Origin of the sequence: Anaerospora sp. (genome assembly GCF_032013335.1) — a bacterium.
GTDB lineage: Bacteria > Bacillota > Negativicutes > Sporomusales > DSM-15969 > Anaerospora.
Genome location: NZ_DALZUO010000029.1, coordinates 1 through 53,386, shown reverse-complemented (window position 1 = coordinate 53,386; position 53,386 = coordinate 1). Strand labels below are relative to the sequence as shown.

The following is a 53,386-nucleotide window of genomic DNA, read 5'->3' as shown; positions in this document are numbered from 1 at the left end:
ACTTAATCGCACAAGCGGGTTTTCTTATATTACCTGAATAAATACATCCATAATTCCGCCGCACACCATACCTTCTTCGGCAGCAGTATCGTTCAGCATCGATACCCGGTAAAGAGCTGACTGCGTATCGTCCAAAGCCTGCAAAGCCTTTATTCGCACTTCCGATTCGGAACAGCCGCCGCCAATAGTGCCGGTTATCCGCCCATCAGGATAAACCAGCATCTTACTGCCTGCTTTGCGCGGAGTAGAGCCGCGGGTATCAATAATGGTCACTAGCGCGGCCTTGCCTTTCACACGTTGAACCTCACAAATTGCTTCAAGCAAATTTATATCCATACTGAGTCACCTCCGTTTACTGCTAAGCGGCATGCAGCTGCCCTTGCGGACTACTGCAACGATTTCAGCAACAATGCTCAATGCAATTTCCTGTGGCGTCTGGGCACCAATATCCAGGCCAATCGGCGCCTTCAATTGATCCAATATTTTAGAGGGTACCCCTTCTTCCGTCATCATTTCCTTAATGCCGCTAACTCTGCGCTGGCTGCCGATCATGCCGGTATAAGGAGCAGGACATTTTAGAACCGTTCTAAGACAGTCGAGGTCATAGCGATGCCCCCGGGTAACAATGATAATCGCTTCATAATGGTCAAGGTCCAAACCGGCAAGTGCGGCCGCAAAGTTATTGCAAATCACCTGTTCTGCTTCGGGAAACCGCCTTTGATTTGCAAATTCGGGCCGGTCATCTGCTACCGTTACCGCATAGCCGACCATCGCCAGCAAACCCACCAGCGGCTGGCTGATGTGACCGGCTCCCAATACCAGTGCACGGGGCTGAGTGACCAGCCGGTCCCATAATAACCGGTAGTGTCCCTCATAATCAATTGGTATGACTATAGCCTGCTGCCAAACCGTGTTGTGAATCAATTCCATGACAAGTCTGGTAAAATTGGCATCAATCAGTTCTTCCGCAGGCTGCTCACCTGCAGGGATAATCAGCATTCGCCCCAAAAGGCTTGGATCTTTGTCTGCTGGTGCTTCCACAATAGTCAGTATATCTGCCTGCCCCATTTGTTTTGCAAGTTCCAGCAATTGTTCAAATCCGGTCATGCAACCTCTCCCCCTTTAGGCAAAGCAGTGCCTCCAGCACTCCTCCGCCGATCGCTCTGGCCTTATCGGAAATAGTAAAACAATGCTCCTGACGGCAGCGGGGATCAATGTCACCAATTTTCATGCCCTGATAAACCGGCAAGCCATCGTGAAGCAATCCGCGCAATACGCCGTCAATAGCTGCCGAAACAACCATTTCATTTACTTCGGCAACTGGTTCTCCCGCTTTTACAGTATCACCAATAGTCTTCAATCCCTTAAATATGCCATCAACCGGAGCTTTTATCAGTCTCTCAATCGTATAACCGCCTATATTACCGGGAATACCCGTATCCGCCTGTGCCGCACCTTCATAATACACGCGACCCAAATCATGCCCTCGCGCGGTTTCGACCACAGCATGCACGTCCAGACCGGCAGTAAAACCCGGACCGACACCAATAACAACCGGTGCATCCGCCTCAGCTGTGCCTGTATTGGTTTTGGCAATGATGGCATCAACTACTCCCCAGGGCCTCAGCCTGTCAATGCATTTTCCCTCTGGGTCAATTACTACCGGGATAATGCCCTGAGCCAAAGTCTGCCAGATTTCATCAGCCTTTACGAGGCGCCCGGTAATGCCTTCTACCGCTGCTTCGCCGGTAAATACAGCCTGCGCAAAGGCGATGGAGCGGCGAATCACCGTTGGCTGCGCCAATTCTGTAATCACTACATATATACCGCTCTTGCGGAGACGGTGGGCAATACCGGTAGCTAAATCGCCACCGCCTTTGATAACTACTAAATTATTCATAAACACCTCAGTCAACCGGTATCAAATTGAGATAAATATTTCTACATTGAGACAGCGTAACGTTTCAGTTCCCTTTGACCAAAGTTTGTACAAGCTGATTTGCCTGCTGCACTGTTCGGGATTCATCTATGGTACACAGTTCCCCGTCTTTCACTACAATCCTGCCGTTCACGATGGTATAATCAACTGGCCTGTTCACTCCGACCGTGCAAAGCAGCGACTTTGCATCAAACTGCGTTCCCACAAACTCCAGGCGATTCGTTCGAATCATAAATAAATCAGCCGCTTTGCCCACTTCAATAGAGCCGATATCTTCCCGTCCCAGCAAAGCAGCACCGCCCCTGGTGGCAAGCCTGAGCAGCTCATAACCGCTGGGTGCTTTGGCACTGCCGGCAAGTCTATGCATCAAATAACAGGCGCGCAACTCACCAAGCAGATTGGAGCAATCATTGCTGGCACTGCCATCCACCGCCAGCCCAACCGGTACACCTAGCTCAAGCATACGAGGCAGTTGAGCAATTCCCGAGGAAAGCTTTTGATTGGATACCGGACAGTGGGCTACCCCAGTACGCATATCAGCCAGCGTACGCAGTTCCTGTTCAGTGAAATGAATACCATGAGCATACCACACGTCAGAACCAAGCCAGCCAAGGCTCTCCATATAGGCTAACGGCCTAAGCCCCCTGGTTTGCAGGCAGTACGCCTCTTCATCATTCGTCTCAGCCAAATGCGTATGGAGCCGAACCCGCCTGGCTCGCGCCAATTTGGCCGTCTCTGTCATCAGATCGGCAGTAACACTAAATGGTGAGCATGGCGCAAGCACTACCTGCCGCATCGAGTATGGACTTGTATCATGATAGGTATCAATCAACCGCTCACTGTCAGACAGAATATCAGCCACACTTTGCACTAGTTCGTCTGGCGGCAAGCCGCCGTCGCTCTTCCCCCGGGACATACTGCCCCGCGATGCATGAAACCGGATGCCCAGTGCGGCAGCTGCTTCAAACTGCCTGTCAATAAACCGGTCTGACCTATCTTTAGGAAAAACATAATGATGATCGAAACAGGTCGTACAGCCGTATTTTAACAATTCCCCCATGCCGGTGAGCGAACTGAAATAGATCATATCCTCCGTCAACCCTCGCCAGACAGCATACAGCGTCCGCAGCCAGTCAAACAACTCCAGCTTCTGTACCTGCGGCAAATTGCGGGTAAATGTCTGATATAAATGATGATGGGTATTCACTAAACCGGGATAAACAAGCATGTGCGTGGCATCGATAATAGTATCGGCATCCCGCTCCTCGTTATCGATTGCTGCAATGCGGTTATCCTTGATAAAAATATTCTGCCTTTCAAGGACTTGATCCTGGTTATTGACGGTGATAATGGCCTGTGCATTCTTAATCAGTATACTTGCCAAGCAATTAACCTCCTTCCACACAATACTTGCTAATACTTATGCAAGTATTGTACCAATTCAAGATAATCATCCCATGTATCTGCATCACGGAAAGAAGCTTCTTCAAACCATTCAACGGCAGCTATTACTTCCGAATGATTGCGGATTATCTCCCTCCCGCCTTTGTCACCGGAAAGGGCAGCTAACTCTTTCAGCCACGCAGCACCAAACAATACGGGACTGCGATACTGCCCCTTGTGAAAGGGTACCACAATCCGCCGGTTATTTGCATTCTCACCGAAACAGCTAAGCAGTGCCTGCACCAGATCAGCCGTAATCAGCGGCTGATCTCCCGGCAGAAACAGTACTCCGTCAACTTCACCGTCTAAATGGGAAATTGCTTTTGCAATAGAAGTGGCCTGTCCACTGATCCGGTCAGGATTATAAACAGAACGAATGCCATATTGACTGCCAAGCGCAGCCAACTCCTGCTGCGGCTCGCCGATAATCATAAGCCTGTCTGCGAATGGTATTTGACTGACAACAGCCAAAACATGGGCTAATACCGGCTTGTCCCCCAGCGGCAGCAGCAGTTTCTGCCGTCCCATACGGCTGGCTGCGCCTGCTGCCAGAATGACAGCTCCTATGCGTGGCATCATAAGTCATATACCTCCAGCGGCCGCATATTTTCACCATAGCCTTCGGTAAGAATACAGCGGTAGATATCTGCCGGTTTTCGCCGCAAACCTTGTATAATAGCCGCTATTTGATCAGGACTGGCAGCATCTGCACCAGTCAGCAGGAACACTTTCCTGCCCCGGCTGGTCTTAAAAATCCCCTGCTCATGTAATGCAATAGCAGCAAAATCAAGAGCCTCCAGTTTCTCTCCCAATGACTTATTCAAAAGCGAACTAATCAGCTCCGGACGGTGAGCGACCCTCTCATCCAAAGGCTGCCCCAGAGCCTGCAGATTTAAGACTCCTGCTGTGATAGTCGTTGAGAAAGGTATAACCGGTTCATAAGCAGCGGGAGCCTTTATCAGCCTGCTGCGGGCTCCGTCAGCTTCTACCAGCAGCTGACTAGAGGGGTTAGCTGCTGCCAGCCTGTCAAGCCATAAAGCGGGTACGCCCAAACATTTATCCCCTTCGCGGGAGTTTACCCATGCAGCGCTTGTTCCAGTTGCCAGCTGCGCAGCAATACGGCTTGCCCCTATCTCATAATCATTGGAAATAATGGGCATAAACTTCTCTATCTGATGAAAAAACATCTTAGTTGTCGTACTTAGTATTACCGGGAAATAACACGAACTCCCCTCTTTCGCCAAAGTCTGTAGCAAAGAAGTTTTTCCGCCTGCACCGGTACAGGCAAGAATCCCCGGCTGCTCGATTGATATAGCCTCCCATAGATTCACGGTATCACCTCACTCATGTCAATTTCAGTAATGTCCGCAGGATGCTAAATCTAGTTGCAAACTGTAAGAGGCCCCCGTCCCTCGTTCTTTCCGGCCTTTCTGGAAAAAGACGGTCCGCAGGATGGCAACGATCCGGCTTACGTTAAGAAATCCGTTCTGTCTGAGCGCAGCGAGTTTTACGGATTTTAGTAAGCCGGATCGTTGCCAAGTCTTTTGGAAGACCAGGCCTAGAATTTTTGCTACTTTTGTTTCGATGACAAAAGTAGAACCCGTTCTCTTTCTCAACGTAAGCCATTTGCCTACATGCTGAAACGACAACCGCTTTCTATACGGTTGTCGTTTTGTTTCTCTTCTTCTATTATTCCCTATCCAACACTAAGTGTAAAGAAATTACCCTCAATTATAGATAATGATTTTGATCTACTTTGATCTCAGCAGTCTTTTCTGTACCATTCAAAACAACATTAAGGACAATTGCCGCCACACTGCCTGCAGTTATGCCGCTGTGCAGAATAACCTGGGCCCAGCTAGGGAAATTGTGATAGAAATTCGGTACTGCCAGTGTGATCATCCCAATTCCCATACTCACTGCAACTACCATAATATTATTAGTACCGTCAAACTGGACACGGGACAACGTCTTGATTCCGCTTGCCGCTACCATGCCGAACATAGCAATACCGGCACCGCCAAGAACTGCTACAGGAATAGCTGCAATCACTGCCGCAAGCTTGGGGAAAAGACCAAGAACAACCAGAATTACACCGGCTGCAGCCACGACAAACCGGCTTTTCACACGGGTCAGGCCAACTAAACCAACATTTTGAGCAAAAGCAGTATAAGGGAAACTATTTAAAATACCACCCAAAATAGTGGAGAATCCATCTGCCCGCAAACAGCGGGTCAAGTCCTGTTGGGTAATGGGTTTATCAATAATTTCACCAACCGCGATACAGTCACCGGTTGTCTCGGTCATAACGACCAGCATAACCAGCACCATCGCTGCAATAGAGGCCAAATCGAAAGTAGGCAGACCAAAAGCAAATGGAGTCGTTACGCCAATCCAGCCGGCAGTAGCTACCTGAGAAAAATTAACCATTCCAAACACGCCGGCAATAACAGTACCTGCAATCAACCCTAGTAATACGGCGATATTGCTTAAGAAGCCGGTAAAAAAACGATAAAAGAATAATACCAGGATGAGGGTAATAAAGGCAAGCAGGATATAAGGAGCACTGGCGAAATCCTTGGCAGCAGGGTTGCCGCCGCCTGCCCAGCGTACCGCTACCGGCATCAGGGTAACACCGATAATCGTAATGATTGTTCCCGTTACCACTGGTGGGAAAAAGCGAATTAAGCGGCTGAAATAAGGACTGACCAGATACGTAACCAATCCGGCTACGATAATAGATCCGTAAATCCCCGTTAGTCCATGCGTTTTGCCGATAATAATCATCGGAGTAACCGCAGCAAATGTTACACCTTGAATAATTGGAATTTTAACACCCATATTCCAAAAACCGATCGTCTGAATAATTGTTGCAATACCGCAGGTAAATAAATCGGCATTAATGAGATAAATTAATTGCTCTTTTGATAATCCCAGCGCATTGGCAATAATAAGCGGTACAGCCACAGCTCCGGCGTACATCGCCAGAACGTGTTGTAATCCATAGGTGAACAGCTTTCCTAAGGGCAGCATTTCATCAACAGGGTGTAATTTTTGCATTGCTGATTTCTCCTTTAATGTTTTATTGCCTGCATTGCAGTCAGTATTTTCTCGGACGTAATCGGAAGACTGGTAATTCTAACGCCTACAGCATTATAAACAGCATGGGCAATAGCTGGCTGAGGCGTATTAATGACTACTTCGCCTACTGATTTTGCACCGAACGGTCCCGTTGGTTCATAGCTTTCTTCAAAAGCAACCCGGACTCTGCCGATATCCTTACGGCAGGGAATCTTATATTGCATAAAGTTACTTGTTTCCATCCGCCCTTTGGCACTATAACGAACATCTTCATACAGTGCCATGCCGATCCCCTGAACAATACCGCCTTCAACCTGAATGCGGGCCAGATTGGGATTAATGACCGTACCGCAATCGACAACCGCTACATAGTCCATAAGCTCAATCTTGCCGGTTTCCTTATCAAGCTCGATTTCCACAAAACCAGCAATAAACGGAGGCGGCGATACCGGGCTGCCATAAGTGGCTTGACCTGTTAACTGCCGCCCCGAACCCAGCACCAGTGTCTCGGCCAGTTTAGCCAGTGTAACCGTTTTTGCACCGTCTATTGTTGTAAGCACTTCTCCGTCAAATTGCATCTGCTCCCGGTCAATTTCCAGAAATGCCGCAGCTTGCTCGAGTATCTTATTTTTCAGATCCTCCGCTGCCCGGACAACAGCCATGCCGGTTACATAGGTGGTGCTAGAGGCATATGAGCCGGGATCATAGGGGGATATATCCGTATCAGCAGCATGTACAATGATAGTATCCAGTGAAGTCTTTAACACTTCTGCCGCCATTTGCGCGAGAATGGTATCACTGCCTGTTCCCATATCGGTTGAACCAACAAGCAGCGTATAGTTTCCGTCATCATTCAGCCGTACTTCAGCTGAGGCCGTATCGATCCCGGCAATTCCCGAGCCCTGCATCGTAACAGACATGCCAACTGCCCGTACTTTATTACTGCCTAGCTCTTTGGCAGGATATTTCTCATCCCAGCCAATCATTTTTTTGCCAGTCTCAATACACTGGTGCAGTGCGGAGCTTGCTAGTATTTTCCCCTGATTGAATAGACTGGTTTCGCCTTCTTTGGTCAGATTTTTGAGTCTAAATTCTGCTGGGTCCACATTTAGCTTGCGAGCCATTAGATTAACGGCTGACTCAACTGCGAAAATCCCCTGCGTAGCACCATAGCCGCGCAAAGCCCCGCCAGGCATCTTATTGGTATAAACCACGTGGCCCGTAAACCGGACAGCAGTAGTTTTATTATATAAAGGCAGGGTCTTCAGCCCGACTAACGAAAAAGTAGTTGACGCATGCTCGCCATATGCCCCTGTATCTGATAAGCCCTGTATATCAATAACACGGATAAAGCCCTCTTTATCGGCACCTAAGCGTACAGTGAGACGCATGGCATGACGGCTGGTCGTACAGCTGAAGGTCTCCGTGCGGTCATACACAATGAGGGCTGGTTTCCCTGTTTTCATTGTCACAATAGCAGAGAATATTTCAACTGCTCCCGTCTGCTTGCCCCCGAAGCCGCCGCCGATCCGCGGTTTAATAACCCGGATTCTGCTGGCAGGCATTTGCAGCGCTCTGGCCAGCTGCCGTCTGACATGAAAGGGAATCTGGGTAGAAGTGATAACAACCAGTCTTCCCATATGGTCAAGATAGCTGAACGAACGATACGTTTCCATCATGGCATGAGCCTGGGCCTGGGTATAATACGTTTCTTCCACCACAGCATCACACTTGGCCAGTTCAGCTTCAATATCTCCGAACTCGACATGATGGGTACAGGTAATATTTTTGTCTTTATCCATGCCAATAGGAAAATTGCAATGCAAATCATCTTCCGGATGGACAACAGATGTATGTCCGGTTGCTGTTTCGAAATCCAGCACAGGCTCAAAAATTTCGTAGCTCACTTTGATTAATTTCATTGCTTTAAGTGCTGTTTTTTCATCAACAGCGGCAATGATCGCCACTTCATCTCCGACATAACGGACAATGGGGTCCAGTATCATCCGGTCATAAGGAGAAGGCTCCGGATAAGACTGTCCAGCCAACGTAAACCGCACATTAGGTACATCTTTATGAGTGAGAATGCACTCGACCCCAGGCAGTTTGAGAGCATGAGTAGTATCAATTGCCGTAATGCGGGCGAAAGCATGGGGACTGCGCAATATTTTAATAATCAAGGCATCTTTGGTAATCAAATCTTCTGTATAAACAGGCTTGCCCGTGGCAATGGGCAATGCATCCAGCTTTGGGACGCTCTTACCTATCATATTCATATCAGGCTACCCCCAGATACTTTTTAATTGCCCTAAGCTGCCCCATATAACCAGTACACCGGCACAAATTGCCCGTAAGGTAGTGAATAATCTCATCTTCCGTCGGATTTGTTAATTCGCGCTTCATTGCCAGCACCGTCATAATGAAGCCGGGACTGCAGAAGCCGCACTGTTCTGCGCCTTCCTTTGCAAGAATTTGGGCAAACTCTTCTGCCTCCTGCTGAACGCCTTCGATTGTAACAAGCGTTTTGCCATCGACCCGAAAAGCAGGCACAGTACAGGATAATGCCGGTTTTCCATCAATCCATACCGTACACAGACCACAGCATGACGTATCACAGCCTTTGCGAATACTCATATAGCCTTGTGACCGCAGTGTATCAGCTAATATATCATCAGCGGCAATATTATAGGTACCCTTTTTCTCATTAATTGTCACCGTTATTTGCATGCTTCTACCTCCAAGACTGCCCGCCGTACCAATGCCTGACAAACAGCTTTGCGGTATTGGGCAGTAGCCCGTGTATTCGTCTCAAAACGCAACTCTTCTGCAGCAACATTGGCAGCAAAATCGATATTTTCCGGCGTAAGCCCACCGGCAGTTAGTACTTCGGCAGCCCTGCGGGCAAATTTTGCCCGTCCCGGCCTTGCGCCGACAACAATCCGCCAATTGCCGTTCAGCTCTGAAACAGCTGCATTCAGCAGAGGAAAGTCACTGCTTGAATTGCGCAATTGCTGATAGGCTGCTTTACGGTTGTTCTTTTTAATAATGACTTTTGTTAAGATATCCTTTTTATACGGATTTTTTAAAAAAGCTGCCAACGGCAGACGCCCGCCCATGCACAATTGGACATCCGTATCTAATGCCAACAAAGGGGGCAGTAAATCAGAGAAACCATATTTAGAAAAAACGGATGCGCCAACGGTTACAATATTGCGGAATTGGACACCGATTACATGACTGACCGCTTTTGCTACTACACCGTTAAAATGATTCTGCAATATAGGGCTGGTTTCTACATCTCTGAAAGTAGCCATTGCCCCTATTTCAATTTCTTCTGCATTTTCCCGTATATAAGCTAAATCTAATTTTGACAAATCAACTGCTGTGGAAATACGCCGCGATCCCAGCCGCAAAAAAGCACAGCCTCCCAGTACGGCATTATTCCGCTGAGCACTTAAAATCTGATAAGCTTCATCTAATGAAGTTGGTTGTGCTAGGTTAAGCAGTGTAAACATCTTACTCCTCCTTGAGGCTCTCTGTTATGTCACGTTTGGATTGTAGCATAACTACTATTAATAAGTAAAATTAATATTACTAATCATTTTTATAAGTAGTATTAATTTACATATTAACGAGGATAGAAACATGGAATTATTAAACAATCGCCCTGTTTTTTAAGTAATTTGCTTAGCCGCCGCTAAAGCCTTATTATAGAAGTAAGAAACACACAACCGGAGTATTTCATGAAACAATTAATAAAACAATACTGCCTATCCCTTGGCTTGGATTGTGTCGGCATTGCCCCGCCCGGACCTTATCCCGAGCTCGCGGATAGACTGCAAAAGAGAATAGACCAGGGACACTCCATCGAGTTCGATGAAACAGACATACTAAAACGTACAACACCCCAGCTGATTATGGCGGACGTGCAGTCGATAATTGTATGCCTTTTTCCTTATTATATCGGCCAGCAAAAAGCGGCTAATGTATCCAAGTACACCTATTCCCGGGACTACCATTTGATAATTAAAGAGAAATTAGCCCAGATTCAGACTTACCTTCAGTCACTTCTGCCTGATTTTCAAAGCCAGGCCTTTGCCGATACCGGTCCGTTAGCCGACCGTTATCTTGCTTACCTTGCAGGACTTGGCTTTTATGGCATAAACAGCTGCCTAATTACGGATAAGTATGGCTCTTATTTCTTTATCGGTTATTTGCTGACGAATGTTCCGTTTACACCGGACATGCCTCTTAACCGCGTCTGCCTGCAATGCGGACGCTGCCAGGCTGCCTGCCCCGGTCAAATTATTCTGGGTGATTTTACGATTGATCCCCGGGGCTGCAAATCCTATTTGACACAAAAAAAAGCAGCCTTATCGCCTGCTGAAGTAGCCATCATCGGCAAAACCCCCTTGGTTTTTGGCTGCGATATCTGTCAGGATGTCTGTCCCCATAACCGGAATATTGCCGTGACTCCTCTAATAGAATTTCAAAATGACCTTCTGCCTGCAGTCCGCGAGGACGAGCTTATACCATTATCAAATAAAGAGTTTCGCCGCTTGTTTGGTGATCGTGCCTTTAGCTGGCGGGGCAAGCAGATACTGCTGCGCAATTTGAACATTACCGCTGGTCAACGTTCGCTGCTCTTGTCGTCGAAACAAAAATAGTAAAACAGGGACAAGTAACATACATTACCTGCCCCTGTTTTTTATTTTTCCAGCACAGCTTCAATATAATCCAGCGCTTTTTGTACTTCTGCCACAATCTCAGGACAAAGCTCATAGGGTGTCTTGCCTTGAAAATCAGCCTGAACAGCGGATGGGGCATAGCCAATAGCAGCAATTAGCGGCATTGGCAGCAGTTCTTCTTTCAGAGCTGCTACATGGTCAGGTGCCACTTTATTGGCAACAGCGTATACCCGCTCAATACCCAAATCTGCTGCCAGCCTGGCAACTGTCCGGGCTGTTGCCATACTGCGCTGCCCCGGCTCTACGACAACAATAAAAGCATCCACAGCCTGCGCCGTACCACGTCCCAAATGCTCAACACCAGCTTCCATATCCACAATAATCGCTTCATCCCGCTCTACCATCAGGTGATTAAGCAAGGTTTTAAGCAGCGTGTTTTCAGCGCAGGCACAGCCTGAGCCGCCTTTGCTCATATTGCCCATTTGCAGCAGCCGTACTCCGTGATGGCTGACGATATACTGCTCTGGTATATCGCTAACCCGGGGATTGAGGGTAAACCATTGGCCTGGCTCTCCTGGCTCAGCCCCCGTTCGCGCCTTGATCAGCGCTTTATCATGGGCAATTGTTCGTGCCTGGGCCAATTCAGCTGCAGTATAGCCTAGCGCCATCCCGAGATTTGCATCAGGATCGGCATCCACGGCAAGCACCTGAACACCCTTTTCCGCAAGCAGACGGCATAAGATACTTGCTATTGTGGTTTTGCCTACACCACCTTTACCGCTGACTGCAATTTTTAATCCTTTAACCGGCATAATGAATCCCCTCTCTTTGTGGAACAGGCAAGCCCAGCTCCGATCTTTTTTGATCGATGCGGTCCAGTAGTTCTTGTGCAGCTTTAACCGGATCAGGCTGATAAATCAATTTGCCGCCAAATACTTCATCTGTAGTTACACTACCGGCTGAGCGGTCATTGCACAACACAGCGGAGACAAAATTCGATCCACCTATCTGCGGATTTACGCCGACATGCACATCGACTCCACAGGCGATAAAGTAAGTACCGATAGACATCGCTTTCGGACTATGCGTTTCCGGACAGCTTCCTACTACGGGCAGCTGACGGATTGCTACGCCCAGGTAGTCTGCCACTGCCTTCAGCAGGTTGGCAGGGCGGGAATTATCTACACAGCTTCCCATGTGCAGAGCAGGCGGCAATGCAGGCAGCCCCGCTGCTTTACCAAGAGCGATCAACACATTTCGCAGTTCCTCTCCGCAGTAATCCAGGCCGCTTATGTTCATTAAGCCGTGTTTTCCCAGCGAGTGAGCAGCACAGCCGGTAGTGACCACCAGAACATTATTGCGCATCAATTCTTTTGCCACCGTGACATTGCCGAAGTCTTGCTTTTCCCGGGGATTGGTACAGCCCACAAGTGCAGCTACTCCCCGGACAGCCCCGCTTGCAATGGCATCGACCAATGGCTTTAAAGGCTGCTCGCTGTCGAGCTTCGCCAATACTTCCAGGATTTGTTCTACAGAAAAACCGGCATAGGCTTCAACTGTTTCTTCTGGAATCGCCACCCGGCTTGCATCACGACGAGTATAATTTTGAACAGCAAGGCGGACAATTTGCTCGGCAGCATGATCGGCCGTCTCTGGATGAAACTCCACATGAGTAGCGCCGGGAATTTTCACATCTCCCATGGTCGTAATAATCTTCGTATGATAGCATTCGGCTACCTTTTGAATCCCTGGCATAATACACTGAATATCAACAACCATCGCTTCTACAGCGCCAGTGACGATAACCAATTCCTGCGAAGAAAAGCTGGAGGCTACCGGCACGCCCAGGCGCATAAGCAGCTCGTTGCCTGTACAGCAGACACCAACAACATTAATTCCTTCGGCTCCCACTTTTTCGGCTTCCCCGTTTAACTTGCCTGCCCATTCGACGATCTTCTCCGATAACATTGGCACATGACCATGGACGGCAATATTCACCATTTGCGACTGCAGGACACCCATACAATAGTTAGATTTAACAGCCCTTGGCGTACCAAAAAGAATATCCTGCAAGTCAGAAGATAAATGAAGACCGGCAAAACCGTCAACTAACCCCATTGTAATAGCACCAAGCAGGAGATTGAGTGGATCGGCATCGCAGCCCATAGCTCCTCTCGTTACGGCCCGGGAGATTTCCAAATGCGCATTAACGGGTGTTAACCCCAGCTTATCCCACGTTTCTCGCGTCTTTCCCTGCGCTCTGATGTTCACCCAGTTCATTGCACCTTGCTGCTTCTGAAAATCTTCCAAGGCCTTAAGAGCTACTTCCCTTGCTATTTCAGAGGTCTCTCTGTTTTCGGTGGCAATTCCTAGTTCACCGGCTATTACCAGCAGCTTATCGATTCCTTTAATCGTAAAGGGAGTTTTCCCTTCGGCTGTTGCCAGCAGTGCAAGAGCAACCTCCCGCCCGTGCTCGGCATGTGGAGCGGTACCGCTGACCAGGGCAGCTAAAAAATTGCGGGCCACAATGGTGTGAACATCCGCTCCGCAGACTCCACGCTGGGGCTCTCGCCCATTGGGCAGAATCCGGCAAGGCCCCTCCAGGCAAAGGCGGCAGCATACTCCCGAAGAACCAAAACTACATACGGGCGTCATCTTCTGTGCACGGTCAAAAGCTGTTTCCACAGACTCCTGCCGGGCTTTCTCTACCAGTTGTTGTACACCGCTATCAATACTAATGTCCTGAGCTTCCCGCAGTGCCATATAATCCCCTCCTCAAATAAAAAAGTAATAGTAATGACTTACTATTACTTTATCACCGGCTTAACAGGAATACTGTCGGCAAGCAGACATTTTTCAAATTTTCCGTCATTTAAATATTTCGTTTTACTCCTGCCAAATCTTTAAGTATAACAATCTTTTTGTCTATTTGGATAATCCCCTGCTTTTGTAATCCATTAAAAAAAGCACTGACCGTTTGGCGGGAGCAGCCCACTAGTGTGGCAATTTCCTGATAATTAAATCCCAAATCCACACTTACTCCTTCAGCAATTTGATTGCCGCGCTGTTCAGCTGTTTCAATCAGAAACTGACGCAGTCTTTCACTCACATCTTTAAAGGCCAGCTTTTCGATAATATTAAAGGTGTTCTTCAGCGAATCACCTAACACTCCTGCTAAGCGAAAGCTTAGGGCCGGTACTTCCAGCACCAGGGAGCGAAAGGACTGAATCGGTACAAAGATTACTTCACACTCTTCCAGGGCTTTGCCAAATGTTCGTGTATGCCCACTGAAAACATCTCCCTGCTCCAGTACAGTAACAGTAAACTCCTGTCCGTCAGGATGAATAACATAAACCCTCATCCTGCCGCGGGCAAGAAAATAAATGAATTGGTTATGCTCACCCGGATGAAATACCGTCTCCCTTTTCCGGAACGTCTTCCGGGAACAATTAATCAGATGGCTTTCTAGTTTATTACCGTCAATCTCGGCAAATAGTGGACTATCCTGAAATTCTGCTATCCTACGCATAGGCCCTCCTGCTACTCTGCTTCCCTTCTATTATACAAGCCCGTGGCGCAATACGTAAGATAAAAGAATTATTCCGTCATATACGGTCCAGATTTTCACACAGGGTCAGGCCAAGTATCTCCTCCGGGCTTTGATGTTCCCGATTTTGGATCAGTGCTGTCTCAGCATGGGCTAATACGCCCTTGTAGGTAACCAGACTGCGCCGCAAATAGGCATCTCTTCTGCAGGCCTCTTTTACGCCGCTGTTTGCAATGGCAAGCAGGTGGGGCAGAACGACTGCGGCATAGGCACAGGACGTAGTATGAGGAACCGCACCGGGAATATTATCAACCCCATAATGAACAACTCCATCAACAATATACGTAGGCTCATCATGGCTAGTAGGCCGGTATGTCTCGACAGCACCGCCGACATCGGCACTAATGTCCACGATCACTGAACCCTTTTGCATCAATTTGAGCATATTCCGGGTTATCAAATGATCCTTCCTGTGCTTGGGCCATTTGACACAATTAATAATCAAATCAGTAGTTGGCAGCAAGTCGGCTATGTTTTGGGAATTAGAAAAAGCGGTGTGTACGTTTTTCGGGAAAATATCACCACATTGGCGCAATACCCCGATATTAATATCCATGAGCGTGACTTTGGCACCAAGCGATGCCAGAATATCAACAGCGCCTTTGCCAACAACTCCCGCTCCCAGCACGATAGCATTAATGCCGGGCGCACCACCGATACCGCCTATGAGTTTTCCACTGCCTCCATACAACGTCGTTAAACAGACTGCGCCCATAATAGCTCCCAGTTTCCCGGCAACCTCACAGTTAGGAGAACCGTACCGGTGGCTGTCCTCCGCTGCAAAGCCGATCATTTTTCCAGCCAGCATGGCGTCTACTTCCTCCCGGTTGGCGGCAGGATGAAAGCAGGCAAGCATGATTTGGTTTTCCCGAATCAGCGAATATTCTTCCGGAAATAGCTCTTTCACTTTTGCTACGATTTCACTTTCTCCATATATTTCTTCCATGGTTTCCCGTATCTGGGCACCGGCACTAACGTATTCTTTATTGGAGAAACCAGCTAATGTGCCGGCATCTTTTTGAACCAATACCGTATGCCCATTGCGGCAGAATTCGGACACGCCTGCAGGAGTCATGATAACGCGCGCCTCACCATGCTTGTTTTCCTTTAACACACCCAGTATCATTGTTCCTCCCCCTCTTTTTGTTATTCGCCCTGCTGGTTTACGGCACTATTGGCCTACTCCTTTACGAATCAAGGGCTGATTGGCATACCACCATTTCATTACCCTGGCAAGAATCAGAAAGAACAACAAGTACGCAAAAGCAAAACCTAAAAATGTTCCGATCTGCCCGGTGGATAATAGAATCGGACCAAATGTGATTACCATAATATCTATAGGCGACGTCAGCGGTGCACAGATAGCAGTATCCTCAAAGGTTTTCGACTTTCTGTCAGGATCAACAATTCTGGACAGGATAAAGCTGTTTGCATACACTCCGGTCAAATAACCAAATACAAACATCCCCCGCTCGAACCAGTCTTTATTGTTCATTCGGGGAGCGAGGAATAAAAAAGAGCCAATAATCAATACCATGCCAAATAACAGTAAAGTAGCCAATGGCCATGCATATTTAATAATGATGGATAGCTTGATTGCCGTAACACCAAAAAAGATCAAATAATCCGAAGCACAACCTGCAATGCTTGATGTTACCTTATAATCAATGTACTTTTTAGCTCCCACTTTCTCCAGAAGTATAGAAAATAGCAGAGCGACTAAAAAAGCACAGGAAAACGACGGAATTCCCAGATCATACAGCTTTGAAATATAACCGGCCAGCATGTATCCCAGCCCGGCAGGGAGCAGTAAAAAGGACATATGCCAGGCCAAGGAATCCAGACTAATTTCTGAAATGGTTTCCTGGCCCATGCTCTCTCTTTTCTCTGCCGGAATCAAGCCAGTCTGCAGTTCTTTTGGGAGATCGCCAAAATCGGTGATGTAGTTGGTAATTCCCTTTTTCGTCGCCCACTTAATTAGCAGCATACCGCCGAAAATACCAGTTAATATCCCCACCGTAGCGGAAGTGATGCCTAAGTCGGTTGCATCTGCCCAGCCGTATTTGGCAAAAGTAGAGCCTATCGCAGCAGCAGTACCAGGTCCACCTGCCCAACCGGCCCCGAGCAGAAAACCAAAGCCGGGATGCAAGTCTGAAAAAACCTGACTCAACACATACAGCGAAAATAGAATTGGCAGCGTATATTGCAGCATGTAAGAGGATTCACGAAAGCACAGGTAGCTTCCGATACGCTCTACATCTTCCTTCCAGCCTTTAGTTGACATATTTAGGCCGCGAATTCCCATCGAAACAAATACAATAATAATTAATAAACCCGAATAAGAGCCTACCTGATTAGAAAAAGGAACCAGATTCAAAACGCTAGGTCCACAAATAAAACCCAGCAGTCCGGCAATTAGACTTGCCGGCATAAAAAATTCCTGAAAAATCCTAACCTTAGCCCGCAGCAACTGACCAACTAAAATAAAGCCGCTGGCAAAAGCCAGATCCATCAGCAGGCTGTATACGTTGTATGACATACTTTTCGCCTCCTCCTTTTATGGACTGCCCCTCCATTCAACGATTCCATTTCTATTTCTCAGACTGTTCATCTCCCCCTCTGCACTGAAATTGTATAGCGCTTTACAAAGTATATGAATGTTGTCATTTATACATTAATACTATTTTTGTAGTTATAACTACATTCAATGTTCTAACTGGAGAATGGGGCTCTTATAATGAAGCAGGAGAAAGTTTCAACGAAAGCGCAGGTGCCCAAAAAGAATGAAACAAGCTGTAACAGTGACAGACAAAGATGCATTTATCCAGCTTATCCAGTCTAAGCAGGAAGGCTTCACCAGCGTATATAGAAAACTAGCAAACTTTGTTCTTACTAATTTTGTTGATGTAGCCTTTATGAAAGCCCAGCAATGGGCCATGGAGGTTGATACCTCAGAAGTCTCTGTTATTCGCTTTGTACGTTACCTGGGCTATAAAGGTTTTACGGATTTCTCAGAGAACATGAAACAAATTATCCGCAATGAAATGACCATGACCAAATATGCGGAAATAGTAGTTAAAGAAGGCCGCAGAGGCCCCGACATACTCATGGATATTATCAAGGCGGAAGAGCGAAATTTTAATGAGCTGATTGCAAAATTCTCACCGGAGGTTATGTCCAGTGTGATTGATTTGCTGGGCAGGACCGAACGGGTAATTGTCCTGGGGCTGCGCTCCTCCGCAGCATTAAGTGATTACTGCAGCTACATGCTGGTTCGGGCCTTGGCTAAGGAAGTAATTACCATCAATGCCGGAGGAGTGCATACTTTCGACGCCATCCTGCCCTGGCTGGACAAAGAGGCTGCTGTTATTGTATTTGGCTATCCCCGCTATCCGGCAAGGACAATGGAAATCGTCGAACATTTGAAAGCTCTTAACTGGCCTGTTATTGCGATAACAAATGATGAATTGTCACCCCTTGTCCCTTTTGCGGATTATGTAATCTATGCTCCCGCTCACTCGGTAGCCTTTACCGATTCAATGGGAGCAGCTGCCGTTGTCATCAACACCATGATCGTTGAATATATAAACAAATTTCATGATCAATCGCTGGATAGGATCAAACGCTTTGAAGCACTCGCAAAAGAAAAACAATATTATTGGAAATAAATAAAGGCACTTCACATTTACGTGAAGTGCCTTGCGCTGTATTCCCTCTGTATGATAAAGGCTTCCTTACAGAATCCCAAACTTGGCAAAAGCCTCGGTAGCACTCATGCCTGCCTCGATTGCCTTGCGTACAAGTTTTTCCCCGGCAGCCTTTGCCAGCGAACGTTCTATTACCTCATCGGCTGCGGCCTGAGGAATAACTACCACCCCATCAATATCACCAAAAATGATATCGCCATTCTGGATGGTCACTTGACCGATTTCAATGGGACAACGAAAATCTACTACATTGGTGCGGATACTGGAATCCTGCGCCCAGCAGCCTTGACTGAATACCGGCCAGTTCTGAGCGAGCACCTGCGGAGTATCCCGGTGCCAGCCGTCAAGAACAGCTCCTGCTGCGCCGCGCATTCTGGCCGTAGCAGTTAACAGTTCTCCCCAAAGGGCACTGTTGTGCGCACCTGTAGCTACAAAGATTTCATTTTTCTGCAATTGATCCAGTGCCTCAGTCAACAGGCCAAAAGGCTTTTTCTGCGGGCCGAATACATCATGCTCCAGCACGGTGCAAGCCTTGCCCGCCAGCTTCATATCGTTTTGCAGTGGACGAATATAAGGAGGCATAAACTGATGGGTAAATCCCATCACATCCAAAATATCGCCAACTACCGGCGTATAGAGCTTTTCTTTCATAAGAGCAAACATTTCGTTCTCATTTTTCCACATGGGTCCCATGCTCCTTAACCTCTATTTCTTGCCTTTACGGTAAAAAGTATTCTCAAGCGGCAGCTTTGTACGAAATACTCCATCTAATTTGTAATACGCTCCCTGGCAGGCCGGAGCAGTGGGAACAGTAGCCAGTTCCCCTACCCCTTTGGCGCCGTTGGCAAATCTTCCATATTGCCCTGTTGTCAGCATAATAACATCGATCTGCGGAGCTTCCGTTGCGCGGAATAAGCCGAGCGTCCCATATTTTGCCTGAGGGTAGCCGCCGACTAAGGGATAATCCTCTGTCAGGCCATATCCCAGACCCATCACTACCCCACCTTCAATCTGCCCTTCCGCCGACTTCGGATTGACAACCTTCCCCAGATCCTGGGCAACAGTAACTCTTATCACTTTTCCCTGCTCATCCAGTTCGACAACCTGCGCAGCATAACCGTAGGCGACATGGCTTACAGGAAATTCTTTATCGCTTCTCATTGGGTCTGTATCTGTCATATACTCCGCATAAAACTCCCGCCCATCCAACTCCTCAAGAGTTTTCCCCTGCGACAGCTCTGCTTTTATCAGTCGTGCAACTCTTGTCACCGCTTCGCCTGTTACCAGCGTTTGGCGGGAGGCAGTAGTTGTTCCCGCATTTGGTGTGCGAAACGTATCAGGAGGCTCTACAAGCACCTTTTCCGGTGTTATTCCCGAGGTCTCACAAAACATTTGCAAAATAATAGTAGCCATTCCCTGGCCAATGCAGGCTGCACTGGAGCGAACATGGGCAATTCCTTTTTCAATTGAAACCTTGCACCGGCTGGTATCAGGAATGCCTACTCCAAGACCGGCATTTTTAAAGCAGGAGGCAATACCGGCATAGGGTGCTTTTTCATACACTTCTTTTACCGCTTCAAGGCAGTTGGCAATACCGGTAGTCTCATCGGCAATCTGACCGTTAGGCAGTATTTGACCGGTGCGGACAGCATTGCGATAGCGAATTTCCCAGGGAGAGATTCCAACCTTGTCAGCCAGCAAATTCAGACTACTTTCCATCGCAAAGGCAGACTGGGTAACGCCAAAGCCCCGAAAGGCTCCTCCTGGTGGGTTATTGGTGTATACCGTTCGGCCAACAACATGAAAGTCTTGAAAATTATATGGCCCGCCTGCATGAGTACACGCTCTCTGCAGTACAGGACCGGCAAGAGAAGCATAGGCACCGCAATCAGACAGTATATTAAATTTGGCTCCCAGAATCTTACCGTTTTCATCGCAGCCTACTGTACAGTCTATTTCCATGGCATGACGCTTAGGATGGATAAGAATACTTTCTTGGCGGGAGAATTTAATTTTAACCGGTTTCTTGATCAGCCAGGCAGCTAATGCAGCATGATGCTGCACGCTCATATCCTCTTTTCCTCCAAAACCGCCGCCTACCAGACAAGAATGCACGTGCACCTTTTCGTCGCGCAGGCCTAAAAGCCTGGAGATTTCATGCTGTTCATCATACACACTCTGTCCGCCGGAATACACAAGAACACCATCATCCCCTTCCGGCATCGCCAGAGCACATTCAGGCTCCATAAAAGCATGCTCCGTAAAAGGCATGGAATAATGCTCGCTAACAACGTGCTTTGCTTTGCTGATCGCTGCATCGGCATTGCCGCGGTTTAAGATTTCTTCCCTAAGCAAATTGCCCTGGGCATGAATCAGCGGAGCATCCGCAGCAAGCCCCTGCTCCGGCGATGTAACCGGAGGCAGTTCTTCATAGTCTACCTCAATCAGGCTTAGCACTTCATCAAGTGTTTCTTGAGTGCGGGTGACCGCAATAGCCACCGAATCTCCTACATACCGGGTTTCCAGTCCAACTGCAATCAGCGTATCCCAATCCTGTACAAGATGACCGCACTTTACCTGACCAGGAATATCTTCCGCCGTAATAATCCTCACTGCATCGGGATGTGCTTGGGCCTGTTCAGTGCGAATCGCTTTCACCAGCGCTCTTGGATATTTTGTGCGCAGTGCTTTCCCATACAACATCCCTTCCACAACCATATCATCTACATATATACCGGTTCCCAACGTTTTTTCTACCGCGTCGACGCGAAAAACATTTTCACCCAGCTTTCCTGTAAACACCGGAGCAGGAATTTCTTTATTTTCCCGAAAAAATTCTGCTGCCAACAAAACAGCATCTTCAATCTTCACATAGCCAGTACAGCGGCAGATATTGCCACGCAGCGCCTTTTTAATTTCTTCCCTGGTCGGAGTAAGATTGGTACTTAAGAGGCCTTTTGCACTCATTACCATACCTGGTATACAGAAGCCGCACTGTACCGCACCGGCGTCAGCAAAGCAATACGCATAGACCTCTTTCTCCCTTACAGACAACCCTTCTGCAGTAATAATCTTCTTGCCCTCAAGCTTCCCCAACGTGAAGAGGCAAGCCCGAGTTGCTTTTCCATCTATTAGCACTGTACAAGTACCGCAGGCTCCTGCACTGCAACCGTCCTTAGCAGAGGTCAGCCGCAGATCGTCGCGCAGAAAGTCCAGCAATTTCTTGGTATCTTTTGTTGTACGAATCTCTTGTGTATTTACAAAAAAAGTAGCTATAGGAATCACCCCCTTATTTGCTTTACAATATTCCTGTTCGAAATGGGCTGCGCTGCAGATATTGGCCGTCAGCCTGAGAAGCGATCAATTGGCCTTCGCAAGCTGCTAAATGCCCCCGTAAATAAACATATTTCGCCCGTCCTTTTTGAACAAAGCCTTCAAACGGCGAATAGTCTACACGCTGTGCTTGAGTTTGAGCCGAAATAATGCCTTCATAGCAGGGATCCCATACAGTAATGTCAGCATCACTTCCTACAGCAATTGTTCCTTTCCGGGGATAGAGGCCAAAAACCTTGGCCGCATTTGTGGCGGTAAGCGCCACAAACTGATTCAGATTTATTCGTCCACCGGTAACTCCATAGGTGTATAGCAGGCTCAGCCTGGTTTCCACTCCCGCCATGCCGTTGGGAATTTTGCTAAAGTCATGTAGGCCCAATTCTTTCTGGCCCGTAAAATTAAACGAACAATGATCAGTTGCCACCGTATCAAGCATATGATTTGTCAACCCTTGCCAAAGAACAGGCTGATTATCCTTGCTCCTTAGCGGCGGCGAAATTACATATTTGGCTCCTTCAAAGCCATTCTGATTATAATAACTCTCATCGAGCAGTAAGTATTGCGGGCAAGTCTCAGCATATACTGGCTGCCCTTGACGTTTCGCTTCCTCCACTGCTGCCAATGCACCGGCGCAGGTAAGATGGACAACGTATAAGGGCGCGCCCGCCATCCTGGCAAGCAGAATCGCTCTCTTTGTTGCCTCTTCTTCTACAAGGGCAGGACGGGAAGCAGCATGATAGCGGGGCGCTGTCTGGCCCTGGCTTACAGCTTGGCGCACTAATGTATCAATAACATCTCCATTCTCGCAATGGAGGCACAGAATTGCTCCACATTTGGCAGCTTGCTGAAATGCTGCTAATAATGCACCATCATCAACTTGCAGGACATTTTTGTAGGCCATATACAATTTAAAAGAAGATATCCCCTGCTCCTCAACCAGTACTTTCATTTGCCGGGCAATTGCCTCATTCCAATCTGTAATTGCCATGTGAAAGCCAAAATCGGTATAGCAATTTCCCTGCGCTAAGCTTTGCCAATTGCTTAAGCCCTTCCCAAGGGACTCACCTTTAAACTGTGTGGCATAATCAATTATCGTAGTTGTTCCCCCGATAAGTGCCGCCTTACTGCCGCTGGTAAAGCTGTCGGCTGTACGCATGGTACCAATGGGCAGGTCAAAATGAGTGTGCGGATCAATGCCGCCAGGAAAAAGGTAACAGCCGGCAACATCGACCACTTCATCACCCGGTTGGGCAATGTGATGACCAATAGCGGTTATTTGTTCCCCTTCCAGGCGTACATCAGCGTAATACGTATCAGCGGCAGTAACAACCGTACCGCCTGTTAATAAAATGCCCATGGTTTTCACTCCTCAATAATAAAAGCAGCGTGAAACCGACCTTCCCAGCCAACCATGTGAAACTTTCATGGTTACTTTATGGGGATGGCCGGCATCATGCTGCTTTGCATACTAACTATACTATTACGGATATACGTGAGTTCCGGTTCGCCCCGCAACTGCTTCTTCCAAAGATTCCGGATTGGTAATAATGGCTTTCTTGCCGCCCTTTTCCAGGAAGCTGATGACCGCCAATATCTTCGGCAGCATGCTGCCAGGAGCAAAATGGTCTTCTTCAACGTACTGCTTTAATTCTGCAAGGGTTATTTCATTTAATGGCTTTTCATTTTCCTTACCATAGTTAAGATAAACCTTGGGAACACCAGTAGAAATAATCAGCAGGTCTGCATTAATTTCAGCCGCCAGCAAGCTGGAAGCAAAATCCTTATCAATAACGGCATCAATTCCTTTTACAGAACCGTTTGCCTGCTTGACAACGGGAATACCGCCGCCGCCTGCACCAATTACACAATAGCCTTCCCGGATAAGTAATTTAATAACGTCTTTTTCCAAGATTTCCTGCGGGAGCGGCGAGGCCACCAGACGGCGATAGCCGCGGCCTGCATCATTAACAAGCGTCCAGTCAGGATGCTGTTCTCGCAGAAGCTGGGCCTGCTCCTGGGTATAAAAGGAGCCTATTGGCTTAGTGGGCTTTTGAAACGCAGGATCATCCGGTGCCACTGCAACTTGCGTAACAATGGTAACCGCCGACTTTTCCAGTCCCCTGTTCTTAAACTCATTATCCATTGCTTGTTGGATCTGGTACCCTATGGCACCTTGTGTATCAGCCCCGCAACTGACTAACGGAACATGATGCATACCGGCCACCTCACTGGCAATTTCAGAGCGACGCAGGATGAAACCAACCTGCGGACCGTTGCCATGTGTAATGATGACCTCGTATCCCTGCGCAATCATGCCGGCAATATGTTTTGCCGTTTCACAGACGGCATCATATTGATCTTCAACCGTCTGTCGGTCATTGTCGCGGATGAGCGAATTGCCGCCTATCGCTACAACAGCCAGCTTATTCACAGTTATCTACCACCCATTAACAGAGTCATAACACCCTTGGCAGTATGCAACCGATTCTCTGCTTCATCATATACGATGGAATGAGGGCCGTCAATAACTGAGTTTTCCACTTCGTTATTGCGGTCTGCCGGCAAGGCATGCATATACATAACATCTTTATCAGCTGTAGCCATTTTTGCTTCTGTGCATTTCCAGCCGCGCTGCGCCATCAGCTTGTCGTCAACTACCTTTGATGCGCCGGTAGTAGTCAGGCCGGTCTGATCATTCACCCAGCTTCCCCAGTTTTTCGGAATAACAATATGCGCACCTTCATAAGCTTCTTCTTCATTATTGGTAACGGTAACCGTTCCGCCGTATTTAGCCGCATTGGCACGGGCCTTCTCGATAACCCAGTCCGGCAGCTCCCAGCCTTTGGGATGAGCAAGCACAACGTCCATGCCATAGCGTGGGAAAAGCAGCAGCTGTGTTACAGGAACGGAAATCGGTTTCTTATGACTTTCGGCATAAGCCCAGATGATGGATACTTTTACCCGTTTGAGATCACCGATTTTTTCTTTCATGGTCATTAGGTCCGCTAAGCCTTGCATCGGATGATACAGGTCGCACTGAAGATTCATAATTGGCACAGTTGCATACTTAGCCATTTCTCTTAAGTACTTATTGCCGATTCCCCAGTTGCAGTACCGGCAGGCAATACCATGGCCAAAGCGGGACAGGATAATAGCCGTGTCCTTTTCTGTTTCTCCATGAGAAACCTGCATCGTAGAGCCATCCAGGAATCCGGCGTGACCGCCTAATTGGGCGAGCCCTGCTTCCATAGAATTGCGGGTACGGGTGGATTGCTCAAAGAATATCAGGAAAGTAGTTTGGTTTTGCAGATAAGGAGTGGCCATGCCCATAGCGAATTTTTTCTTTAAATCCATGGAAACGTCAATCATTGTATCGACTTCTTCTTTTGTGAAGTCTTCCAGATCAATAAAATGTTTTCCTCTGAAAATAGTTTGCATCGTTATTTCCTCCTCTAATTCTCCTGTTATTTAGCACACAGCTTATTTAACCAGATTAGCAGTGCTTTCCGGCATTTGGGCTGCGTATTGTTTGACGTATACAGAAGGAATTACTGCATACAGTGCTGCCGCTTGAACCAATTCTTTTTTCCAGGTCCGTTCATTGGGAGCATGGGCCTGGTCTTCATGTCCAGGGCCAAAACCAATGCACGGAATACCATAGCGGCCCATAATGGACACGCCGTTAGTGGAAAACGTCCATTTATCAACTTGTGCAGGCTTGCCAAACAGGTTGTGATAAGAGTCCTCCAGCGTATGGCATACAGGATGGCCATCCTCAATCAACCAGGTAGGGAAATAGGCCTCTGTCGGATAAACCAGACCTGTATAGGAAGGTCTTTCATACGCATACATTTCCACCGTTGCACCGGCAGCTTTAACGGCAGGCAGGTTGCGAATCTGACTTAACGCCAATTCACCGTCTTCACCGGCAGTCAGGCGGCGGTCAATCGAAATCCAGCAGCTGTCGGCAACGGCACACCGCGACGGGGAAGTATGGAATATTTCCGATACGGTAAGACTGCCTTTACCTAAGAAGGCATGATCCTGCAAATTCTCGTGCAAGGCACGCAGTTCAGTGAGAATCGGAGCCATCTTATAGATAGCGTTATCGCCGCGCTCCGGTGCCGACCCATGGCAGCTAATGCCTTGCGTCGTAACCTTGATTTCCATGCGGCCCCGCTGCCCGCGATAAATTTTGCCGTCCGTCGGTTCGGTAATAACGACAAACTCAGGACGCAGCTTGTATTCATTCAAAATATACTGCCAGCACAGGCCGTCGCAATCTTCTTCCTGTACGGAGCCGACTACTACCAGGGTATAATCATCTTCCAGTTTCAAATCTTTGATGATTTTTCCGGCATAGACCATTGCGGCCATACCGCCTTCCTGATCACTAGCACCTCGTCCAATAATGATTTCATCGTCTTCATACCCCTGATAGGGATCATATTTCCAGTTATCACGATTGCCAATACCAACTGTATCGATATGTGCATCCATTGCGATAACATGCTTACCATGGCCAATAAAACCAAGAATGTTGCCCATAGGATCAATTTCAATCCGGTCAAAGCCTACTTTTTCCATCTCTTCTTTAATGCGCTGAATAACCTTTTCCTCGTTGCAGCTTTCACTGGGAATTGCGATCATATCCCGTAAAAAGCGGGTCATCTCAGGTTGATATTTTTCGGCTAAATTCAGTACTTGCGTAAAAGTTTCTTTCAAAGCTTTCTCTCCTCTCCTTAGCTGCTATTTTTATCTCTAACGCCTTGGCAGACGAAAGATTCAGGGCAGTTATGAAGAACCGGAGCCACCGACTCACGGGGACGGTTCTCCTGAGTCAAACAAAAGATGAGATTGCCACGCTGTCGCTCTCTATGACAGCAGGGCTGGCGCATACATTCATGCTCCTCCGCTTTGGGTGGCATCAGTCCCTGTATGGGCAGTATCTTCTGTACCATTTAGCAGGGCATTGAGCAGAATAGCAGCAACACTACCGGCAGTAATACCGCTGTGAAGAATAACCTGCGCCCAGCTTGGGAAGTTGTGATAGAAGTTCGGAACAGCCAGCGTAATCATGCCAACACCAAGACTGATTGCGACTACCATGATATTGTGTGTGCCGTCAAACTTGACTTTAGACAGCGTTTTGATACCACTGGCAGCAACCATGCCAAACATGGCAATACCAGCTCCGCCAAGCACTGCATTTGGGATAGCGGCAATAACAGCGGCCAGCTTGGGGAACAGTCCGAGTACGACAAGAATAACACCGGCAGCAGCCACGACAAACCGGCTCTTAACGCGAGTCAGTCCGACAAGGCCTACATTTTGCGCAAAAGCGGTGTAGGGGAAACTATTTAAAATACCGCCAAGCAAGGTGGAAAATCCATCGGCACGCAGGCAGCGGGTAAGGTCATTTTGGGTAACCGGTTTTTCAATAATCTCACCAATCGCGATACAGTCGCCGGTTGTTTCGGTCATAACGACCAGCATAACCAAAACCATTGCCGCGATAGAAGCAAAGTCAAAGACCGGCATTCCAAAGGCAAAAGGAGTTGTAATGCCTAGCCAGGCCGCATTGGGGACTTGCGAGAAATTGACCATCCCAAAGAAGCCGGAAATAATGGTGCCAAATATCAAGCCTAAGAGTACAGCAATGTTACTTAGGAAGCCTTTAAAGTAACGGTAAAAGAATAAGACCAATACCAACGTTATCAGGGCAATAAGGATGTAGCTGGCGTTGGCGAAATCCTTGGCAGCTGGATTACCGCCTCCGGCCCATCTCACTGCGACCGGCATAAGTGTAATACCGATAACGGTAATAATGGTTCCTGTAACAACGGGTGGAAAAAACCGGAGCAGTCGGCTGAAATAAGGGCTGATCAGATAAGTTACAATACCAGCGACAATGATTGATCCGTAAATACCCGGCAATCCATGAGTCTTGCCAATAATAATCATTGGTGTCACTGCCGCAAAAGTTACCCCCTGAATAATGGGAATCCGAATCCCCATATTCCAGAATCCTACTGTTTGAATGATGGTGGCGATACCGCATGTAAACAAGTCTGCATTAATCAGGTATATAAGCTGTTCCCTTGACAAACCTAGCGCATTGGCAATGATCAACGGTACCGCTACCGCACCTGCGTACATGGCCAACACATGCTGTAATCCATAGGTGAATAGTTGACCTAGAGGCAACATTTCATCGACTGGGTGACGAACTTTCTCTTCCTGCACTTAGACTCACCATCCTCTTTTAATTCAACCTGCTTGAACTTCTTTAGTACCGGCTCGCGCCACCTCCTTTTCGTTATTTCTCGCTCTATCTAACAAAAAACATATATTGCAAATTTTGTGCCAACTTTCTTAACATAATGATTATTCAGTTTAATTTACAAAACAATCTGCTTGCCTTTCCTTTTCCAACGCTGCTTTTCCCAACAAAAAAGACCGCTATTTTATTCTATGCGGTCTTATCGCTGGAGGTGCAGTCAAATTAGTTTTACCTTCTGCCTGATGACCGAAAGATACATCAACAACTCTTACTGCATTCATGCGTTTTCGTCGTTCAAAAGGCTTATATTTCAGTATCATAATGAGACTTTCATATCTTTTCGAGATTTCCCTGGAATCCCGGCGATCCCCACCTCCGGGCATACTCTTTTTAGTCTCATTATGAGATTTTCTGCTCAATGCGTCTATCGTCTTCTAAGAGAAAAACTTGCGCTCAGCAATGTGATATTCTTTTATTTTCCGGTATAAGGTTGCCCTGCTTATTCCTAAAATCTTAGCGGCATTGTCCTTATTGCCCTGAGCAACAGCCTCCTCGAGCGCCTTGGTTATCGCTTCCCGCTCTAGCACCTTAAGGTTGAGGGAACCACTGGGCACTTCGATTTTTTGCTCGATTTTTATGCGCTTAGGCAGCACTTCGGAGCTGATATATTCACCGGTAGTCATCGTGACGGCATATTCAATGACGTTGGCTAATTCCCGCACATTTCCCGGCCAGGAATAGCGGCTCAAAATGGCTGCGGCATCCGGCGTCATTCCAGCTACATGCTTGCCTAACACGCCGCTGTAATAATCAAGATAATGCTGAGTCAATAAGGGAATATCCTCCTTGCGTTCCCTGAGCGACGGTATGCTCAGCGGAATGACATTCAAGCGATAATAAAGGTCTTCCCGGAACTCACCGGAAGCAACCATTTTCTCCAAATCGCGGTGAGTCGCGGTTATCACTCGCACATCTATAGGCGTAGAGCGGGTGCTGCCGATCTTCTCTACCCTCTTTTCCTGCAATACCCGCAGCAATTTCACTTGCAAATGGAGTGGCATATCGCCGATTTCGTCTAAAAAGACAGTCCCATTATGGGCGAGCTCAAACTTACCTAATTTACCACCCCGCCGGGCACCGGTAAACGAGCCTTCTTCATAGCCAAAAAGCTCGCTTTCCAGCAGGCTTTCGGGAATAGCACCGCAGTTAATTGCAATAAAGGCGTTGTTTTTACGCTTGCTGCTCTGATGAATTGCCCGGGCCAGCAGTTCCTTGCCGGTACCGCTTTCTCCCTGGATCAGCAGCGTCGAGCTGCTGGCTGCCACCCTGGTAGCCAGTTCTTTCAATTCCCGGATACGCCCGCAATTGCCGATAATCTGGGAAAACTCCGTAGCAATATCACTAACCGTAGTATCCTGTACAAGCCGTTTGATTTGATGAACATCCTTCAGAACAATGACCGCGCCTTCTACGGCCTTCCCCGTGATAATTGGCAAAGCATCGCAATACCACTGAACATTGCCATGACGGCCCTGTACCTGCCCGGAAAAGACCTCGCCTTTTTCAATGGCTTTCCAGAGTTTTTTATCATCCATAATCTGCGTCAGTTCCACAGACTGACCGGCTGCAATATCAGCAAGCTTAGCCCCGATCTGATTGTGGTGAATAACCCGTTTGTTCTCGTTCACCACTAAAATGCCATCATGCAATAGATTTAGCACTGTCACTAATTTACGTGACAGTGCTTCTCTCCTCTTATCCTGCCCGTGCTGGTCAATCTTTCCCGAAATCAGATCCGCCATCTTCTCCAAAAACCGGAGCAGCGAATCCTTTCTCTCCAGTACACGCTTAGCTTGCTCCACATCAAAGCCAATCAATCCGATAACGCCCAGTGTCTTATCTTCCAAGCGGATCGGAACGACCACCTCGGCCGTTTCCGAGCACTTCCCCCACAAGGAACAGGGGCGGCAAAGCGGATGCTGTCCAGGCTGATCAATCACTACCGGCTGACCTGTTTCTACTACATGAGAATATACAAAGCCTTCTAGCTTTTGACTACAGCCTTCTTTATAACGACCCGTTCCGGCGACGCGGATCAAGTTCTCATCGGCTATTTCCACCTCAATTTGCAAGGCTTCGGCAATGGCCTCAGCAGTCTGTTGAACAGTCTCCTGAATTTCGCGGAGGGAATACATCAGATCACCTCTAGGACCCGTTTAGTTCTATTTACTACTTCGCTGGGAGCTGATCTTTTCCTGCTTCTATCTGTTAGGAGACCTTATCAATTCGTTAGACTGCCTTATAGATGCTCATAGGAGGAGTATTCACCATCCCACACAATTGATTGATATTTCCCCGGATCAGTATCCCCCTCTGTACTGAAGAGCAAAATAGTGGAATCTGCAGTTAGCCCAAAAGCTGCTTTCGCCTCTTCCCAGCGTCCGTCTGCCAGCAACACGCTCAAAAGGCCCATGGTAACAGCACCTGATTCACCGGAAATAATCCGGCTGTCCGAGCCTGACGGATTGCCGAGAATCCGCATCCCTCTGGCCGCAACCCAGTCGGGGCAGGCAAAGAACAGCTTGCTGTAATCGCGCAATACATCCCAGGCGATTTGATTGGGCTCACCGCAAGCCAGACCGGCCATAATCGTATCCATATGTCCGCCAACATTTTGAGGTTTTCCGTCTTCAGCCAGAGCCGATTTATACAGGCAAGCAGCCTGATCAGACTCTACGATAGCCACTGCCGGGCTTTTCTCCCCATATACCTCTTTTAAATATCCCTGTACCGCTCCGGCCAGCGATCCCACACCGGCCTGCAGCAGCACATGGCTGGGACGCTCTACACCCATTGCCTGCAGCTGTTCCACCGCCTCGGCAGCCATTGTCCCGTAGCCCTGCATAATCCAGGTCGGAATCTGTTCATAGCCCTCCCAGACCGTATCCTGTACGACTACCCAGCCGTGCTTTTTGGCCTTTTCATCGGTCATTCGCACCGCATCATCATAGTTAAAATCGGTAATGCAGGCCTCAGCCCCTTCGGCCTGAATATTCTCCAGCCGTTGAACAGACGATCCTTTAGGCATATACACGATAGCCTTTTGATGCAGCTGCCTCGCGGTCCAAGCTACACCGCGGCCATGGTTGCCATCAGTAGTAGTAGCAAAGGTAATGTCACCAAGCTGTTTTTTTACTTGAGGCGAGATGAGGGTACTGTACCCAAGCTCGGAGATATCCGCCCCCAGCCGCTGTGCCAGATAGCGTGCAATGGCATAAGAGCCGCCCAAAACCTTGAAAGCATTTAATCCGAACCGGTAAGACTCATCCTTTACATACACACCGGCAACCCCCAGCTTCTGAGCTAAACAAGCCAGACTGCGCAGCGGCGTAGGCTGATAAACAGGAAAGCTTTGATGAAATTGCTTTGCTTTATTAATTTCTTCACAACTCAAAAACTGAGTTGCTGTTCCTGATTTGCATTTTTGCATCGTGTTCATTTTCCAGGAAATAGTGTGGTTCATATTTGGATTCCCCCTTGTTAATGGTTATTGACTGGTTAAAATGCAAGTATCGCGCCAACATCTTGCTAAACCCGAATTTTTGGTATAATTCTTGCATAATTTTATAGTGACATTAACAGTCAGGGAGGAGAGCAAAACATGGGAGATCATATGAGACCAGTCCCGTTTCGGGAATTAGTTGCTCGCATTTTTGAGGAATATGCTGCCGACCGGTCAATTTTTTCTTTGCCTCAAACCAATTTTTTTCGCAAGCAGGGAAATAAACGGGTTTCACTGTTCGGTGAGTGGTGCGAAACGCCGCTTGGTCCCGCTGCCGGCCCCCATACCCAGCTGGCTCAGAATATTGTTACTTCCTATTTGGCAGGAAGCCGGTTCATTGAACTGAAAACCGTTCAGGAAAAGGAGCCCCCTGTCGACAAACCCTGTATTGATGCTGAAGATGAAGGCTTTAATACCGAATGGTCCAGTGAATACACCGTTGAAAAAGCCTATGAGGAATACATAAAAGCCTGGATACTGCTGCATTTAATTGAAGAAGTTTTTGAACTGCGCACTGGCTCTACACGGTCTTTTCTCTTTAACATGAGCGTCGGCTACAACCTGGCCGGTATCCAGACCCCTCGCATGGATGCCTATATCAACGGGTTGATGGATGCATCAACGCATTCCTTCTTCAATAATTGTCTCGACGAATTATCTCTATTGCTTAAAGACGGAATATTCCTGAAAAACTCAGGTCTCATAAATCGTCTGCCCCATTTACGGCAGCTGCCTGAGCAAATTGATCCTCATATTTGCAAATCGGTAACCCTGTCAACCATGCACGGCTGCCCTCCAGCAGAGATCGAAAAAATTTGTGCCTATATGCTAGCAGAGAAAAAACTGGAGACTTATGTCAAGCTTAACCCTACTCTGTTATCCTTCCCGGTTGTCCGCACTACTCTTGATCAATTAGGCTTTGATTATATTACACTTTCTGAAGAATCCTTCGACCACGATCTCAAATACAGCGCCGCCATTCCAATGCTTACGCGCCTGCAAAAACTGGCTGCCGATCAAGGGAGATTCTTTGGCGTTAAATTGACCAACACCCTTGGGTCCGTTAATTTCAAAAACAAGCTGCCAGGCGGCGAAATGTATATGTCCGGCCGTTCCCTTTTCCCACTTTCCATACAATTGTCCACTAAAATCTGCCAAGAGTTTAACGGTAATTTACCGATATCCTTCTCAGCAGGCATCAGCGAACATAACGTAGCGGATCTCTTTGCCACCGGTATACGTCCTATTACACTTGCCACAGACCTCTTAAAACCGGGCGGCTACAACCGGATGTCGGCAATCGCCGCCAAACTGGAGCAAATGGACGGCTGGGAACAAACGAGCATTCATGTAGACAAAGTAGCTGACCTGGCTGAAAAAGCACTAAAAGCGGATTATGCCCAGAAATATTACCGGGGCAGTAAAAAGGTTGCTATAGACGGCAAACTGCCTCTCTATGATTGTGCCGTAGCCCCCTGTAGAACCGCCTGTCCGATCAGCCAGGATATTCCTGAATATATCCGCTTAGTTGGCGAAGAACGCTACGCCGAAGCACTGGCGCTAATTTATGAAAAAAATGCTCTCCCCTCTATTACCGGCCACATTTGCGATCATGCCTGCCAATATAACTGTACGCGCCTGGATTATGAAGGAGCCGTACTCATCCGGGAAGCCAAACGCATTGCTGTTGTGAAAGGCTATGAGGAATATCGCCGGCAGTGGAAATTGACCACAAAACCACGAGGAATAAAAGCAGCCATACTGGGCGCAGGTCCGGGAGGGCTGGCCTCAGCCTATTTCCTTGCCAAAGAAGGCTTTGATGTTACCGTCTTTGAACAGCGCGAATCGGCTGGCGGCACACCACGTCACATTATTCCCCAGTTCCGCATGAGCAGTGATGCCGTGGCCAGCGATGTCAGCTTCATTCAAGACCACGGGGTGCATTTTATCTTTCATTGCGATCCCTCCCTGACAATCGACAAACTGCAAGCAGACGGCTATCAACATATTATCGTTGCAGTCGGTGCCGGAGCAGAAAAGCCCTTTCCTTTACAGCGTGAGGGCGTTCACCGGCCTGTTCTCTCCGCTCTCGAATTTTTAGACCGTTTCAATCATCAGCCTAAATCTCTCCAATTAGGCAAACACATCGCTGTTATCGGTGCAGGAAATACGGCAATGGATGCCGCCCGCAGCGCGCTCAGAGTACCGGGCGTAGAAACGTGTACCGTTATCTACCGCCGTACTCAGAAAGAAATGCCTGCTTACCAGGAAGAATACGAGCTGGCATTGGCTGATCAAGTCCAGTTTCACTTTCTCTTAAATCCGGAGCAGTTCAATGCTGACGGAAAACTGGTCTGCCGGGTGATGAAGCTTGGTGAAGCCGACGCTTCAGGCCGCCGCAGGCCGGAACCAACTGATGAATTGCGTATGCTCCCGATAGATACCGTTATAACTGCCATCGGCGAAGATATTAACACTGCTTTGTTAAGGCAAATCGGTGTTACCGAAGCTGCGCAGTCCGGTGTATACGTAGTTGGCGATGCCTTAACTGGTCCTGCCTCCATCGTTAAAGCAATTGCCGACGCCCGTAAGGCCGCCGACTCCATTTGCCAAAGCCTCGACACCTCCTGGCAGCCAGCCTCTTCGCATTGCAGTAAAGCAACCACCCAACAGGTGGAGGAAATCGCCAATAAAAAGATTGGCCTTACCTGGCAATCGGATGTTAAAATTGAAGGAGAACGTCCCGCCGAAGCAAGTGTCGGCAAACGGGAGTCCAGCCGCTGCCTTGAATGCAGCTATGTCTGCAATAAGTGCGTCGAAGTGTGCCCCAATAGGGCTAATCTGGCTATTCCTATGACTTCAGATGCATATGCTAATTTCTACCAGATTGTCCATCTTGACGCTTATTGCAACGAATGCGGCAACTGCGCGACCTTCTGTCCCTGGAATGGCAAGCCCTATACCGACAAAGTTACGCTCTTCAGCCTGCGAAAGGATTTTGAAAATAGCCGTAACCCCGGTTTTCTGGTAGAAGAAAACACTGTATCCATCCGCCTCGCAGATGGGCTGTATACGATCGAACTGACCCAGGGACGCCTGCCCATTGCTGGAAATAAAGACTTGAGCAAAATGGTAGAAATTTTTAATGAGCTATACAGTAAGCGGCCAGCCCTTTTTGGCCCTGTTGATGAATAGGAGGAATCAATCTATGCTGATTTTAAAAAATGCAACGGTTGTTGAATTTCAGCCCCCTGCCATTCATAGCGGCTGGGATATCGTAATTGACGGAACGGAAATTATTGCAGCCGGCACAGGAGTGGCCGCCAGCTATACTGCCGACCGTGTGCTCGATGTGGGCGGTGCTGTAGTTATGCCCGGCATTGTCTGCAGCCACAACCATTTCTACTCCGGCTTAGCCCGGGGTATTATGGCCAATATTAAGCCCTCTCCCGACTTTGTTTCTGTGCTCAGCAACCTCTGGTGGCGACTGGACCGGGCCATCGATGAAGAAATACTCTATTACAGCGGGATGGTCTGCTCCTTAGAGGCCATCAAGTGCGGTACTACGGCAGTCATCGATCATCATGCATCGCCTGCCTTTATTGAAGGCTCCTTAAAGGTATTGAAGCAAGCCTTTACAGAAACAGGACTCCGGGGTATTACCTGCTACGAAACAACTGACCGTAACGGCGGGTTGGCCGAAGTGGAAGCCTGCGTACGGGAGAATATTGAGTTCGCTCAGCTTTGTGATAAAGACAAAGCAGCAGGCGGCAGCGCTTACTTAGTAGAGGCGATGATTGGCGGCCATGCACCGGTGACCCTTCCGGATGATGCGCTCCGTCTGATGGGTGAGGCAGTGCGGCTGACCGGACGCGGTGCCCACATCCATGTTGCCGAAGACCGCTATGACGTTTCTTATTCTCACCACATCTACGGCAAAGACATTATGGAAAGACTGGCAGGCTTTGGCCTCTTAACGGATAAGGCCCTATTTGCTCACGGACTGTATCTGTCTGACCAGGATATTACCATGATCAACCAGCATAATGCCTACCTGGTGCACAATGCCCGTTCTAACATGAATAACAACGTCGGCTACAATCACAAAATTCCTCAATATACCAACTTTGCTTTAGGGACTGACGGCATGGGCAGCGATATGCTGGAAGAGTTTAAATTTGCCTACTTTAAGCACAAAGACGAAGGCGGTCCTTTATGGCCCGACAGCTTCCTCAAGTTCCTGTATAACGGCAACGATCTTCTGTCACGCAGCTTCGGCGCCCAATTCGGTAAAATCGCAGCAGGCTACAAAGCAGATTTGACCGTACTTGCCTATGATGCTCCTACTCCGTTACTGCCGGGTAATATTGGCGGCCATATCGCTTTTGGCCTCGATAGCCGGGACGTACAGTCTGTCATCATTAACGGCCAGATCGTTCTGGAAAATGGTCAATTCCCCTTTGATGTTAAACCTATTTACGAAAAAGCCCGCAAAGCTGCTGCACGCTTGTGGGAGAACATGGATAAACTTCCGTAAGAAACAGGGGGCTGCCTCAGTTAATAACTGAAGCAGCCCCATATATTTTTATTTTGCTCTTATTTATTGCTGCAGGATATACGATTATATAGATGGGAGAATATGCTATACTTTACTATAACCAGCTCCGGTCACAGCTTCAATTTAAAAAGGATGGTGATTTTATGAATTTATCAAAGTCTGCAGTTATTTTATTTACAATGTTCCTACTTCTTTACACTGCATCCGCAGCAGATGCAAAAGCAACTACACCACCCGTCAGATTTCAGGATATAATCTACGATAATGCCATGATCAGCCAGTTTGACACACAAACCTTAAAATATGAAAAAGATCCTTACCGGGACGAAATATTGCTAAATGTATGGGTTAAGACACCGATTGACCCTTCTGATCAAACCTATACGCTGTATAACTATTTAGTAAAAACCAATACCCGGGAAGTGATGACAATCAATCGAATTGATTTTGATGCTTCCAGTCGTATGCTTCAGAATATGTCTAACAAATATAATCCTGCTCTGTGGACTACAGTGCTCCCGGAAACACTTACCGAAAAGTGGTATACTGCCGTAACAGCATACGCGAAAAAAAATAACAAGAGACTACAACAAGAATATACCCGTACTACTACTACCAAAGAAAGAAGGTCCCAGCCTGTGCTTGGTCCTTTCAACCACATCTTCGATATGGTCAGTGGCAACGGCTAAGGGGAGAAGTAATTCATGGTAAAGAAAATCAGTTTATGTTCGCTCATCGTTTTTTTACTGCTCCTCTCACTTTCTTCCCTCACTTTTGCCAAACAAACGCAAAAAATAATTCCCGGCCTCGGTATCCTGACTATTCCGGCAGGCATCGAGCTAGTGAAGACCTCCGAAAAAGAAACAGGTTATAACCTGCTTGTTAATGACAACGGTATTTGGCGGACGGCTAAGCTATTTTTCACCTCCGCAGTACCTGACGTAAACCGGAGTGACCTCGAGGAAAACAGCGAAACATTGGATTCCGTACTTAGCGAAGCTGCTGCTAAACTGCAGAATGCGCCTAATGCCAGGTTATTGGAGAATAGCCCGCTAAACAAAGCGGCCTTTGCCAATGAACCACTTGTGATCAAATATACAAAAGTATATAATGACATGCGCGTTCTGCGGACAGACTGCTATATCCTCAACGGCGCAGACAAACGGCTGAGATTGTTCGTTGTAATCTATGATGACGGCAACAGCGAGTATTGGAAGCAGACGATTCCCCGAATGATTGCCGATATTCAGCATTGACATATAAAAGGCGGACCTAATACATTTAGGTCCGCCTTTTATGTCAATTCGAAAAAACTATTCCGTAGATTTACACTTCTGATTTCCAGAGACCATGGATATTACAGTATGCATATACAGTGCCTTTGCCCGTATAAGGGAATGTGGCCACCGGCTCCATGCCGGGTTTTAAGTAAACAAATTCATCCCGATTGTCCGTTGCTACGGCAACCCAGTAAGTATAATGCTCTGGAAGCATTTTATGTGGTGAAGCACCTACAGAAACCTGCAGAGTATTGTCTTCTTTAACGGCAACCGGGATATGCTTCTCTTCTGACGCTTCTGTTACATTGGCCTCCAGTATAGCCATTTGCTTGTCACAACAAGTGAGCTTGCCACCATTATCGGTAATTAAGCCAGCTATATTCCCACAGTGTTCACATTGATAGAAAACCATTTGTCTGCCTCCCTGCTATTTAATGATAACTCTGCCGGCCTGTAATAGTATTCGATAAAACAATCTTTTTAATATTTACTATTATATTATCATGATTATCTTTTTCTAGACAAGCTAATGTTTTGCCGCAGACTCGCGGGGACGGTTCTGTTGAGTCACATTGTTTTTCTACTTATGCCCTGGCAACTACACTTTGACTTATTCCAGTTAATCTTGCTATTTGCCGTGTTGATATTCCTTGGATTGTTTTGATTTCTCTTAGTAGTGCATCTCTTTGTGATCTCTGCATTGTCTGTATTTCTACTGCTGTTTTCACGTTAGCCGATTTTTTGATAAGCGCTTTTACCTCTTCATCTCTTAATGTTATTTGTTCTTCATACTCGAGACATTTATCATTTTCTGCGGTGTCATTCATAAACTCAATATATCTTTTACGTGCTTTCTCTTTATTATTCGAAAGCATCCCTAATATATATTCAGAGTCGATCAGTCGACTCGTATTGTTATATTCACAATAACTACTGCTCCAATAATCGGCTATATCATTCACTATACCAGCCTTTACTGGATTCTGATGTATATACCGTAAGACCACTAGCAGATAAGCCTCATCTTCAACAGGCTCACTTTGAAATCGATCTTGAAACAAGTGTCCGCATCGATTATATTTGCGATTATACCAGGCTACATAACGCACTTCTATTCTTTTCATGATAACCCCAATATCTTCTTTACTTTCCCGGATTAGTAAATGGACGTGGTTATCCATAAGACAATATCCATAGAACTCATAACCACATACAGTTTTGTAGTGACTCAAGCATTCTAAAAATTTTAATTTATCTTCGCTATCCTCAAATATTATCTGCCTATTAATACCGCGTAATAGTATATGATAAATTCCACTTTCGCTTTTTTCCCGCGCTTGTCTTGCCATAACTATCACCTCAGGTATATTTTAGCATTTAATATTATTAGACTCAAGAGAACCGTCCCCGTGAGTCTAAAAAGAGCAGACTGCTAATTCGCAATCTGCTCTTAATAAGCCAAGGATGATATTGAGATTCTGAATATGTAATTACCAATTCATAACCTCTACCGCAGCGAACCAAACGTAATTTCGCCTGCCTGGACATACAGCGAAACAAATTGCAAGGTATCCTTAAGAGTCTTTACTGCTGAACCAATCGCCATTTTTGTGCCTGGATAAATAGTACCGGAAGCGCGTATCCTGCCAGGCTTTAAGGAGCAAAGAATCATTTCAATATTGGCAATGCGCTGACGCATTCCTTCCATACTTTCTATTACAGCCTTGAATTGTGCCTCCGTTTTTTTATGCATTTCCTGTTTCGCACCAGAAAGCTGCTGGCTGTCGAGGCTGCAAAGATATGCCAGCGACAATTTTAATTCTTCATAAAGCAGCTGATCTTTGCGTATTTTTTCGCGCAAGTTCAGCAATTCTTCTTTCAGGAACGGGTTTACGGCCACTTCCAGCTCAGTAACAATACCGGATTTGTTACCGACAGTGGCAGCCAGGATGACTTCTCCGGCTGATATCCTTCCGCCCCGGATGAGTCCCCGCTTGCCTTCGACAATAACCCTGCTGCCGGCGGATAGCGTGCTGTTCATTACGGCATCGCTGACAACAATCTCTTCATCTGCGTATACAGCAGCATTTTCGATAAAATTGGCTACGATACGTTCGCGAGCCTTGATAACACCGCGATTCATTCCCTGGATGCCTTTGTGGACAACAATACTGGCTGCTTCTACCGTACCGCCGCAAATGCTGTCACAGACCTCGACGTTTCCACCTGCCTTTATACTAAATCCCGGCTGAATGCACCCCCGTACCAGTACACTGCCTTTAAACTCAATATTACCAGTATTGTAGTCAACATCGCCATCAATTACGATGACCGGCAGTACATTGATCCTTTTATCAAGAAAGATGTGCAGGTGACCGTTAATAGCGGCATAAAGCCGCCAATCATCAACAACAATCACATTTTTGCCAATTGGCATGGGCTTATCTTTTCCCCGCTTCGCCGGGAGAGGCTTACCATATACGTCTATGCCCTCCGTCCCTGCCGTAGCAGGAATTTTTTCTACTAGCAGCTGCCCTTCTTCTACACAGAGAAAACAGTTGATTTCTTTAAAATCAACCCGTCCATCCTCCAGTTCCTCCGGGCGGCCTTGCAGGTCAGGATCAACATAGAATTTGAGATAAGCACTGTCTCCCTCACGCGCTGGAATACCACGGGCAATGACAATATTTGCTGCATTACGGGTCTCTGTCAGTGCTTCAAGAGCCCCTTCGTCAATGCCGAAGACAACCCCCGCAGCTTCAAGCTTATCCAGAATTTGATCCTTCGTAACACTGGGAGAATCAGGAGGAACAACTATAGTAACTCTTGCCTCCAGACGATTTAGTCCTACCTTTACACGAATATGAGGGGTCAACTGAATTGCCGGTACCGAATTCATAATCAGTACCGGTGTGCCAGTCGCCTCTCTAATGATCCTGGATAGGAAATCACTGTCAAAATCCTGGAAATTTTGCTCAGCTAAATCTTTCATAATTGCAGTTTTAGACACTGGTGATCCAGCATTAACCGGCAGCCAAACACTGAGAAATACTCCTAAATCTGTTGCCGTGATCTGATACCGGCCATCCTCAGACGGCAAAGAGTTAATAATTTGCACCGGAGTCCCAGCAGCCTCTTTAATTACAATAGACAGGAAGTCTTTATCGAAATCCAGTAGATTCCGACTGGTCAAGTCCTGGATGATTGCCGCTCTAGTCACAGGTAAACCACCATTCACCTGCGGCCAGACACTGAGAAAAACAGCGGAATCGGTTGCCGTAATTTGATACCGCCCATCCTGGGATGGCAGAGAATTGACAAGCAGTACCGGGACTCCGAGAGCCTCCTTAATTACTTTAGCTACAAAATCACTATCAAAATTCAAAAGCTGCCGTTTAGTCATATCTTGAATAACTGCAGCCGTTGCTACCGGTAATCCACTGTTAACCGGCGGCCAAACACTAAGAAACACACCAGCATCCGTTACCGTAATCTGATACCGGCCATCTTGCGTCTTTTCATCCGCTGCGGTGATTGGATACCGGTTGTCCTGTCTCGTTGATAAAACTGTTCTATTCATGAAAACACCGCCTGGCTAATTCATGCCAATTACTATTTCAAAAGGCAGCTCATCGACTGCCATTTCAATGCCGATAAAATTATTATTGCAAACTTTAACCTTAGCCGTGGATTGCGACAACCTGGGAGGTTCACATCTAATGGCGACACCTTCCTGGCTAAGTGCATTTGCTGCATTTGAGGTAACCATATTCACCATCTCACAGATTGCACTTTGCGCAATATCATCTAACTGCGATACGGGCGTCCCCATCATAATAACTGACGATAAACCCTTCGCCGAATTTTCAGTCATATTAAAAACTACATTGCCGGAAACCTGATTAGTTAGTCCTACATTCACTGCAACACCCAGGCAGTCAATAAACTGGTTTTTCATTAGGACTTTTCCCCTAACCACATTTTTAAATCCCAATTGTGGTAGTATGTTTGACAACGCCGCAATAAAGGGGTTGACAATGCGAGCATCCATATACTACCTCCTTATATGTTTATCTCTGCGACTGAGAACCAGTCCCACACTAATTATTCGAAATAAATTTAGCCTTTTTTAATAGGACTTTTGTAGCTTTTCCATGAGTCAATAGTAGCTTCTTTATTTGAAATAAAAAAAGCTGGACCTAAAAATTGCTTTAGGCCCAGCTTTTACATTAGAACTTACATACCAGTCCGGCACCAATGCCTTTCAGCGTTGCCGTATCTCCATCATAGTATCGGTAGTTCACATTGAAATCTACGTTTTCAGTCATATTCCGGTTAACACCAACCTGCCAGTCCGTTCCGATTGAATTGGTTAGTACACTCGCATAACCCGTCATTTTTTCACCGAGTACAGTTGAGGCGCTAAGACCGGTAATAAACTTGTTCGTTGATATGTTATCAGAGCCAAGGTAGGTAACAGACGAGTTAGAGTCATAATTGCGGTTTCCGGCAATCAGTCTCACCTGATCAGACAGCTTATATTGCAGCGTCACATCGGTAAATCTCGCATCCATGCTCGATGTTATCCCGCTGTCAGTCGCCGATTTCTTCCCTTTAATCGTCTCTACCCCTACGATCACTTTATCTGAAAGAGCCGTCTCAACGAAGAAGCCGTTTGCATTGGCACTTCCCAGGTCAAGCGAATTATATTCTACGTTCGGATTCCAGTATATATAGCCTGCATTAGTTTCGCCTTTCTCAATATTGGTCACAGGTGCGGCCATCGCAACACCGGATAGAGCTAAAGATGCAGCAACAACCAGTAAACACTTTTTCATGATTTTTCCTCCTACATTATGATATTTCTATTTAGTGGGACCGGCTGATCAATAGTGCCGCTATATCCCGTATCGCCTTTTGATGGCGCTCTTTTTCCTGCTTTTGACGCTGATGCCAATCTTTTTTTGATTCGTGAGGGCGGCGTTTCATTTCTCGCTCATGTCGTTCGTTTTCTGCTTTTATTCTATGGTTCCGTTCCTGTTCTTGCCGATGCCTGTCGTCCCGCTGCTGCTGCTCAAACCGTTGCGAGCCGGGCTGAAATGGGGAGGCCTCAATCACAGAAACGCCTAAGCCGACTTGCATCAGACCAATCATGGAAAAAACCGTGACTTTTTTCATTATTTTATTCATAGCCATTCACCCCTTAAGAATGCGTAATTTTATGGATGTACAACCAGCTGACTGATTAGTCAACTGGTTGTACAAGAAGACCAGTTATCTTCCCTTTAGCGCAACCTATTTATGTAAGCGAACGACGATGCCGGTGATCAATCGACACCGATTCGTTGTTTTACCTGCTACGGTAAGTATAACTGCCTATTTTTAGATTTTTTTTAGAATAATATGGATATAAAATAAAAAACAGTGAAAATAGAACAAAGCCCTTACTGGCAGACAGTAAGAGCTTTACATGACTATGCTCGGCAATGATTAATGACACAAATCCTTTGGCTGCAGTTTGATGAACTGCAGCCAAAGGATTTGTTTTCCCTGTAACTACAGGAGATTCTTACGAAGCTCCTCAGGTGATTGGGGTGACAGAAAGCCTAGCGGTATATCAAAAATAGTATGCGCCCCCACCGCACCCTGCCGGCTTAAGCGGTAAGCAGCCCGGGCATAAGCCGTCAGCACACTGGCAGTAAATTCCGGATTGCTGTCCAATGTGAGTGCAAATTCTACTACATGTCCAACTCCGGGACTGGTTTGCCCGGTGCGGAAAACAATTCCTCCATGCGGGATTCCAGCGTGGCTGGACTGAAATTCGGCCTCAGATAAAAAGGTTACGGTAGTCTCGTAACCAACAAAATAATGAGGCATAGTTTTAATTGTCTTTTCAATGAAGGCAAGATCTGCCCCCGGTTCAGCCACAACATAACAGTCGCGGCTATGTGTTTCTTTTGCCGAATTGACTGTGTCCTTTCCTGACCGGACATCCTCAATGATTTCCTGCTTAGGAGCGGTATACTGTTTGGCATCTTTTACTCCGGGAATACGGCGAATGGCATCGGAATGTCCCTGACTAACTCCTTTTCCCCAGAAAGTATAGTCTTTCCCCTGAGGTAAAACAGCATTGCCAAGTAATCGGTTCAGTGAGAAAAGTCCCGGATCCCAGCCAATTGAGATTGTAGCTACTTTACCTGCTCCTTTGGCTGCAGTATCCATAGTTGTGAAATACTCAGGAATTTTGGCATGTGTGTCAAAGCTATCTACCGTATTAAATAAGGCTGAAAAACGGGGGCCTTGCTCAATAAGATCGGTAGCCGAACCGCCGCAGAGCAGCATAACATCGATCTTATCGCTGTATTTTTCCGCTTCATCCAGTAAAATTGCAGGAACTCCGCTTTGTGTTTTACTAAGCTTACGGCGCGAGAAAACTGCCACCAGCTCCATATCCGGGGTTTGGCTTACAGCAATTTCCGCTCCTTTTCCCAAGTTACCGTACCCAACAATTCCAATCCGTATTTTCTGCTTCATATACAGCCCTCCTGCTGATTGTAATATTGTAATTATCGTACCATAACAAGCCAGCAGTTTCAAATTGACAACAAACAAAAAGTCCCCGCCGGAGCGAGGACCAAAAGCGCTAACTAATCAAACATCCCAATCGCCGATAAAGAAGAACAGCAGAATAATAATGATAATGATGATGAACCAACTTCCGCCGCCAAAACATCCACGTGCATCATCAGCCATAAACAACGCCTCCTTATGTTACTATTGGTAAGGTACCTATGATATTCTATGTGAAGTAAAAGCCTTTGGTGATCAAAAAAATTACAGGCTAAGCTGTAAAGAATAATCTAAGGATAAATTCATGTTATAATAAATAAAAACGGCTAAGTTTAACTATTATCATTACTTACGATAAGGAGAAGAAAAATGGAAAACAGGAAACCGATTGCTATCTTGAACGGCGCCATCATTACAGCAGAAGGAGAATATTCCTGCCGCACCATCAAATTAGATGAAGCGAAAGATCTCATCCACTCTGCTCCGGCAATTATTTCGGCAGTGGGGCATCAGGCTACGGCAGAAGTACTGACTGATCTTCTGGGAACAGAGGTCGCATTAAATAGAATTGATTTTCATCAGGAAGCAGGCCAGCAAGCCCTTATTTTTAAGCTAAACAGCCGCCCGCCTGAAGGTGTTATTCTCTCCCGCGAAGAAATTGAAGAATTTGGTTATCAGTTTCAAGTGTTATCCAGGTACGCTTAGCAGTCCTGTTCACAAGAAAAAGAGTACTGTTCTGTAAAGAACAGTACTCTTTTTTTCTTGAATTCAGCACGATACGGGCACAATGGTCCTTGTATTGACATCTACCAGGCCATAGTCGGTCAATTTTAAATCAGGAATGACCGGCAGGCTGAGAAATGCCAGTGTCAAAAATGGATCAAATTCCGGTCTTACTCCCAGCTCACGAGCTTGGTCCAGTAACATTTCCAGTTCTTGATGAACTCTTTCGATAGGTTGATCAGACATTAGACCTGCAATTGGCAGCGCAAGCGATCCAATAATCTTACCCTCCACCGCAATTGCCAGGCCCCCTTGCATTCGCCTGATTTCTTCTACTGCCGCCAAAATATCCGCATCACAGGTACCGGCGGCAATCAGATTGTGCGCGTCATGGGCAACCGAGGAAGCAATCGCACCTGCTCTCAGCCCCAGACCGCGCAGCAGGCCCAAACCAATCCGTCCGGACTGATGATGCCGCTCAAAGACAGCCAGTTTAATAATATCCTGCTCTGGGTCTGGCAGGAACTGTCCGTCTTGCACCCGTACAACCATACGCTGTTCTTTTGTTACAATCTGTTGGGGGATTAGTTCAATAACCCGGGCATGAGAAGAACTGGCAGCGATCCGTAAGGCATCTGCAGCAATATCTGCCACCCTGACTGTGCTATAAACAGCTTGTGCTGCAGCAGGAGGCGGGCTAAATGACGCCTGACCATCACGGGCTGCCAGGCAGCCGTCTTTAAATACCAGCGAAGGCTGCCAGTTCTTAAGATCCGGAAAGGCGAGAATATCCGCGCGATAGCCCGGGGCAATAGCGCCCAGCTCATAAAGCCGGAAACATTCGGCTGCATTCAAGGTTGCCATTTGAATAGCAGTAGCCACTTCCAGTCCCGCTTGGATAGCTGTCTTTGCCATGTGATTAATATGGCCAAGCCGGATCAAATCTCCCGGATGGCGATCATCCGTAACAAAAAGGCAGCGCCGGGCGGTCGTAGCATTAAGAGCAGGCAATAAGTCAAGCAGATTATGGGCTGCGGTTCCTTCCCGCAGCATGACATACAGGCCTTGTGATAATCTCTCTATTGCCTCCTGGGGCGTAGTACACTCATGATCAGAATGAATACCCGCCGCCGCATAGGCTGTGAGATTTTTTCCAGTTAAGCCCGCACCATGTCCATCCACCAGCTTATGCTCCGCTGCTTTCAGCTTTGCCATAACTGCTTCATGGCACTCGACTACTCCCGGATAATCCATTAATTCGCCCAGACCTAATACAAGAGGGTGATCAAGCCACTCGGCCAAGTCGGCAGCAGCCAATGCAGCACCGGAGGTTTCGAGCAGCGTGGCCGGAACGCAGGAAGGCAGCATAAAATAGATATTCATAGGAAGGTCCGCGCAAGCATTCAGCATATACTGCAGGCCTCGTTTACCGGCGACATTGGCTATTTCATGGGGGTCAGCCACAACACTAGTTGTTCCCTGGGGCAAAGTGGCCCGGACAAACTCGGCAGGGCTGACCATAGCGCTTTCCACATGCACGTGTCCATCAATAAAACCAGGCGTCAGAATTAATCCCGTGCAGTCTATTTCCTTCAGTCCCGTATAACTGCCTACTCCTGCTACATAGCCTCCCACTATAGCAACATCTCCGCTGGCAAACTGTCCGGTAAAGACATTAAAGACCTGGCCGTTTTTCAGAACAAGGTCTGCGGCCTGCCGTCCCGCTGCCACTGCAATCAACGTTTCAATCGGCTTTTTGCTCATGAGTCCCCCTTGTTTATTTGTTTAATGAAGTCGCATATAGAAGTTAATCAGGAATGCTGCTGAAATAAGCCACATAAACAGGCTCACTTCTTTGGTGCGTCCAGCTAAAGTTTTTAAGAATGTATAACTAATAAAACCAAAAGCAAAGCCATTGGCGATGCTAAAAGTAAGGGGCATCATAATGATAGTCATAAAAGCAGGCAGACCATCCGTAATATCTTCAAACTCAACATGACGGATTGCACTAATCATTAGCGCTCCTACCAGCACTAATGCAGGTGCGGTAGCAAAGCCCGGCACCAGACCGATAAGCGGACTGAACACCAAAGCAACCAAAAAGAGTGCAGCAACAGTAACCGCAGTCAGTCCTGTTTTCCCGCCTTCGGCAATACCTGCTGCACTTTCCACATAAGAGGTAACTGTCGAAGTACCTACTGCGGCACTGATTAAGGTTCCTACCGCGTCAGTAGTTAACGCTTTATCGAGATTCTCTATGTTCCCTTTATCATCCATCAATTTTGCTTTGCTTGTCAAGCCAATTAAGGTTCCCATATTGTCAAAGAGCTCGACTATTGTAAAAGTAAAAATAATGGAGAAAATGCCATATGCCAAGGCGCCAGCAATATCAAGCTGCATAAAAGTAGGCGCCAGACTGGGCAATTGGAAACTCATAATATCATTGATGCCTTTCGGTACAGGAACAGCACCAAAAACCATACCTAATAAGGTAGTTGTCAAAATACCAATTAAAATTGCGCCTTTCACTTTTCTTGCAATCATGACGGCAGTAATAACCAGACCGATGCAGGCCAATAACGGTTCAATGGCTGTCAATTTGCCAACGGTAACAAAGGTTGCTTTGTCGGCAACAATAATGCCCGCGTTTTTCAAACCGATAAATGCAATAAAAAGTCCTATGCCAATTCCGATAGAGTATTTGAGATTCATAGGTACCGCTTTAATAATAGCCTGTCGTATGCCGCCTAGTGTCAAAATGAGAAAGAGCACTCCCGAAAAGAAAACGGCTCCCAGCGCAACTTGCCACGGCAAATGAAGTACTCCTACAACATAATAAGCAAAAAAAGCATTAAGCCCCATACCGGGCGCAACGGCCACAGGGAAATTAGCCCATAACCCCATCAGCAAGGTCGCACAGGCTGTAGAATAAATAGTTGCGGCAATAGCTGCCTCTTTGGGAATTCCCGCATCAGCAAGAATATTGGGATTAACAAAAATAATATACGCCAGCGCTACAAAAGTGGTTATCCCTGCCAATACCTCTGTCTTAACATCAGTACCTTTTTGCTTCAGTTTAAAGAGCTTTTCCAGCATACTTTCATTACTTGCCCCATTCAACTGCACATTGGTTTTCATTTTTCATCCCCCTTATGTCTTCTACCGTCCGTAAAGTTCCTTTCCCCTTTCCCTCCTAACATTCAGAATAGACCGAAGTAAAGCTACTACTAATATTGCAATATTCATGCCATTATCAGATTATTCCTTCTATTAATATCCCATTTTTTTACATTAGCTTAAAAACTGCTGTCTCAGGCCTGGATGGCCTGATTAATTTAGGTTGTCAGATGAAACTCATCACAAAATGCGTATCAGTATGAGATTCCTGTTCTCATACTGATACAAAAAAAGCCGACCTTCCTGCCGGAAAGATCAGCCTACTAGTTGCTATTATCTTATCACCTATGGATTTGCCTGAGCGTGACTCCGGCAGCCTGATAGCGGCGAAAAAACCGGGTGTGTGAAAGGGCTCCCACTAGCTTGCGCACGGGCCGGATACCCAACGCCATGTGCAGCAGCCGGTAAGTCACGGCAACGGCCAGCAGTATGTAAAGGTATTGAATGCTAAAGCCTGCCAGCGGCAGTTGTTCGAGCTCAATTGCAAAGCTTTTAGCCAGCCAATTGCCGGCATATACGGCAACAGGAATTGAAGTGAGATAAGTGAAAAGCAGAATCACCAAAGGGCTGACTTCAATTGCCTTTTGCGGACAATAATTCATACATGCCATGCAGCTGTCACAAGAATAAGACCAATACGGACGTCTTTCCTGACCTCCAGTCATGCGTATAGCCTGCTTAGGGCATATCTCCCGGCACAGTGAACAGCCATTGCACCTGTCGGAAGCAAAGAAAAGCTTAGCTAATACCAATTGTGCAAGAATTAGATACATCAGCGATATTTTTGCTAGAATCAAGCCGATTAGTACCTGTACCAGGCCATCAAAATGCTTGTTCCCAGCTAAAACTGTCTGCACACCCCTCTTTACCTTCGCCTCAGCCATACCGGTTATGACAGCTGCATTGTCCTTACTCAGCCCCCAGTGCACTGCCGTCCAATTGCTGGGCATGTCTACGCCCATTACTCCCCGGACGGTATAACCGCGCAGCCACAGCAGCAATGCAATCAGGTAGCCTGCCGTCCCCTCCAGACCGGGTATAAAGATGCCTTTTACCCGCACTCCGGCCCGGCTGGGCATGACAAGAGCATGGGTTTGTTTTCCCTGAGGCAGCTTCCACACATACTTCATCATCAGCCAGGGAGCAGTGAAGCCATGAGTAGGATAGGTAAATACCGCCAATGCCCCTTTCGGGATAGCAAGGCTCTGTTCACCGCTTTTGATCTGGTGTAACTCGGCGGGTATTGCATTTTCTCCCGCTATCCGGCAACTCCAGTCGGCAATCCGGTAGGAGTTGCCAGTGCCTGTCATAAAAAAGGCCGCCAATTTCTGATACACAGCAGTTACCCCTTTACAAGATACTCCCTCAGCTCTGCAACAGTATCGACAATGTGATTGGGCTCAGCTTGTTCCAGTTCTTCCCGGCTGCCATAGCCATAAGCAACACCGACAACATCAAGTCCGTTATGCTTGGCTCCCCGGATATCGTGCATACGATCTCCTACCATAATAATCTGACTGCGGTCATAATCCCCGAGCTCAGTCAGAACATATTCTATTACTTCATGCTTTTCTACCCGTGTTCCATCCAGGTTACTGCCCACAACGGACTGAAAGTAAGAATCCAGCTTAAAGTATTCCAGTATTTTTACAGAGTAAATCGTAGGCTTTGAAGTTGCTACAATTAAAGTTTTTCCTTGCTGGCGAAGCTCTTCCAACATCTCAGGAATACCTGAAAAAACAGCATTCTCATATAGTCCGGTTGTGGAAAAGCGCTCCCGGTAATACTCAATAGCCTGCTCAGCCTGCTCATCAGTCATATGATAGAACTCTTTAAACGAATAGGTGAGCGGCGGACCTATAAAGGGGATAAGTTTATCTAAGTCAGGTTCTTCAATCCCCATTTTTTGCAAAGCATATTGCACGCAAGTAGTAATCCCGATTTTCGGATCAGTTAACGTTCCATCCAAATCAAATAAAACAATTGTATACATTATTTCCCCTCCCGTACGACCCACCAGTCATACGCATCATATGGTTTCCGGCGCCGGAATAATTCCTGACGGTTGGCAATATAACTCTTCTTCACTTCTTCCAGCAGGCGGCCATGCTCAGCCATTCCCTCCTGGGAAAAGCGCCGGTGTCCGGTCTTTTCAAAAACGATTGTATATCCTTCACCATCCGCTTTTAGTTCACCGCCAGCATTGCACATACTACAGCGCACCTGACCGCTTGGCCGCACCTGCAGCATACTGCTGCCACATACTTGACAGGCAAGAACCGCCTCTGCTGCCGAAACCGGAGCTGCCGCCGGATCAATCAATTGATTGGCAAGCTTACGTGCTGTTGCCAGTATTTCCGGTTCAACTACTTCACCGGGACTGGCTGCCTGCACCTGCATATCGCCTACAACATCCAAATGCAGAAAGCGGGCAAAGTTATTAACCGCTTCGCGGGCGTAGCCATCCCAGCCGGGTATGCCGTAAACGGTAGCAGTAACACACTTTTTGCCACTGAATTCCCGGCTGTTGGCCATAACCGCAATCAACCTGTCTGTAATGGTTTTTATACTCGTGTGAGAGCCAAGAAAATAACAGGCAGATGCAAGTATAACAGCATCCGCTTCTTTAATACGCTCTAGTAAAAAAGCGAGATCATCGCTGATCATACAGTTTTTATCTTCCGGCAGACAGGCATAACATGCCTTGCAAGCCTCAATTTGCAGTGAGGGCAGATGAATCATTGCTTTATCAACTTCAGCGGGCAATGAAGCCAGCATCTCTTTGACCAGTATTTCCGAATTACCCAGCTTGCGCGGTGAAGCAACGAGACCGAGAACTTTCAAATCAACTACCTCCTTGTATCCCAATAACGATATAAGATTCGTCACTTTCCGCTCAATTGCCTGCTATTTTATGAATTTTTCCCTACAACTGCTTGGGGAGCAGCATAGGCTTTTCCTTTTTGTTGATTACCTTTTGTAATCATAACAACCGAGATTACAATGATCAGCGCCGCCAACGCAGCTTGCAGCGTCATCTGTTCACCAGCCAAGGCCCAGCCGAGGATAACCGCCACAATTGGATTTACATAAGCATAGGTAGAGGCAATTGTCGGATCAGCCGCCTTTAGCAGCCAGATGAATGCACTAAACCCAACAATGGAGCCAAAAAAGATTAAATAGCCTAGCGCCAGAGCCGATTGTAAGGAAATTGCCGTCACATCAAACCTTCCGCCCTCACCGGTAATCATACCAAACACTAGGCAGAAAAACCCGCCTGTCAGCATTTGCATGGCAATTGCCAGTAAAGGTGCCTCAGGCAGTTTCGCAATCCGTGAATATATTGAGCCGATTGCCCAGGAAAGGGAAGCAGCGACTAATACAGCATAACCAACCCAGGGAGTGGTTGTACCACTCAAATCGCTGCCACCTGAACTCTTTACAAGCAGAATAATTCCCATAAATCCAATTAACAAACCACTCATAACCATACCGTTAGGCCGGCTGCCCCCCTGCCACAGCCAGGCTATTAATGCCATCCATAAGGGAACAGTGGCAACAATAATGGCGGCAATACCGCTGGAAACCATTTGCTCGGCCCAAACGACTCCGCCATTGCCGCCTAGCAACAGCAAGCCGCCAACAATAGCGGCATTTTTCCACTGCGTAACCGTTGGACTCGGAATTCCCCTGTATACCTGCCAGGCATATACAATAGCACCGGCTGTCATAAACCGTATTCCGGCCATCATAAAAGGGGGCATTGTTTCTATGGCAAACTTCATTGCCAAATATGTGCCGCCCCAGAAAATATATACAGCAAGCAAACCTGCTGCGATTGGTAATGTCAAATTCATGGTAGTTCCTCCCTTAATTGACTATCATTTCAGTTGTTTCTTTCAATGTGGTTAATACGATAATTGTCTTTGTCGAGATATGGTCTTCTCTAAGGTTTTCCTTTAATAACCGGCTTAGTGCCTCCGTATTGCGCGTTCGCACCTTAATTAGATAACAATCGTCACCGGCAATGTTGTGAACTTCCTGTACTCCCGGTATTTTAACTAACCTGCCTTCAATATCGGTCGGCCCAATGACTTTGACTAATACAAACGCCAGCATATCCAAACCGACTAAATTCGGATTTAATTTAGCCTCGTAACCTTGTATAATGCCTTGCTCTTCAAGCTTCTTGATCCGGGTTAAGGTTACAGACGGTGCAAGATCAATCTGCCTGGCGATTTCAACATTTGTCATTCGGGCATTCTTTTGCAGCAGCGCAAGAATTTTTTTATCTTTCTGGTCCATCTAAATTCACCTCAAGGTTATTATAATTCTGTTCAATCCTATTTATCAATATTTAAATTCTGCTCATATTTCATATATTAGAATATTATTATTTTTAACATACTTTGAAAAGAATAATATTCTTAAATCGGCTATAAACTATTTTTTTATTGCACTTGCTATTGAACGAGCTAATTGTACTAAAATTTGCCCTTGCAGTCTTTCGGTATTTCACTTTGTAAAAAAGGGACTGTCCCCTTTTTATTTATAAAAAAACCGGCCTCTCCTAATGAGAAGCCGGAATTGATATTCTATTATTTAAAGTCTACTGAGAACAGGCAAGTAATGCCTTTTAGTTTATAATCTTCCTTCTTATGTAGCGAGTAAGCCGGTGCATCGAGATCAACATTCTTAAATTCCCGTTCTCCATAAGAGACATTGAAGTGGGCATCTTTTGCGATTTTATAGCTGACACCAGCTTCCCAGAACAGAACATCTTTGCCACCAAGGACTGCTGCAAATAAGGTTGCTTTTTCATTTAGCTTCCGATCAGCCATAAACCCTGCATGAAAGGAAGCAATCGTAGCTGGTGCTACCGTATTACCGTAGGAGAACTTATTTTGCACCCAACCGCCAACTGCCGATACATTCGGACTGATGCGGTGAATCACGTTAATTTCCTGATGAGTCGACTTGCCGTATGTATTTACAGTATGATTTAAAGAAGTAGAATAAGCACTAAAGTCTTCAGATTTAAATTTGCCACCTTTAAACTGTATAGCCCAATCGTCACCCAATCCTGCTGTAACGCCATACTTAAAGCCTGACTTACCGCCGGCTTCCCCCGTTACCTCACCAGAGCCATTAAACGTGGAATTCAGCGTACTGCCAAATTCTACTGTTACATGGCCTTTTTCGAAATCTGTTACCGGTGATGCATATACGGCAGTTACCCCTGCCATAAGTAAGCCGAAAACTGCTGCTGCTATCTTCTTTTTCACTCTTTTCCCCCTCAATCAAATAAAACAAATATAGTAGTGTCTTGACCAAGTTAAATCTTAGTTTAGCCAGCGTATCTTTTTTCGCACTGCTGCGTTGTCGTCGCCTTACATATTCCCGATATGCGCGGACTCCTCCGCCTTGCATTGCAA

46 protein-coding genes are annotated in these 53,386 nt (G+C 46.9%); 7 read left to right on the top strand and 39 right to left on the bottom strand.

The annotated features are described in order from the left end of the window. Positions 1-24: 24 nt before the first annotated feature. The 10 genes from RTR76_RS17935 to RTR76_RS17890 form a co-directional block, all read right to left on the bottom strand. Positions 25-336, bottom strand: a complete 312-nt coding sequence (locus RTR76_RS17935; protein ID WP_312523396.1) for an XdhC family protein — start codon at positions 334-336, stop codon at positions 25-27. Positions 337-342: 6 nt separating this feature from the next. Continuing rightward, positions 343-1,107, bottom strand: a complete 765-nt coding sequence (locus RTR76_RS17930; RefSeq protein WP_312523392.1) for an XdhC family protein — start codon at positions 1,105-1,107, stop codon at positions 343-345. Beyond that, positions 1,094-1,900, bottom strand: a complete 807-nt coding sequence (gene yqeB / locus RTR76_RS17925) for a selenium-dependent molybdenum cofactor biosynthesis protein YqeB (protein WP_312523386.1) — start codon at positions 1,898-1,900, stop codon at positions 1,094-1,096. The genes RTR76_RS17930 and yqeB overlap by 14 nt, the downstream gene beginning before the upstream one ends. 64 nt (positions 1,901-1,964) lie before the next feature. Further along, positions 1,965-3,323 carry an 8-oxoguanine deaminase gene (locus RTR76_RS17920; protein ID WP_312523384.1) on the bottom strand — a complete coding sequence of 453 codons (1,359 nt, stop codon included), beginning with the start codon at positions 3,321-3,323 and terminating at the stop codon, positions 1,965-1,967. Between the two features lie 29 nt (positions 3,324-3,352). Continuing rightward, positions 3,353-3,961 carry a nucleotidyltransferase family protein gene (locus RTR76_RS17915; RefSeq protein ID WP_312523382.1) on the bottom strand — a complete coding sequence of 203 codons (609 nt, stop codon included), beginning with the start codon at positions 3,959-3,961 and terminating at the stop codon, positions 3,353-3,355. Further along, on the bottom strand, positions 3,958-4,713 hold the full coding sequence (gene yqeC, locus RTR76_RS17910) for a selenium cofactor biosynthesis protein YqeC (protein WP_312523380.1): 756 nt from the start codon (positions 4,711-4,713) through the stop codon (positions 3,958-3,960). The genes RTR76_RS17915 and yqeC overlap by 4 nt, the downstream gene beginning before the upstream one ends. Before the next feature lie 400 nt (positions 4,714-5,113). After that, on the bottom strand, positions 5,114-6,442 hold the full coding sequence (locus tag RTR76_RS17905) for a nucleobase:cation symporter-2 family protein (protein ID WP_312523378.1): 1,329 nt from the start codon (positions 6,440-6,442) through the stop codon (positions 5,114-5,116). Between the two features lie 14 nt (positions 6,443-6,456). Continuing rightward, positions 6,457-8,739, bottom strand: a complete 2,283-nt coding sequence (locus tag RTR76_RS17900; protein ID WP_312523376.1) for a molybdopterin cofactor-binding domain-containing protein — start codon at positions 8,737-8,739, stop codon at positions 6,457-6,459. A gap of 1 nt (position 8,740) precedes the next feature. Beyond that, positions 8,741-9,190 (bottom strand): 2Fe-2S iron-sulfur cluster-binding protein, encoded by a 450-nt coding sequence (locus tag RTR76_RS17895; RefSeq protein ID WP_312523374.1) that lies wholly within the window; start codon positions 9,188-9,190, stop codon positions 8,741-8,743. Beyond that, entirely contained in the window at positions 9,181-9,978 is a 798-nt protein-coding gene (locus RTR76_RS17890; RefSeq protein WP_312523371.1) for an FAD binding domain-containing protein, read from the bottom strand. Before RTR76_RS17890 ends, RTR76_RS17895 begins: the two co-directional genes overlap by 10 nt. A gap of 228 nt (positions 9,979-10,206) precedes the next feature. Here RTR76_RS17890 and queG point away from each other — a divergent pair, with 228 nt between their 5' ends. Beyond that, a complete protein-coding gene (queG, locus tag RTR76_RS17885; protein ID WP_312523367.1) occupies positions 10,207-11,130 on the top strand; it encodes a tRNA epoxyqueuosine(34) reductase QueG in 924 nt (307 codons plus the stop codon). Between the two features lie 41 nt (positions 11,131-11,171). Here the strand turns inward: queG and RTR76_RS17880 are convergent, their stop codons facing one another. From RTR76_RS17880 to RTR76_RS17860, 5 genes are all read right to left on the bottom strand, one after another. Beyond that, positions 11,172-11,963, bottom strand: a complete 792-nt coding sequence (locus RTR76_RS17880; protein ID WP_312523360.1) for an AAA family ATPase — start codon at positions 11,961-11,963, stop codon at positions 11,172-11,174. Beyond that, entirely contained in the window at positions 11,953-13,914 is a 1,962-nt protein-coding gene (cooS, locus tag RTR76_RS17875) for an anaerobic carbon-monoxide dehydrogenase catalytic subunit (RefSeq protein ID WP_312523358.1), read from the bottom strand. Before cooS ends, RTR76_RS17880 begins: the two co-directional genes overlap by 11 nt. Positions 13,915-14,023: 109 nt before the next feature. Beyond that, the gene (locus RTR76_RS17870) at positions 14,024-14,680 is read right to left on the bottom strand and encodes a Crp/Fnr family transcriptional regulator (RefSeq protein WP_312523356.1); all 657 of its coding nucleotides are present in this window, start codon (positions 14,678-14,680) and stop codon (positions 14,024-14,026) included. Positions 14,681-14,756: 76 nt separating this feature from the next. Continuing rightward, a complete protein-coding gene (locus RTR76_RS17865; protein WP_312523354.1) occupies positions 14,757-15,884 on the bottom strand; it encodes an alanine dehydrogenase in 1,128 nt (375 codons plus the stop codon). 45 nt (positions 15,885-15,929) lie between these two features. Continuing rightward, positions 15,930-17,297, bottom strand: coding sequence for a sodium/glutamate symporter (locus RTR76_RS17860; RefSeq protein ID WP_312523352.1), 1,368 nt, complete (start codon positions 17,295-17,297; stop codon positions 15,930-15,932). A gap of 244 nt (positions 17,298-17,541) precedes the next feature. Between RTR76_RS17860 and RTR76_RS17855 the strand changes: the two genes are divergently transcribed. Beyond that, entirely contained in the window at positions 17,542-18,426 is an 885-nt protein-coding gene (locus RTR76_RS17855) for a MurR/RpiR family transcriptional regulator (protein WP_312523350.1), read from the top strand. Positions 18,427-18,492: 66 nt separating this feature from the next. Here RTR76_RS17855 and RTR76_RS17850 read toward each other — a convergent pair whose 3' ends face one another. The 9 genes from RTR76_RS17850 to dpaL form a co-directional block, all read right to left on the bottom strand. Then, positions 18,493-19,149, bottom strand: coding sequence for an RraA family protein (locus RTR76_RS17850; protein ID WP_312523347.1), 657 nt, complete (start codon positions 19,147-19,149; stop codon positions 18,493-18,495). 21 nt (positions 19,150-19,170) lie between these two features. After that, on the bottom strand, positions 19,171-21,750 hold the full coding sequence (gene xdh / locus RTR76_RS17845; protein ID WP_312523345.1) for a selenium-dependent xanthine dehydrogenase: 2,580 nt from the start codon (positions 21,748-21,750) through the stop codon (positions 19,171-19,173). A 13-nt stretch (positions 21,751-21,763) separates the two neighbouring features. Beyond that, entirely contained in the window at positions 21,764-23,155 is a 1,392-nt protein-coding gene (hydA, locus tag RTR76_RS17840; protein WP_312523342.1) for a dihydropyrimidinase, read from the bottom strand. A gap of 123 nt (positions 23,156-23,278) precedes the next feature. Then, complete coding sequence (arcC, locus tag RTR76_RS17835) at positions 23,279-24,229, bottom strand: carbamate kinase (RefSeq protein ID WP_312523341.1); 951 nt, start codon at positions 24,227-24,229, stop codon at positions 23,279-23,281. Positions 24,230-24,231: 2 nt separating this feature from the next. Next, complete coding sequence (locus RTR76_RS17830) at positions 24,232-25,236, bottom strand: ornithine carbamoyltransferase (RefSeq protein ID WP_312523339.1); 1,005 nt, start codon at positions 25,234-25,236, stop codon at positions 24,232-24,234. Positions 25,237-25,278: 42 nt separating this feature from the next. Next, positions 25,279-26,523: a YgeY family selenium metabolism-linked hydrolase gene (locus RTR76_RS17825; RefSeq protein WP_312523334.1), complete on the bottom strand. Its 1,245-nt coding sequence runs from the start codon at positions 26,521-26,523 to the stop codon at positions 25,279-25,281. 177 nt (positions 26,524-26,700) lie between these two features. Beyond that, a complete protein-coding gene (locus RTR76_RS17820) occupies positions 26,701-28,008 on the bottom strand; it encodes a nucleobase:cation symporter-2 family protein (RefSeq protein ID WP_312523399.1) in 1,308 nt (435 codons plus the stop codon). Positions 28,009-28,515: 507 nt separating this feature from the next. After that, on the bottom strand, positions 28,516-30,276 hold the full coding sequence (locus tag RTR76_RS17815) for a sigma 54-interacting transcriptional regulator (RefSeq protein WP_312523330.1): 1,761 nt from the start codon (positions 30,274-30,276) through the stop codon (positions 28,516-28,518). Positions 30,277-30,380: 104 nt separating this feature from the next. Next, positions 30,381-31,604 carry a diaminopropionate ammonia-lyase gene (gene dpaL / locus RTR76_RS17810; protein ID WP_312523320.1) on the bottom strand — a complete coding sequence of 408 codons (1,224 nt, stop codon included), beginning with the start codon at positions 31,602-31,604 and terminating at the stop codon, positions 30,381-30,383. Between the two features lie 138 nt (positions 31,605-31,742). Between dpaL and ygfK the strand changes: the two genes are divergently transcribed. The 4 genes from ygfK (at position 31,743) to RTR76_RS17790 (ending at position 37,457) form a co-directional block, all read left to right on the top strand. After that, positions 31,743-34,838, top strand: coding sequence for a putative selenate reductase subunit YgfK (ygfK, locus tag RTR76_RS17805; protein ID WP_312523313.1), 3,096 nt, complete (start codon positions 31,743-31,745; stop codon positions 34,836-34,838). Between the two features lie 13 nt (positions 34,839-34,851). Beyond that, positions 34,852-36,180, top strand: coding sequence for a putative aminohydrolase SsnA (ssnA, locus tag RTR76_RS17800; RefSeq protein WP_312523306.1), 1,329 nt, complete (start codon positions 34,852-34,854; stop codon positions 36,178-36,180). Between the two features lie 164 nt (positions 36,181-36,344). Continuing rightward, the gene (locus RTR76_RS17795; protein WP_312523304.1) at positions 36,345-36,890 is read left to right on the top strand and encodes a hypothetical protein; all 546 of its coding nucleotides are present in this window, start codon (positions 36,345-36,347) and stop codon (positions 36,888-36,890) included. Positions 36,891-36,905: 15 nt separating this feature from the next. Next, complete coding sequence (locus RTR76_RS17790) at positions 36,906-37,457, top strand: hypothetical protein (RefSeq protein WP_312523302.1); 552 nt, start codon at positions 36,906-36,908, stop codon at positions 37,455-37,457. A gap of 70 nt (positions 37,458-37,527) precedes the next feature. On the opposite strand, the gene RTR76_RS17785 is transcribed toward RTR76_RS17790, so the two are convergent. The 7 genes from RTR76_RS17785 to RTR76_RS17755 all read right to left on the bottom strand — a co-directional run bounded on the left by RTR76_RS17785 (position 37,528) and on the right by RTR76_RS17755 (position 44,015). Beyond that, entirely contained in the window at positions 37,528-37,893 is a 366-nt protein-coding gene (locus RTR76_RS17785; protein ID WP_312523301.1) for a desulfoferrodoxin family protein, read from the bottom strand. A gap of 172 nt (positions 37,894-38,065) precedes the next feature. Next, positions 38,066-38,830 (bottom strand): transposase, encoded by a 765-nt coding sequence (locus tag RTR76_RS17780; protein ID WP_312523300.1) that lies wholly within the window; start codon positions 38,828-38,830, stop codon positions 38,066-38,068. A gap of 158 nt (positions 38,831-38,988) precedes the next feature. Beyond that, on the bottom strand, positions 38,989-41,061 hold the full coding sequence (locus RTR76_RS17775) for a FapA family protein (RefSeq protein ID WP_312523299.1): 2,073 nt from the start codon (positions 41,059-41,061) through the stop codon (positions 38,989-38,991). 15 nt (positions 41,062-41,076) lie between these two features. Next, positions 41,077-41,532: a chemotaxis protein CheX gene (locus RTR76_RS17770; protein ID WP_312523297.1), complete on the bottom strand. Its 456-nt coding sequence runs from the start codon at positions 41,530-41,532 to the stop codon at positions 41,077-41,079. Positions 41,533-41,710: 178 nt separating this feature from the next. Further along, positions 41,711-42,319: a hypothetical protein gene (locus tag RTR76_RS17765; protein WP_312523295.1), complete on the bottom strand. Its 609-nt coding sequence runs from the start codon at positions 42,317-42,319 to the stop codon at positions 41,711-41,713. Between the two features lie 31 nt (positions 42,320-42,350). Continuing rightward, positions 42,351-42,671, bottom strand: coding sequence for a hypothetical protein (locus RTR76_RS17760; RefSeq protein WP_312523294.1), 321 nt, complete (start codon positions 42,669-42,671; stop codon positions 42,351-42,353). A gap of 366 nt (positions 42,672-43,037) precedes the next feature. After that, positions 43,038-44,015, bottom strand: a complete 978-nt coding sequence (locus RTR76_RS17755) for a diaminopimelate dehydrogenase (RefSeq protein ID WP_312523292.1) — start codon at positions 44,013-44,015, stop codon at positions 43,038-43,040. Positions 44,016-44,420: 405 nt separating this feature from the next. Between RTR76_RS17755 and RTR76_RS17750 the strand changes: the two genes are divergently transcribed. After that, positions 44,421-44,756 (top strand): YddF family protein, encoded by a 336-nt coding sequence (locus RTR76_RS17750; protein ID WP_312523285.1) that lies wholly within the window; start codon positions 44,421-44,423, stop codon positions 44,754-44,756. Positions 44,757-44,819: 63 nt separating this feature from the next. On the opposite strand, the gene ade is transcribed toward RTR76_RS17750, so the two are convergent. From ade to RTR76_RS17710, 8 genes are all read right to left on the bottom strand, one after another. Further along, complete coding sequence (ade, locus tag RTR76_RS17745) at positions 44,820-46,538, bottom strand: adenine deaminase (RefSeq protein ID WP_312523283.1); 1,719 nt, start codon at positions 46,536-46,538, stop codon at positions 44,820-44,822. Positions 46,539-46,559: 21 nt separating this feature from the next. Then, the gene (locus RTR76_RS17740; protein WP_312523281.1) at positions 46,560-47,912 is read right to left on the bottom strand and encodes an NCS2 family permease; all 1,353 of its coding nucleotides are present in this window, start codon (positions 47,910-47,912) and stop codon (positions 46,560-46,562) included. A 320-nt stretch (positions 47,913-48,232) separates the two neighbouring features. Then, a complete protein-coding gene (locus RTR76_RS17735) occupies positions 48,233-49,288 on the bottom strand; it encodes an EFR1 family ferrodoxin (RefSeq protein WP_312523279.1) in 1,056 nt (351 codons plus the stop codon). A 5-nt stretch (positions 49,289-49,293) separates the two neighbouring features. After that, positions 49,294-49,944, bottom strand: coding sequence for an HAD family hydrolase (locus RTR76_RS17730; RefSeq protein WP_312523278.1), 651 nt, complete (start codon positions 49,942-49,944; stop codon positions 49,294-49,296). After that, on the bottom strand, positions 49,944-50,795 hold the full coding sequence (locus RTR76_RS17725) for a flavodoxin family protein (protein ID WP_312523276.1): 852 nt from the start codon (positions 50,793-50,795) through the stop codon (positions 49,944-49,946). Before RTR76_RS17725 ends, RTR76_RS17730 begins: the two co-directional genes overlap by 1 nt. A 68-nt stretch (positions 50,796-50,863) precedes the next feature. Further along, the gene (yedA, locus tag RTR76_RS17720) at positions 50,864-51,808 is read right to left on the bottom strand and encodes a drug/metabolite exporter YedA (protein ID WP_312523275.1); all 945 of its coding nucleotides are present in this window, start codon (positions 51,806-51,808) and stop codon (positions 50,864-50,866) included. Between the two features lie 13 nt (positions 51,809-51,821). Further along, on the bottom strand, positions 51,822-52,256 hold the full coding sequence (locus RTR76_RS17715) for an Lrp/AsnC family transcriptional regulator (protein ID WP_312523273.1): 435 nt from the start codon (positions 52,254-52,256) through the stop codon (positions 51,822-51,824). Between the two features lie 293 nt (positions 52,257-52,549). Continuing rightward, entirely contained in the window at positions 52,550-53,236 is a 687-nt protein-coding gene (locus RTR76_RS17710; protein WP_312523271.1) for a hypothetical protein, read from the bottom strand. Positions 53,237-53,386: the final 150 nt, after the last annotated feature.

Coding starts and splice junctions, on each gene's coding strand:
- RTR76_RS17935 (WP_312523396.1), bottom strand. CDS start 336: ATGGATATAAATTTGCTTGAAGCAATTTGTGAGGTTCAACGTGTGAAA.
- RTR76_RS17930 (WP_312523392.1), bottom strand. CDS start 1,107: ATGACCGGATTTGAACAATTGCTGGAACTTGCAAAACAAATGGGGCAG.
- yqeB (WP_312523386.1), bottom strand. CDS start 1,900: ATGAATAATTTAGTAGTTATCAAAGGCGGTGGCGATTTAGCTACCGGT.
- RTR76_RS17915 (WP_312523382.1), bottom strand. CDS start 3,961: ATGATGCCACGCATAGGAGCTGTCATTCTGGCAGCAGGCGCAGCCAGC.
- RTR76_RS17905 (WP_312523378.1), bottom strand. CDS start 6,442: ATGCAAAAATTACACCCTGTTGATGAAATGCTGCCCTTAGGAAAGCTG.
- RTR76_RS17900 (WP_312523376.1), bottom strand. CDS start 8,739: ATGAATATGATAGGTAAGAGCGTCCCAAAGCTGGATGCATTGCCCATT.
- RTR76_RS17895 (WP_312523374.1), bottom strand. CDS start 9,190: ATGCAAATAACGGTGACAATTAATGAGAAAAAGGGTACCTATAATATT.
- RTR76_RS17890 (WP_312523371.1), bottom strand. CDS start 9,978: ATGTTTACACTGCTTAACCTAGCACAACCAACTTCATTAGATGAAGCT.
- queG (WP_312523367.1), top strand. CDS start 10,207: ATGAAACAATTAATAAAACAATACTGCCTATCCCTTGGCTTGGATTGT.
- RTR76_RS17880 (WP_312523360.1), bottom strand. CDS start 11,963: ATGCCGGTTAAAGGATTAAAAATTGCAGTCAGCGGTAAAGGTGGTGTA.
- cooS (WP_312523358.1), bottom strand. CDS start 13,914: ATGGCACTGCGGGAAGCTCAGGACATTAGTATTGATAGCGGTGTACAA.
- RTR76_RS17870 (WP_312523356.1), bottom strand. CDS start 14,680: ATGCGTAGGATAGCAGAATTTCAGGATAGTCCACTATTTGCCGAGATT.
- RTR76_RS17865 (WP_312523354.1), bottom strand. CDS start 15,884: ATGATACTGGGTGTGTTAAAGGAAAACAAGCATGGTGAGGCGCGCGTT.
- RTR76_RS17860 (WP_312523352.1), bottom strand. CDS start 17,297: ATGTCATACAACGTATACAGCCTGCTGATGGATCTGGCTTTTGCCAGC.
- RTR76_RS17855 (WP_312523350.1), top strand. CDS start 17,542: ATGAAACAAGCTGTAACAGTGACAGACAAAGATGCATTTATCCAGCTT.
- RTR76_RS17850 (WP_312523347.1), bottom strand. CDS start 19,149: ATGTGGAAAAATGAGAACGAAATGTTTGCTCTTATGAAAGAAAAGCTC.
- hydA (WP_312523342.1), bottom strand. CDS start 23,155: ATGGGCATTTTATTAACAGGCGGTACGGTTGTTACTGCCGCTGATACG.
- RTR76_RS17830 (WP_312523339.1), bottom strand. CDS start 25,236: ATGCAAACTATTTTCAGAGGAAAACATTTTATTGATCTGGAAGACTTC.
- RTR76_RS17820 (WP_312523399.1), bottom strand. CDS start 28,008: ATGTTGCCTCTAGGTCAACTATTCACCTATGGATTACAGCATGTGTTG.
- RTR76_RS17815 (WP_312523330.1), bottom strand. CDS start 30,276: ATGTATTCCCTCCGCGAAATTCAGGAGACTGTTCAACAGACTGCTGAG.
- dpaL (WP_312523320.1), bottom strand. CDS start 31,604: ATGAACCACACTATTTCCTGGAAAATGAACACGATGCAAAAATGCAAA.
- ygfK (WP_312523313.1), top strand. CDS start 31,743: ATGGGAGATCATATGAGACCAGTCCCGTTTCGGGAATTAGTTGCTCGC.
- ssnA (WP_312523306.1), top strand. CDS start 34,852: ATGCTGATTTTAAAAAATGCAACGGTTGTTGAATTTCAGCCCCCTGCC.
- RTR76_RS17795 (WP_312523304.1), top strand. CDS start 36,345: ATGAATTTATCAAAGTCTGCAGTTATTTTATTTACAATGTTCCTACTT.
- RTR76_RS17790 (WP_312523302.1), top strand. CDS start 36,906: ATGGTAAAGAAAATCAGTTTATGTTCGCTCATCGTTTTTTTACTGCTC.
- RTR76_RS17785 (WP_312523301.1), bottom strand. CDS start 37,893: ATGGTTTTCTATCAATGTGAACACTGTGGGAATATAGCTGGCTTAATT.
- RTR76_RS17780 (WP_312523300.1), bottom strand. CDS start 38,830: ATGGCAAGACAAGCGCGGGAAAAAAGCGAAAGTGGAATTTATCATATA.
- RTR76_RS17775 (WP_312523299.1), bottom strand. CDS start 41,061: ATGAATAGAACAGTTTTATCAACGAGACAGGACAACCGGTATCCAATC.
- RTR76_RS17770 (WP_312523297.1), bottom strand. CDS start 41,532: ATGGATGCTCGCATTGTCAACCCCTTTATTGCGGCGTTGTCAAACATA.
- RTR76_RS17765 (WP_312523295.1), bottom strand. CDS start 42,319: ATGAAAAAGTGTTTACTGGTTGTTGCTGCATCTTTAGCTCTATCCGGT.
- RTR76_RS17760 (WP_312523294.1), bottom strand. CDS start 42,671: ATGAATAAAATAATGAAAAAAGTCACGGTTTTTTCCATGATTGGTCTG.
- RTR76_RS17755 (WP_312523292.1), bottom strand. CDS start 44,015: ATGAAGCAGAAAATACGGATTGGAATTGTTGGGTACGGTAACTTGGGA.
- RTR76_RS17750 (WP_312523285.1), top strand. CDS start 44,421: ATGGAAAACAGGAAACCGATTGCTATCTTGAACGGCGCCATCATTACA.
- ade (WP_312523283.1), bottom strand. CDS start 46,538: ATGAGCAAAAAGCCGATTGAAACGTTGATTGCAGTGGCAGCGGGACGG.
- RTR76_RS17740 (WP_312523281.1), bottom strand. CDS start 47,912: ATGAAAACCAATGTGCAGTTGAATGGGGCAAGTAATGAAAGTATGCTG.
- RTR76_RS17730 (WP_312523278.1), bottom strand. CDS start 49,944: ATGTATACAATTGTTTTATTTGATTTGGATGGAACGTTAACTGATCCG.
- yedA (WP_312523275.1), bottom strand. CDS start 51,808: ATGAATTTGACATTACCAATCGCAGCAGGTTTGCTTGCTGTATATATT.
- RTR76_RS17715 (WP_312523273.1), bottom strand. CDS start 52,256: ATGGACCAGAAAGATAAAAAAATTCTTGCGCTGCTGCAAAAGAATGCC.